Below are 57,671 nucleotides of genomic sequence, written 5' to 3' on the forward strand. Positions count from 1 at the left end.
GCCACTCCAGACATTCCCCCTGGTCGCCACCGGAGCCGAAGAGCCGGGGCTCGAACTCCGCGGCCGCCCCGGCAAGGTGGGTCGCCAGCGCCCGCAGGGCGGAGGTCTCCTCTCCCGCCTCGACCAGTCGCTCCCGGGCGAAGACCCGGATGGTCTCCAGGAGCCGGTACCGCGCACCCCGCCGACCCTGTTCAGCCACGACCAGCGACCGGTCCACGAGCGAGGCGAGCACTCCGACGACGGCCGGGCGTGCGACGGCGGGGGTGCCCTCCTGGGGGAGTCCGGCGATCGCCTCCGCCCTGACCAGGTCGAATGGTCCGGCGTGGACCGACAGGCGGCGCAGGACGGCGCGTTCGTCGGCGCTGAGCAGTCGCCAGCTCCAGTCCACCACGGCGTGCAGTGTGCGCTGCCGTTCGTGGCGGCCCGAGCCTGTGCCGCCCAGGATCTGGAAGCGGTCATTCAGGCGGGCGGCCAGTTCGTGCACGCCCAGAGAGCGCACCCGCGCGGCGGCCAGCTCCAGGGCCAACGGCAGACCGTCCAGGTGCCAGCAGATCGCGGCGACCGCGGCGGCGTTGTCCTCCGCCACGGCGAAGCCGGGCAGGGAGGCGGCCACACGCTGGGAGAACAGCTCGACCGCCGCCGACTCGGCCAGAGCCTCACGGGTGGCCGCCCGGGGCACGGGCAGCGGTCGAACCTGGTGCAGACGCTCACCGGGAACCCCCAGGGGCTCGCGGCTGGTGGTCAGGATCCGCAGGTCGGGGGCCGAGCGCAGCAGTTGGGCCACCAGCTCGGCGACGGGGCCGATCACGTGCTCGCAGTTGTCGAGGACCAGCAGGCCGGAGCCCAGGCAGCGACCGAGACGGAGTGCTGAGGAGTGTCGGCCGGGGGAGCATCCCTCGTCGGACAGACCGACGGCGGTCGCGATCTCCTCGGCGATGCCGTGGACCGTCGTGGCACCGGTGTCCCTGCCCCCGAGCTCGACGAACCACACCCCGGAGGGGGCGAGACCGGGGACGGCGGCCAGTGCGAGCGTGGTCTTGCCGACTCCTCCCGGGCCGATGAGGGTGACCAGGCGGAACCGTTCCACGTCGCCGCGGATCCGTTCGACGGACTCCTTCCGGCCGATGACCTCGGTGAGCGGGGCGGGGACGTTTCCCGGCCACCGGGGCGGCGGCGCCTCCCTCCCCGCGTGCCTGTTCTCCCCTTCGACCGGCCGGGGGCGCGCGACCGGTTCCCTCCGGGGTCGCCCGGCGTCGGGGCGGGCGAGTGCCGGGGCCTGGGCGAGGATGTCCTGGTGCAGCCGGACCAGTTCCGGACCGGGGTCCACCCCCACCTCCTCGGAGAGCAGGTCACGCATCCGCCGATAGCTCTCCAGGGCCTCGGACTGCCGACCGGCCCGGTACAGAGCCAGCATGTGGGCGGCGCGCAGCCGCTCCCGCAGCGGCTCGCGGTCGACCAGGTCGTCGAGTTCGGGGACCAGGGAGGAGCCCTCGCCCAGGTCGAGCCGGGCGCGGAGACGGTCCTCCACCGCCGACAGCCGCATCTCCTCCCACCGGGTGACGGCGGGCCGGGTGAACGGGGCGTCCGCGTGGTCGGCCAGGGCCGGGCCGCGCCACAGCGCGAGAGCCCGGCCCAGGACGTCCGCCGTCTCTGCGGGAGCGGCCCCACGCGCCCGCGCCACCAGGTCCTCGAACCGGCCCGCGTCCACCCGCTCGGCGTCGACCCGGAGCCGGTACCCGGACGGGCCGGACTCCACCCGGGACCGGTACCCGGGCTCGGCGCCCTCCAGGGCGCGCCGCAGCCGTGACACCGTGGTCTGGAGGGCGGCGGCCGGGTCGGGCGGCGGCTCCTGCCACAGGTCCGCGCCCAGCCGGTCGGCGGAGACCCAGACTTCCCGGTGGACGAGCAGGTGGGCCAGAAGGGAGCGCACCTTGGCTCCGGGGACGTTGACGGGTTCGTCCTCGTCGGTCCATACCGCCAGCTGTCCCAACACGCCGAATCGCATGTGCAGCAGCCTATCCGGACGAAGCGGTCATGTCCGGCGAACGTGCTGTCCGCGGACGGGCAGCGGACGGACAGCCGACGGCAAGGGGACGGCGAGCACCCCCTCCTACGGTGGTGCACATCCACCAGGGGCAGCGCCCCCAACACCACTCGGAGAAGACATGAGCGACCTGTTCACACCCGTCACCGTCGGCCGCGACGAGCTTCCCAACCGCCTCTTCATGGCCCCGATGACCCGCGCCCGGGCGGACGAGAACGGCCTGGTCGACGACACGGTGGCCGAGTACTACGCCCAGCGCGCCTCCGCCGGTCTGATCATCACCGAGGGCGTCCAGCCGAGCGTGCGCGGCCAGGGCTACATCAACACCCCCGGCCTGCACTCCGCCGAGCAGGTCGAGGCGTGGAAGAGGGTCACCGACGCCGTGCACGCCAAGGGCGGCCACATCTACGCGCAGATCATGCACGCGGGCCGTATCGGCCACCCCAGCCTGTACCCCGACGGGGGCCTGCCCGTCGCCCCCTCCGCGATCGCCTCCGGTGAGTCCCTGTTCGACGGCTCCGGTCTGCTCCCCCACCCGGTCCCGCGGGAGATGACCTCCGCCGACATCGCCGAGGCCCGGGACGACTTCGCCTCCGCCGCCCGCAACGCGATCACCGCCGGGTTCGACGGTGTGGAGCTGCACGGGGCCAACGGCTACCTCATCCACCAGTTCCTCGCCGACGGCGCCAACCAGCGCACCGACGAGTACGGCGGCAGCGCGCAGGGCCGGGCCCGGTTCGCGGCCGAGGTCGTCGCGGCCGTCGCCGACACCATCGGCGCCGAGCGCACCGCCCTGCGGGTCTCCCCCGGGAACACCTTCAACGGCATGACCGAGACCGACTCGCTCGGCCAGCACCTGGCGCTCCTGGAGGCCATCCCGAACCAGTCCGAGCTGGCGTTCCTGCACGTCGTGGGGATGGGTCCGCGTGAGCACGCCGAGCGCCTGCGCAAGGAGTGGGCGGGCGCCTTCGTCTACAACCCGGCCGCGGGCACGGACACGGCCGCCGCGTCCGCGGTGCTGGAGGAGGGGCTGGCCGACGCGGTGGCCCTGGGCACCGCCTGGCTCGCCAACCCCGACCTGGACGCCCGGATCAAGGCGGGAGGACCCCTCAACGAGCCCGACTCCACCACCTTCTACGGCGGCGACCACCGCGGCTACACCGACTACCCGACGCTTGGCGCCTGAACACGGAACACCGGGTGACGGGAAGGCGCGGTGGCGCCCGGTTCGACCGGGCGCCACCGCGCCGCGTCAGGGGGCGGTCACCCCTTGGCGCCGTCGACGGCCTCCGGGCCCTCACCCCGGTAGGCCGCACCGGCCTGGTCGGTGTACTTGGCCTCGCCCGGACCGGCGCTGCCGATCTCGGTGGCGTCGATGTCGGCCGGGGTGGCCTTGGCGGGCCCCCGTCCGACCACGTTGAAGCAGATGTTGAGCAGCACCGACACCAGGGCGGCGCCGATGATGCCGGAGTGGGCGATCATCTCCACGGACTCGGGCAGGAAGGCGTAGAAGGTCGGGTAGGCGAGCGGGATGACCGCCACGCCCATGGACGTCGCGACCAGCACCAGGTTGAGGTTGTTGGTGAAGTCGACCTTGCCGAGGGTCTTGACGCCGCTGGCGGCCACGCTGCCGAAGAGCACGAGTCCGGCACCGCCCAGGACGGGGGTGGGCAGCGCGGCCATCACACCGCCCAGGACCGGGAACAGGCCGAGCGCCAGCAGGATGACGCCGCCCGTGGCCACGACGAATCGGCTGCGGATGCCCGTCAGCGCCAGCAGCCCGATGTTCTGGGCGAAGGAGCTGGTGGGCGTGGCACTGAAGACGGGGCCGATGATCGAACCACTGACGTCGGCGCGCAGACCGGCGGAGATGCGCTTGGCGTCCACCTTCGACCCGGTGATCTCGCCGACCGCGATGATGTGCGAGGCGCCCTCGGTCAGGACCACCAGCATGATGACGCACATGGTGAGGACGGCGGCGAGCTCGAAGCGGGGCGCGCCGAAGTAGAAGACCGAGGCGGGGTTGAAGACGATGTCGGCCTCGCCGACCCGGCTGAAGTCGGCCATGCCGAACGGCACCGCCACCAGCGTGCCCGCGACCAGGCCGAGGAGCACGGACAGGCGTCCCCAGATGCCTGGGAGCACGCGGGAACAGACGAGGATGATCGCCAGGGTGACCCCGGCGAGCGCGAGATTGGCCAGCGGGGCGGCGGCCACCGTCGACCCGTCCTCCATGGTCCGGGTGCCCCCGTCCATGATCCAGCGGGCGGCGACCGGCATCAGGCTGACCCCGATGACGGTGATGATCGTGCCGGTGACGATCGGGGGGAAGAAACGGATCAGCTGCCCGAAGAACGGCGTCATGACCAGGGCGAAGACCCCGGCGGCCATCGAGGCGCCGAAGGCCACGGGCAGGTTCTCCCCGTTCGACCCGGCCGCCAGGGAGGTGATGGCGCTGACCGGGACGAAGGAGCAGGCGACCACGATCGGCATCTGCGCGCCGACGCGCCTGTGCCCGACCGTCTGGAGGAGGGTGGCGATCCCCGCTGCCAGGAGCGCGCCGCTGACGAGGATGCCCATGGCGGCGGGCTCGTTCGCGAGTCCAGCGGCGGCGCCGATGACCAGGGCCGGTGCCACCGCACCGGCGTACATGGTGAAGATGTGCTGCAACGCGTAGACGATCTGCAACCGCAGCGGAAGCTTCTCGTCCTCGGCGCGGAGGGGGGTTGAGGCGTTCGTTGTGGCCGAGTCCTTCGCGGACGGACTGTTCGACATGGCCAGTTTCCAGCCTTTGCGATTGTTGGCCACCGGCGGGGGTGGCCGCTCTCTCGGGCCCGTGGGCCCGGTGATGTCCACCGGTACGGCGGTCCGTGTCCGGGTACGCCGAAGAGCGGTGCGTCAGCCGCGTGCGCGCGCGGCTAGCGAGGCGCCGTCGCCTCGGGCGGTGCTTCCCGCGGTGCGGGGCGGGGACCAGGGCCGGGGCCCGACCGGCTATGAGGGCACGCGTGGCGGACACATACTCTGCCGCCCGACGGGCGGCATCCACCACGTGCGCCCTGACGGGCCCCGGGGCTCGGGCTCCTTACACGAAACCGGGGACGGCCTTCCAGGCGTCACCGGCGTCGGGAGCGTCGTCGCGCTCGACCGTGGCCTCGATCTTGCCGTAGGGGCGGTCGGCGGCGAAGAAGACCTCGTTCGGGTTGTCCAGGCCGAACGGTGACAGGTCCACCAGGAAGTGGTGGTTGTTCGGCATGGAGAACTTGATCTCGGCGACCTCGGGGTGCGCCTCCAGGACGGCCTTGCCCATCTCGTACAGGGTCTGCTGGAGGGCGAGGCTGTGCGTCTCGGCGAACGCCTCCAGGCAGATGGCGCGGATGGAGGAGTAGAGCTTGTCGAACTCCAGGTCGGTGCCGACGTAGCGCCAGCGGGCGGTGACGTCCGTGGCCAGGATCCGGTCGTCCGTCTCCTTGAGGGTGGTGTACTTCGTCTTCGGGTAGCCGTGGAACTCGGACCCGGTGGACTTGAGGACGGTCAGGCCCTCGAAGCCGGATACCACCCACTCCTTGTCGCCGTCCTTGTTGACCACGGTGGTGCGGGTCTCGGCGCCGCTGCGGGAGAAGGCGTGGTCGTGCGGTCCGTGCGAGGTGGCGATGCGGTCCCAGGAGTACTCCTGGATCTCCTGGCGGGCGCCGTACACGTAGTCGTGCTCGTCGACGAAGTGGCGCGCCAGCCTGAGCGCGAAGTCCTCGATGGCGCCGACGCCGCCCCACTCCTTGGCCTTGGCGTAGACCGTGTTCTTCTGGGTGTCGGTCGGCAGGCACTTGCTGTTGTCGCCGACGGTGTGGACGGTCTCCAGGTCCCCGCGCAGCTGCGAGGTGACGTTGACGTCCTTGATCTGGTGGACTGCGGTGTCGCGGTTGACGTGGACGAGGCGGACCTCGGCCTTGCCGTACTGGTTGTCTCCGAGTCGGATACCCATCAGGGCGTACTCCATTTCATGTGTGTACATGAAGTCGTCGTTTCGCGCCGGGCGCCGCGCGCCCGCGCCGTGCGCACGAGGGAGGACCGCTGTGGACATGCGGAAGGACCTGTCACGCACTCGAAGAGGGTCGTGTGCCTAGGACTGTCGGATCTCGGGCGTGTCGCGCTCCCTTCGGTCAGTGTTCCCCGGCGGGCTCGTCGGCCCGCGCCGATCCGGCTAGGAACCCCGGTAGGTCGAGTAGGCGAACGGGCTCAGCAGGAGCGGCACGTGGTAGTGCGCGTCCTCGTCCGCGAGGTCGAAGACGATGGTGACCTCGGGGTAGAAGCCCTTCTGTTCGGTGGCCGCGAAGTAGGCCGCGGTGTCGAAGACGACGCGGTAGTACCCGGCGGAGAGCTGCTCGGGCCCCAGGTCGGGTACGCGCCCGTCGTCGTTGGTGCGGCCCTCGGCGACCGTCTTCCAGGAGGTGCGCTCCGCGTCGGTGGCGGCCTCCAGACGGACCGGGACGTCACGGGCGGGCCGGCCCAGCGACGCGTCGAGGATGTGTGTGGTCACGTGGCTCATGCGGCGTCCAGGAGTTTCTCGAGTCGGAGTCCGGAGATCTTGCGGAGTTCCTCCGCGACCACCCGCAGTTCGCCGGGAAGGTCGTTGTCGAGGCGTCCGACCAGGTCGGCCAGGAGTTCACGGCTGGACCGGCCGCTGGCGCAGACCAGGTAGATCTGGCCGAACCGGCCCTCGTACTCGCCCTGGGCGAACTCGAAGATCCGCTGGACACGCAGTGAGGCGTCGTCGGAGTCGGCGGCGAACGCGGACTGCTCACCGCGCGACCAGCGCGCCTCGGTTCCCTTCCCCCGGGCCTTCTCCCCGATGCGCGGGTGGCGGGCCAGCGCGGAGGCGACCTCGTCTTCCGTGATCTCCCGCGCGTGCTTGTCGGCGAGTTCGATGAGGGTGCGCCGGTCGGTGTAGGGCGCCTGCTCGGCCACGGCGTCGACCCAGCGGTCGATGTCGAGGCACTGGGCGAGCTCGACGCGCAGATCCGCCCGTGACAGGGCGTTCAGGCGCGCCAGACCCGGATCGGTGGCCCCGTCCGGCTCTCGCGCGTTGGTCTCGGGCATCTGTTCTCTCCCCTGTCCGGTGGCTGCGGTGACTCCCGTGAGGGGTCCCTACCCGCTCACGTCACTTGGATGTTCCCACAGATCCACCGGGTGTTTTTCGTAGTGCAGAGGGATGTTTCCGTATGGCGGATGGAGGGACTCTAACTCCAGACCGTGTGATCTTGTCAACACTGGCAAGGGGTGATTGTCGAAAAAGTCCGATTTTCGTGCGCTCGCACGAAGATCAGGCGATCTTCCCGGTGGGGCGAGCGGGATGGGTGGTGCGGGAGGGGGTCGGGGGCGTTCTCCGGGCGGGTTCTCGGTGGCCGGGTTCGCGTCCGGTGGTTGACAAGGTCACGCCAGGGCCGCACACTCAGACTATTCCTTCAAGCGAAAACTACTTTCCGCAATGCGGAACACAAGGTGACGGAGGCCAGGCATGAGCCACGCGTTGGGCTACACGGTGAACTGCTCGCTGCTGTTCACCGAGCTCCCCATCAACGAACGCCCCAAGGCCGCGCGCGACGCGGGCTTCCACGCGGTGGAGTTCTGGTGGCCGTTCGAGAGCGCGACGCCCGCGCAGGACGAGATCGACGCCTTCGTCTCCGCGATCGACGACGCCGGCGTTCGGCTGAGCGGCCTCAACTTCTTCGCCGGGGCCCTGCCCGGCCCGGACCGCGGCGTCCTGTCCCAGCCCTCCCGCAGCGACGAGTTCAAGGCCAACATCGAGGTCGTCGCGCGCATCGCCGAGCGGACCGGCACCACGGGCTTCAACGCCCTCTACGGGCTGCGCCAGGAGGGCGTCGACCCGGCCGAGCAGGACCGCCTGGCCCTGGAGAACACGGTCGCGGCGGCCCACGGCGTGGCCAAGGTCGGCGGGACCGTCCTCGTCGAGCCGATCAGCGGCTCCGAGGACTACCCGCTCAAGACGGCCGCCGACGCCCTCGCGTTCATCGCCAAGGTGAAGGAGGCCGGGGCCGCCAACGTCGCGCTCCTCGCCGACTTCTTCCACCTGGCGGTCAACGGCGACGACGTGGCCGCGGTCGTGCGCGACCACGCCGCCGAGTTCGGCCACATCCAGATCGCCGACGCGCCCGGCCGCGGTGAGCCCGGCACCGGTTCGCTGCCCCTCGACGAACTCCTCACCGACGCCGAGGCCCGCGGCTACCGCGGCCTGGTCGGCCTGGAGTACAAGCCGACCGTGCCCTCCGCGGAGAGCTTCGGCTGGCTCAAGCGCTGACCAGCGCGTCCCAGACGGGCGGTCACCAGCCCACGGTGACCGCCGGCGGGCCGTCCGCCCCGTACGCCCTCGGGGCGGGCGGCCCCACCCAGCTCGCTTTCGACCCACCCGCCAACGACAGCCACGAAAGGGGCGGACATGCCCGCCAACAGCAACATCGCCTTCATCGGACTCGGCATCATGGGTCTGCCCATGGCCACCAACCTGGTCAAGGCCGGGTACAGCGTCACCGGCTACAACCTCGACCAGGCCGCCATCGACAAGCTCGTGGCGGGTGGCGGTAAGGGCGCGGCCAGCATCGCCGAGGCCGTCGCCGGCGCCGACGTCGTCATCACGATGGTCCCGGACTCCCCGCAGGTGGAGGAGGTCCTGGTCGGCGAGGGCGGCGTCTACGACAACGCCAAGGCCGGCGCCCTGGTCATCGACATGAGCAGCATCCGCCCGGACGTGACCCGCACCCTCGCCGAGACCGGCGCCGAGCGCGGCTTCCGCGTCCTGGACGCACCCGTCTCCGGCGGTGAGGCGGGCGCCATCGAGGCCAAGCTGTCCATCATGGTCGGCGGCGGCCAGGAGGACTTCGACACGGCCAAGCCGATCTTCGACGTCCTGGGCACCACCCCGGTCCTGGTCGGCCCCAACGGCGCCGGTCAGACCGTCAAGGCCGCCAACCAGCTCATCGTCGCGGGCAACATCCAGCTCGTGGCCGAGGCGCTCGTCTTCCTGGAGGCGCACGGCGTCGACACCGAGGCGGGTCTGGAGGTCCTCGGCGGCGGGCTCGCGGGCAGCACCGTCATGGCGCGCAAGGGCGAGGCCATGCGCAAGCGCGAGTTCCAGCCGGGCTTCCGCATCGCCCTGCACGACAAGGACATGAAGATCGTGACCACCGCCGCCCGCGAGGCCGGCGTGGCGATTCCGCTGGGCGCCCAGGTGGCCCAGTTCGTCGGCGCCCTCAAGCACCAGGGCCACGGCGGGCTCGACCACTCCGCGCTGCTGAAGATCGTCGAGCAGCTCTCCGGCCGCACCGAGTAACGGCCACCTGGCAATGGGCTTCCGCCGGCGGTACCGGCCTGCCGTACCCACGTCTTACGTGTGATCCGCGTGGCTGACGGCGGCCTCGGGTGTTGGCCGCACCCTGGGTCCCGCCGGCGGAATCCGTCAACCCCCCTAGCACTGAAGGGTTCGCTTCAAATGGTACAGATGCCCGCGATGAACGCTGTCATCGAGGTCCTCAAGGACGAAGGCGTGGACACCGCGTTCGGTTGCCCCGGCGCCGCCATCCTGCCCCTCTACAAGGCGATGGAGGACGTCGGTGGCATCGAGCACCTGACCGTCCGCCACGAGGAGGGCGCCACCCACATGGCGGACGGGTGGTCGCGCACCACCGGCAAGGTGGGTGTGGCCATCGGCACCTCCGGCCCCGCCGGCACCAACATGATCACCGGCCTGTACACGGCGATGGCGGACTCCGTCCCGATCGTCTGCATCACCGGCCAGGCCATGACCTCCCTCCTGGACAAGGAGGGCTTCCAGGCGGTCGACATCGTCGAGATCGCCAAGCCCGTCACCAAGTGGGCCGTGCAGATCAGGGAGGCGGCCACCGCACCCTGGATCTTCCGCGAGGCCTTCCGCGTCGCCCAGGAGGGCCGTCCCGGTCCCGTCCTGGTCGACATCCCGCTGGACGTCGCCAAGCAGGTCATCGAGTACGACCCCGCCATCGACGCCCCGCTGAGGATCAACTCCGTCGAGCCGCACCAGCCGCGCGTCGAGCGCGCCCTGGACATGCTCCTGGCCGCCGAGCGCCCGCTGCTGCTGGCCGGCGGCGGTGTGATCCTGTCCGAGGCCTCCGAGGAGCTCAAGGAACTCGCCGAGTACCTGAACGTCCCCGTCCAGGTCACGCTGATGGGCAAGGGCTCCTTCGACGAGGACAGCCCGCTGTACTCCGGCATGACCGGCGTCCAGACCTCCCAGCGCTACGGCAACGCCTCCTTCCTGGAGTCGGACCTGGTCCTGGCGGTCGGCGCGCGCTTCGGCGACCGCCACACCGGCCAGATCGACGTCTACCGGGGCGACCGCACGTTCATCCACGTCGACATCGAGCCCACCCAGATCGGACGGGTCTTCGAGCCGGACCTGGGCGTGGTCTCCGACGCCAAGCTGTTCCTGTCCGCGCTCCTGGAGGCCGCCAAGGCCCGGGGTAAGAAGGCCGAGGTCCAGCCGTGGGTCGACCGCGTCGGTGAACTCAAGCGGACCATGACCCGCCGCGAGGACTTCGACAGCGTGCCGATCAAGGCGCCGCGCGTCTACAAGGAGATCAACGAGGTCTTCGACGCCGACACCTACTTCGTCACCGCGATCGGCCTCTACCAGATCTGGGGTGGCCAGCACCAGAAGGCCTACAAGCCGCGCCACTACCAGATCTGTGGCCAGGCGGGCCCGCTGGGCTGGGAGATCCCGGCCGCCATCGGCGTCAAGAAGGCGCTCAAGAACACCGAGCCGGACGCCGAGGTCGTCGGCATCGTCGGCGACTACGGCTTCCAGTACATGGTCGAAGAGCTGGCCGTCGCCGCCCAGTACAACGTCCCGTACGTGATCATCATGATCAACAACGAGTACCTGGGCCTCATCCGCCAGGCCTCGATCCCGTACGAGATGAACTACCAGGTCGACATCCACTACGACGAGTTCGGCACCGACAACGTCAAGATCATGGAGGCCTACGGCTGCTCCGGCCGCCGGGTCGCCGACCCGAACGACATCCGGGAGTCCCTGGAGTGGGCGCGCAAGGAGGCCAAGGCCACCTCGCGTCCGGTCCTGGTCGAGATCATGATCGAGCGCGAGGCCAACACGCCGCACGGACCCTCGATCGACGCGGTCAAGGAGTTCGAGCCCCTGCCGCAGGCCTGAGCCTCCAGGGGCCCGTCCCCTCCGGGGAATGAACAGACGGGCGTCGCGGTCGTAGTGAACGGGGTACGGCCGCGACGCCGCCATTCCCAGACGACGCCGCTGTTTCCATTGACGGAGGGGACCAGGTCACGCGACACGTGTCCCAGAATGTGGACGCCGGGTACCAGCATTCCGGAACACTCTGCTAGCGTGACGACCACTATGCTGCGCGAGCTGCTTCTCCTTAGTGGCCGCGGCGGGGGTCGTTAGACGGTCGGCTCCCTCGCCGCGGGACTTCGGCTTGCCCTGGTCGGCCACTGACCTCACGCCAGCACATCCTTCGAGGAGACACCCGATGGTGCCGCAGCAGCAGCCCAGCTCCATGCCCTTCCAGCGTTACCAGCCCTTCAAGCCGGTCGACCTGCCCGACCGCACGTGGCCGTCCAGGACCATCACCGAGGCGCCCCGGTGGCTGTCCACGGACCTGCGCGACGGCAACCAGTCGCTGATCGAGCCGATGGACAACGCGCGCAAGCGCGAGATGTTCGAGCTGCTGGTCAAGATGGGCTACAAGGAGATCGAGGTCGGCTTCCCCGCCGCCAGCCAGACCGACTTCGACTTCGTCCGGTCCCTGATCGAGGACGACCTGATCCCCGACGACGTCCAGATCTCCGTGCTGACCCAGGCCCGCGAGGACCTGATCGAGCGCACCGTACAGAGCCTGGTCGGCGCCAAGCGCTCCACCGTGCACCTGTACAACGCCACCGCCCCGACCTTCCGCCGCGTGGTCTTTCGCGTCGACCGCGACCAGTGCAAGGACATCGCCGTCGAGGGCACCCGGCACGTCATGCGCTTCGCCGAGCAGTACCTGGGCGAGACCGAGTACTTCGGCTACGAGTACTCGCCCGAGATCTTCGTCGACACCGAACTGGACTTCGCCCTGGAGGTCTGCGAGGCGGTCATGGACGTCTGGCGGCCCGGCCCGGGCCGCGAGATCATCCTGAACCTGCCCGCCACGGTCGAGCGCGCCACCCCCAACGTCTACGCGGACCAGATCGAGTGGATGAGCCGCAACCTGACCCGCCGCGAGCACGTGGTGGTGTCGGTCCACCCGCACAACGACCGCGGCACCGGCGTGGCCTCCGCCGAACTGGCCGTCATGGCCGGGGCCGACCGCGTCGAGGGCTGCCTGTTCGGACACGGTGAGCGCACCGGCAACGTCTGCCTGGTCACCCTGGGCCTGAACCTGTTCAGCCAGGGCGTGGACCCCCGGATCGACTTCTCCGACATCGACGAGATCCGCCGCACCGTCGAGCACTGCACCCAGCTGCCCGTGGCCCCGCGCCACCCCTACGGCGGCGACCTGGTCTACACCGCCTTCTCCGGCTCCCACCAGGACGCCATCAAGAAGGGCTTCACCGCTCTGCGGGCCGAGGCCGCCGCGGCCGGCACCCCGGTCGACGAGTACCCGTGGGACGTGCCCTACCTGCCCATCGACCCCAAGGACGTGGGTCGCAACTACGAGGCGGTCATCCGCGTCAACAGCCAGTCCGGCAAGGGCGGCGTCTCCTACATCATGCAGCGCGACCACGCGCTGGACCTGCCGCGCCGCCTGCAGATCGAGTTCTCCCGGGTCATCCAGGAGCACACCGACGCCGAGGGCGGCGAGTTCGCGGGCGAGCGGATCTGGGAGATCTTCTCCGACACCTACCTGGCCGAGTCCGGTCCGGTCGCGGTCCTGGCCCACCGGTCCACCACCGCCGAGGACGGCACGTACCGGATCGAGGCCGACGCCCGCGTCAACGGCGAGATCCGCGAGCTGACCGGCACCGGCAACGGCCCGATCTCGGCGTTCTGCGACGCCCTGACCGACGTCGACGTCAAGGTCCGCGTCATGGACTACGTCGAGCACTCGCTGGGCGGGGACGGCGACGCCCGGGCCGCCGCCTACGTGGAGGCCGAGATCGACGGGAACGTCGTGTGGGGCGTGGGCATCCACAACAGCATCACCACGGCCTCCCTGAAGGCCGTGTGCAGCGCCATCTCCCGCGCCTGACCCACCTTCCGTCCGCCCCGGACACCCGCCGCGCGCGGGTGCGCCGGGGCGGCGGCGTGTCCGGGGCGGCCCCGGTCCGCGGACGGAAAACCCGTGGTGGATGTCGGCCCGCGATGGCAGCATCTCCGGTCATGGCGTACACCCAGATCATCCAGCGAACCCTGAGGGTCCCCCGGCCCACGGGCGCTCCCGGCGACGGCTCCGTCGCCACCCGCCAGCTCGACGCCGCCCTGCTGTCGGCGGGCTTCGGACTCACCGCCGAACTCCGCGCGCACCTGGCCGGACTCGAACCGTACGCCGTCGTCGCGACGGGCCGGATCGTCCTGGGGGCGGTCCGCACGCTGGTCGGCGCGCACGTGGCGCACAACGTGTACTTCCGCGACTTCCCCGAGAACGTCCCCGACACCCTGGAGTTCTGGACCGCGTGCCTGGTCGAGGCGCTCACCGACCCCGGGCGCGGGGGAGCGGTCATCCGGCCCGACGGCCCGGTCAACCTCCTGGACCTACCGAGCTACGGCCGCTACCGGCACACCTACGACGAGCTCGCCGCCGCACGCGACGCCTTCGTCGCCTCGGCCAAGGACCGGTTCACCCTCCTGCACCTGGGCCGCACGCTGGAGGAGGAGACCCGGGCGCTCTACGAGGAGCTGGCGGGCAGCACGGTACCGCTCGGCGAAGACGACCTCGTCCTGCTGGCCCGGCTCGCCTCCGTCTGCGCCGACCAGGAACCGCCGTCGAGCGTCCCGATCCGGGAGAACCGCGCCGTCGTCAACCGGGCCGGAGTCGCGAGCGGTCGGCCGCCGCTGGCCGACACCGTCACCGACGTCCTCCGTCTGGCCTGCGCGTTGTCCGACGGCGACGTCACCCTGGACGAGCCCACCCGGTTCCGTTCCTTCAGCCGCCGTGAACGGCGCGCCCTGCTGAACGCGCTCGACGCGGTGGTGGCCGCGGACCCGACCAAGCTGGGTGACGTGGCGCGCCACCGGGAACCGTTCAAGCGGCTGGCGGAGCGGCTCCACCCGCACGAGTACCCGCGCCTGACCCACGCGCGTGAGGTGTTCGCCGTGGCACGCGGCGACCGCCGCGCGCGCACGTTCGACGCACGGGTCGAGGCCGCCTTCTCCGACGGTGACATCGCCCGCGCGGTCGCCTTTCTGGCGTCGGAGCCGGGCCGGTTCGTGCGGTCCCTGGACCGGATCCTGAGCCGGTCCTCCGCTGAGGAGGCCCGAGCGGTGGCGGCCAGGCTCGACGGGTGCGCCGACCGGGTCGCGCCGCGTGTCCTGGTCTCGGCCCGCGAGCACCTGGCCGCCAGGGCGAAGGGAGGCTCGACCGTGCGCCTGTTCGTCAACCGCAAGGCCCGGACCTGGGTGGAACGCGAACACAGGGAGCCCCTGCCGGCCGACCGGGCTGATCCGGTCATCGCCGTGCTGGACGACGCCGTGGCCCGGCGTCTGCCCCGTTTCGACCGCGTGTTCACGGACGAGGCCGTGCGCACCGTCGCGGTGCCGCGCTCGGGCAAGGGCACGGCCGGAGGAGTGGGGGTGCTGCCGCGTGGATCGGCCATGCCCGTGACCGGTGATCACCTGCGCTTCTTCGTCCACTGGCGTCAAACGGAGCGGCGGACGGACCTGGACCTGTCGGTGCAAAAGCTCGACGCCGACTTCGCCCCGGCCGGGCAGGTCTCGTGGACCAACCTCCGGAGCGACGGCATGGTGCACTCGGGCGACATCGTCAACGCCCCGGAGGGCGCCACCGAGATGATCGACCTGAACCTGGCCGGGGTGGACCCTCGGGTGCGACACGTGGTGCCGCAGGTGCTGCTGTTCTGCGGTGAGGGGTTCACGGAGTTGGCCGAGAGCTTCTTCGGGTTCATGACGCGCGACGGCGAGCAGGACGGCCTGCCCTTCGAACCGAGGACTGTGCGGTTCAAGTCCGACCTGCGCGGATCCTCACGCGTCGCGCTCCCGCTGATGTTCTCCCGGGGCGAGGACGGGCGGTGGACCGCCCGCTGGCTGCACCTGTTCCTGCCGGGGCGAATCGGATTCAACCGGGTGGAGGAGACCGGCGTGTCGGCGAGTGCGATCGCCCGAGCCCTGACCGAACACGAGTCCCGCACCGTGGGCGATCTGCTCGACGCGATGGCGCGCTCCGGCGCCGAGGTGCGGGCGTTCGACGCCGACGGGGTGGCGGAGGAGACGGTGCCGGAGGGACGGCGCTGGGTCTACGTGGGGCTGGAGCGTCCGGACGGACTGCCGGAGGGGACTGAGGTGTTCACCACCAGGGAACTCGGTTCGCTGCTGCCGGACTGACCGCCCGTCCCGGACCCGCGCCGGAAAACCCGGTGCGGACTGTCGGGGCGCCCGGTTAGAGTACGTGACGGCGAGGCCATGTGGGAGCTTCCTTCTCCACCATTGACCTGGCGTCCGCGCCTGGCCCGGCGCCAGCGGCAGCGGACCAGGACAGCCCTCACGCACTCCTCGCCGCCAGTGCCGGGCGGCCATGCGGCGGCTTCCCACCCGGGGGTTCGACCCCCTTCGGTCGGTCAGCCGTCGCGTACTCCGCTCCGGCCGTGTGAGGCCATGCCGGGGCTTCCTTCCCGGCCCCGAAAAGGCCCCTCTCACAGGTTAGTCCCGGCGCTCTCCTCACACCGCGAACGGGCCGCACCCCATGGCGCGGCCCGTTCGTCATGCGCTCGGCTACACCCAGCCGAAGAGCTGGGTCCAGGCGTTGTTGTGCTCGCCCACGCCGATCGCGACGAGACCGCAGTTGAGGATGTTGTCGCGATGGTCCTTGCTGTTCATCCAGGCCTCCATCACCTGCTCGGCGCTGGTCTGGCCCTTGGCGACGTTCTCCGCACCCCACGAGTCGTACCCGTGGCGCTCGGCCCGGTCGCCCGGTCCCTCGCCGTCCGGGTTCACGTGCGCCATGTAGTCGCGGGCGTCCATGTCCTCGCTGTGCTCCTGGGCGGCCGCCGTCAGCTGGTCGTCCACACGCAGCGGGCCGCAACCGGCGTCGGCGCGCTCGGCGTTGACCAACTGGACCACCTGGTCCTCGGCCGGTCCGCTCAGGGGAGCCGACGGGGCGTCGGAGCCGCCGTTCCCGCCGCCACCGCCGCCGGACCCCTCCCGCTCCGCGTCGTCCTCGGAGCCGCCCTGTGTGTCCGAGTCCGCTCCGTCGTCGGAGCCGCCGCTCGCCGAGGGGGCCGTGGCCTGGGCGGTCGCGGTCCCGGCGGACTCGGCCCGCTCGGTCTCCTCCGGTGTCGTGGCCGGGGCCTCGAAGAAGTCGTCGTCGGTCGCCGCGTCGGGGACGGCGGAGTCGTCCGCGACGGCGCTCCCGATCTGCCCGGCGGGTGAGGGGGAGGCGTCGGCCGAACCCGACGGGTCCAGTCGATCGCCCAGGTCGGTGACCAGGAGCGCTCCGGCCAGGGTCAGCCCGACCGGAACCGCGGTCAGCCCCGCCACCAGCGGCAGCGGACTCCGCCGCCCGCCGCGTGCCGGTCCCCGTCCGTGAGCGTTCGCCCTGCGCCTGCCTCGGCGGCCTCGTGCCATGTCGCTCTGTACCTTCCGTGCGGGTGCGGATGGGGGGTGGCCGTGTGTCGTGGGGACGGTCACCGGGGGATCCCCGCGGCCGCGCCCGTGCGTGCGCGGCCGGGTCCTGCGGCTCCGCCTCTCGGGCCCACCCGTGTCCTCTCGTTCGACACCGGGTGCCACTCTCGGGCCTGGGGAGCCCGTCGCGGAGCGCTTAGCGCGTGAGAGTAGAGCAAATGTCTCGAAAAGGGAATTCAAACCGTAATAAAGCTGATCATGTCCGCCCCTTGGCGGGAGGTCGGGCGTCCGGTCGGTCGGTGGCATCCGCGACAATGGGAGGGTGAGTCTCTACCGCGACGAGGGCGTCGTCCTGCGCAACCAGAAACTGGGCGAGGCCGACCGCATCGTCACCCTGCTGACCCGGCGTACCGGACTGGTCCGCGCCGTGGGCAAGGGGGTGCGCCGCACCAAGTCGCGCTTCGGCGCCCGGCTCGAACCGTGCACCCACGTCGACGTGCAGCTCTACACCGGCCGCACCCTGGACGTGATCACCCAGGCCGAGACCGTGCGCTCCTACGGTGAGGCGGTCGTCCACGACTACGCCCGCTACACCGCGGCCACCGCGATGCTGGAGACCGCCGAGAAGGTCGTCGCCGTGGAGAAGGACCCGGCGCTGCGCCAGTTCCTCCTGCTCATCGGCGCCCTCCGGGTCCTGGGCGAGGGAACGCACGACGCCCGGCTGGTGTTGGACGCCTATCTGCTCCGCTCCCTGGCCGTCGCCGGGTACGCCCCGGCCCTGGGGGAGTGCGCCCGCTGCGGGAGCCGGGGCGAGCACCGCGCGTTCGCGGTCCACGCAGGCGGTATGGTCTGCTCGGTGTGCCGTCCCCACGGCGCCGTGCACCCCTCCGTCGAGACGCTCCGCCTGATGACGGCGCTGCTCGAGGGTGACTGGGAGAGCGCGGACGCCAGCGGGGGAGGGCACCGTTCCGAGTGCAGCGGGTTGGTCGCGGCCTACCTACAGTGGCACCTGGAGAACGGAATCCGATCACTGCGGCACGTGGAGCGTTCTTGAGTCTGTTCAGCTTCGACACCGGAAACCGGCGGGAGTACACCCAGCCCGTCCCGCATCCGAGCGGGGCGCGCCCGCCGGAGCTGCCCGCCGACCTGGTGCCCAAGCACGTGGCCGTGGTCATGGACGGCAACGGGCGCTGGGCCAAGGAGCGCGGCCTGCCCCGCACCGAGGGGCACAAGGCCGGGGAGTCCTCCCTCTTCGACGTCATCGAGGGCGCCCTGGAACTGGGTGTCTCCCACCTGTCGGCCTACGCCTTCTCCACGGAGAACTGGAAGCGCTCGCCCGACGAGGTCCGCTTCCTCATGGGCTTCAACCGCGACACCATCCGACGCCGCCGCGACGAGCTGCACGCCCGCGGCGTGCGCGTGAAGTGGGCCGGGCGCTCCGGCCGACTGTGGAAGAGCGTCATCAAGGAGCTCCAGGAAGCCGAGGAGCTGACGCGCGACAACGACCGGCTCACCCTCCAGTTCTGCGTGAACTACGGTGGCCGGGCCGAGATCACCGACGCCGTGCGCGCGCTCGCGCGCAAGGCCGCCGACGGGCGGATCTCCCCGGAGAAGATCAGCGAGGACGCCATCGCGCGCGAGCTGTACGCGCCGGAGGTCCCCGACGTCGACCTGTTCGTACGTTCGTCCGGTGAGCAGCGGACCTCCAACTTCCTCCTCTGGCAGTCCGCCTACGCCGAGTTCGTCTTCCTCGACACGCTCTGGCCCGACTTCGACCGCCGCGACCTGTGGCGCGCCTGCGAGATCTACGCGCGCCGCGACCGCCGCTACGGCGGCGCCGAGCCCAACCCGGTCCCGGGGGAGGCCAGGTGAGCGCGGCGGCGGGCGCGGACGGCGCCCCGCTCGTGCGTCCGGGCATGTCCTACGTCGCGGTGGGCGACAGCTTCACCGAGGGTGTGGGCGACCCCTACCCGGACGGGGTCTTCCGGGGGTGGGCCGACCGCGTGGCCGAGCACCTCGCCGACCACGTGGGTGAGGTGCGCTACGCCAACCTGGCCGTGCGCGGCAAGCTCATGCGCCAGATCGTCACCGACCAGCTGCCCGCCGCCCTGGACATGGCGCCGGACCTGGTCTCGCTGTGCGCGGGCGGCAACGACCTGCTGCGCCCCGGCGGCGACCCCGAGCGCATGGCCCGGGTCCTGGACCACGCCGTGGGCCGGTTGCGCGCGGTCGGAAGCCAGGTCGTGCTCTTCACCGGGGTGAACGTCTCCAACGGCTACATGCGCGGCACCATCGGCCTGTTCGCCCGCTACTACATGAACGTGCGCGCGATCGCCGACGCCCACGGCTGTCTGCTCGTCGACCAGTGGTCGATGCGCGCCCTGACCGACTCCCGCGCCTGGGACGCCGACCGCCTGCACATGTCCCCGGAGGGGCACCGCAGGCTGGCGCTGCGCGTGGCCGAGGTCCTCGGGGTGCCCACCGATCGGCGCTGGGACGAGCCGTGGCCGGAGCGGGAGCCGATCAGCTGGACCCAGGCGCGTCGCGACGACCTGACCTGGGCCCGTGAGTCGCTGGCCCCGTGGATCGGCCGCCGCCTGACCGGGCGGTCCTCCGGGGACGACGTCATCGCCAAACGCCCCGAACTGACGCCGGTCACCCGGGCGACGGCCGGGCGGGCGGAGCACGGTTCGGTGTGACGTCCCCCGCAAAACCGGACAAACCATCAACCTACTGTCGCGTAACCATGGCTCAAAGTTGCATCATCGTGCACCATGAGCGGCTTTGGGAGCAGTGACCTCACGAACAGGGACATCCTGTCCTACGTGGCCCTCGGTGACAGTTTCACCGAGGGCATGAGCGACCCGTACCCGGACAGCGACAGTGTGCCCAACGGCCGCTACCGCGGCTGGGCCGACCGCGTGGCCGAGCACCTCGCCGACCACGTGGGTGAGGTGCGCTACGCCAACCTGGCCGTGCGCGGCAGACTCATCGGCCAGATCCGGTCCGAGCAGGTGCCCCGAGCCGTCGAGATGTCTCCCGACCTGGTGACCCTGTGCGCGGGCGGCAACGACATCATCCGCCCGGGCAGCGACCCCGACCGGGTCGTGCGCGACTTCGAGGCGATGGTGTCCGAGCTCCGCGCCACGGGGGCGCGCGTGGTGGTCTTCACCGGCTTCGACACCAACTGGCAGCCGGTCATGCGCCACCTGCGCGGCAAGATCGCCACCTACAACATGCACATGCGCCACGTGGCGGACCAGTACGGCTGCGACGTCGTGGACGTGTGGAGCATGCGGATCCTCTCCGACGCCCGCGCGTGGAACTGGGACCGTCTCCACCTGTCGTCCGAGGGACACCGCAGGCTGGCGCTGCGCGTGTGCGAGGTGTTGGGCGTGCCGGTGGACGGCGACTGGAACGAGCCCTGGCCCCCGGCCGAGCCGCGCGACTGGCGCACCGCTCGTCAGGAGGACCTGCACTGGGCGCGTGAGTTCCTCATGCCGTGGATCCACCGCCGCCTGACCGGGCGTTCCTCCGGTGACGGTGTGCGTCCCAAGCGGCCCACCCTGGAACCCTGCCGCCGCTCCGACCGGGCGGAGTAGCCCGCCGCGCTCCCGGGATGGGGGAGCGCGGCGGTGTGGCCGGTTCCGGAGAACGGGTCCCCGGTGGACTCGGGCACGGCACCATGCGGTCATGCGATGGCCGCGGACGTGGATTCCGGGCTCGGTGACGGTCGTTCTCGCGGGAGCCTGGGCTCTGCCCGGGTCCTCCCCGGCCTGGGGCTGGGCTTGAACGGGTCGTCCCAGCTGGCCGGGATCGGTTCCCCGGCCGCCGGGTGGCCGCGGCGGCGCCGGCGGCGCTTCCGGAGGCGCTGACGCCCCTGGACGGCGAGCCTCGCGATACCCTGCCGCCGTCCGTGATCTGGACTCCAGCGACGACCTTACGGGGAAGTATGCGTGCACATCCTCGACGACCCGACGGGGCTGTCAGAGCGTGCCCGGGAGCTCTTGGCCCGAACGGCGAGGCGTGATCCCGACCCACGCCCACGGGTGGCCACCGACTTCCTGAGCACACGGGACCGCACGGGGCGGACCGTGCCGGTGCCGATGAGCCTGGTGATCCGCCGGGAGGCGTTCGCGGCCCGCTTCGGCGGACTCCAGTACCACGTCCGTCGTCGAGCCGTGCTGGACGGCGGCGTCCACGAGGTCACGCGCCGGTGGGACCTCAGCCTCGGCGACCGGATGTGGCCCGACGGTCGGGAGTGGTGCTTCGACATCGTTGGAGAGCACGTCTCGTCCCCCGTGGCCTACGTGCTGCGTACCGACCGCCGCGTCGGCGTCGGCTTCGGATACGGCGACCGCTTCCAGGAGATCGCGTCGTCGACCTACCACCTGATCGAACACCACGCCCTGCTGGACCACGTGTCCCACTGGGATCCCTGGCCCGGGCCGCTGGAACCCTGGGCGCCCGGTCCCGACCGTGGCGTGATCGCCGATCACCTACCGGCCCGGATCGAGGGACTCACCGAGGCCGCTGAGGCCTCGGGGCCCTGCAATCGCTGGTTTCTGGGCGCACACGTCGCGGTCCGCGTGGCGCTCGACCACGCCGGCGAGGGACCGCGAATCCGCCGTCTCCACCTCTGGACACGCGGCGAGACCGGCCGCCGCCAGGTTCGGGCGGCACTCACCTGACCCCGGCGCCCAGGTCAGGTCACGCCTTCGAGCAGTCGCCGCAGGTGCCGAACACCTCGACGGTGTGCGTCACCCCGGTGAACCCGTGCTTGGCGCCCACCTCGGCCGCCCACTTCTCCACGGCCGGCCCCTCGATCTCCACCGCCGTGGAGCACTTCCGGCACACCAGGTGGTGGTGGTGCTGTTCGCTGTCGCACGCCCGGTAGACGGCCTCGCCGTCGTCGGTGCGCAGCACGTCCACCTCACCGGAGTCGCTCAGCGCCTGGAGCGCCCGGTAGACGGTGGTCAGGCCGATCTTGGAACCCTCGGCACGCAGGTCCGCGTACAGGTCCTGGGCGCTGCGGAAACCGGTGGACCCGGTCAGCGCCTGGCGGACCGTCTCGCGACGTGTACTCATTGCTTCACCCTCCCCCGATCGGTCTGGGGCATCGTACCGGCCGCGTCGGCCCCCGCGGTTTCACGGGTGTCCGGTGCCCCCTTCCGTGACCGACGGTTGAGGAGACCGCCGACGGCCACCGCGACGCAGAACACCGCCAACGCCAGTATGACGATCGTGGCGCCGGGCGCCAGGTCCGCGTAGAACGCCGTCGTCAGGCCGCCGAGCGAGGAGAACAGACCGATGAGCACGGCCAGTCCCATGGTCACCCGGAAGCTGCGGGTGAGCTGCTGAGCCGCGGCGACCGGGACGATGAGCAGCGCGCTCACCATGAGCACGCCGACCACGCGCATGGCGATGACGACCGTCAGCGCCGCCGTGACCGCGAGCAGGACGCTCAGGAAGCGCACCGGGAGGCCGTGGGCCCTGGCCACCTCCTCGTCCTGGCACAGCACGAACAGTTCGCGGCCGAAGAGCGCCACGACGGCGACCACGCCGACGGCCAGGGCGCCGACGAACCACAGGTCCTGCTCCTCGACCGTGCTCACGGAGCCGAAGAGGTAGGAGGTGAGGGTGGCGTTGCTCGCCCCGGGGGTGAGGTTGATGAGCAGCACGCCACCGGCGATCCCGCCGTAGAACAACAGAGCCAGGGCCACCTCGCCGCTGGCCCGGGTGCGCACCCGCACCAGCTCCATGAGGATGGCGCCCAGGGTCGCCACGACGGCCGCCGTGAGCACGGGGGAGGTACTGGTGAGCAGGCCCAGGGCGACCCCGGTGAGCGCCACGTGGCCGATGCCGTCGCCGAGCAGCGCCAGACGGCGCTGGACGAGGAACGTGCCGATGACCGGTGTGACCAGTCCCACGAGCACGGCGGCGATGAGTGCCCGCCGCATGAACTCGTACTGGAGCAGTTCAGTCACGTCCGGGCACCTCGAGTCGGATCAGGTCCGCGGGCGCGCCGTCCGTGGCGGCCGCCGCGCGCGGGTCGGGGTCGTTGGGGTCGGGGTGGGGGTGCTGGTGCTCGTGGCCGGGCCGGGCGCAGGCGCCGGTCGCCGCGGGGGCGTCCCCGTCGTGGACGACGCGCCCTGAGCCGAGGACGACGGAACGTTCGATGACGTCCTCCAACGGCCCCAGTTCGTGCAGCACCAGGACCACGGTGGACCCCCGGTCGCGCAGGTGGGCGATGGTCCTGGCGAGGGCGATCTGGTTCTCCGCGTCCACACCCGCCATGGGCTCGTCCATGACGAAGGTGTCGGGGCGCCCGGCCAGGGCGCGGGCGATGAGCACCCGCTGCTGCTGTCCGCCGGAGAGCTCGCGTACCGCGTCGCGCGCACGGCCGGCCAGACCGACCGCCTCCAGGGCCTCGTGCACGGCGGCGCGGTCGGAGCGGCTCGGGAAGAGGGACAGGCGGCCGCGCGCGGCGACCTGGCCGGAGGCGACGATCTCGCGCACCGTGGCGGGGACGGCGCCGCCGGCGGTGAGCCGCTGCGGGACGTATCCGATGCGGTGCCAGTCACGAAAGCGGCGCAGAGGTGTGCCGTGCAGGCGGACCTCGCCCGAGGTGAGCGGCACGATGCCGAGCATCGCGCGCATCAGTGTCGACTTGCCCGAGCCGTTGGGGCCCAGCACGGCCGTGGTCCGGCCCGCGGCCACGTCGAGGCTCAGGCCGTCGAGGACGGGGTCGCCGTCGTAGGCGACGCGGGCGTCGACGATCTGGAAGGCGGGTGGAGTCTGGGCTCCGCCCCGTGTGATCTGGTCTGACACGGTTTCAGTATGGAGAAAATGAAAATGATTGTCAAAAAAGAGGGGTGCGCTCGGAGCGTTCGCCGAGGGCGCCCCACCCCACCGGCAGGCTTCCTCGGACGGTGGAGGGCACCAGGTGGTCTCCGACTCAGAACCCGAGCAGTCGGGCCACCGCCAGAACCGCCACGACCACGGCCATGAGCACGCGTGGAGCCCGCTGCCGGGCGTTCAGGGACGGCCACGCCAGGTAGGCCAGCCACAGCAGGAACACCAGGATCAGCAGCAGGCACGGGGCGCCCAGCCACCAGGGGGCCATGAGGCCGGCGATGAACAGCGCGCCCAGCCCCAAGGGGGGCAACCAGCGCGGACACTGGTACAGCCACACGAGGGGCACCGCGCTGCGGCCCTCGATCGCCTGGCGCAGCCGACCGGCGCCGGGGGTCTGGAAGGAGTCGCCGTCGGGGAGGGGGCGGCCGGTGTCGCGGCGCCGTTCTTCACCGTGTTCCGGGGGGACCATCGCCGTGTGTTCCTCGTTCCCGTGGGGGCCTGCGGGCCGGTGCGGCGGCCGGCACTCCGCCCCGCCCGCCACTCCGCGGGGCACGGTGCCCCGACGCCTGTGATACTTCTTCTTCCCGACCCTAGTGCAGGTCCCCGGCGCGGCGCCGGGAACGGGCGCGCTTCCTGGCCGCCGCGCGCCCTCCCGCCGTCCGGCCGCCCGGTCGAACGGCTCGGACCTGGCACTCTCGGGGTCCGTGATCATCTACATTCGGTTGGTAGTCGTCTGACAGAGCGGCCCGTGTCAGCCGGTGCCCGCCCGTTGCCCGCCGCAGCGAACCCTCCGGAGTGTGTCTACTTCCGTGCCCGAACCCACCGTCATCGTGACGTTCGACGTCACTGAGCCACACCTACAGCACTGCCTCGACTCCCTGTCGCGCCAACGTGACGGGGACCGCTCCGGGGAGGTGGCCGAGCCCCGTCCGGACACGGACCTGCGGGTCGTCCTCGTCCCGGTGCGCGGCGGGCACGAGACCGACCCCGGCGACGCGCACGCCGATCGGCCGGACACCGACGCCGACGACGCCGAGGAGATCGACGCCGATGATTCCGCCGACCAGGAGGAGGACGGTGACGAGTCGGTCGAGGCCGCGCGCGAGGACGCCCTCGCCACCGCCGAGGCCTTCGCGGCCTCCCCGCCACCCGGACTCGCGGTGGTACTCCTCGACGGTGAGCCCGCCCCCGACCGCCCCGCCGCCCGGGCCCGGGGCGTCGCCGAGGCCTCGGGCACGCACCTGCTCTTCCTCGACGGCGCCGACGCCCTGACCAGCTACGCCCTGGCCTACCTCGTGCGCACCGCCGCCGATACCCGGTCCGACCTGGTCGTCGGCAACGCCTACCAGTTCAACGAACTCGGCGCCGCCCAGTCCAAGGCCCACCGCAAGTACGCGACGCGCGCCCGCCTGGCCGAGGACCCCCGGGCCGTCCCCACCCTGGCCTCCGACAGCACCCTGGGCAACAAGCTCTGGCGCAGGGAGTTCTGGGACTCCCTCACCGGTCGGGGACTGGCCCCCGAGGACGACGACCTCGGCCTGCGCCGCGCCGCGCTCGCCGCCCGCGCGGTCGACGTCCTGCCCGCGCCCGTCCTGCTGATCCGCGAACGCGAGCGCGCCCCGATCGCCCTGGACCCCGACGTCCTCACCCGCCGCCTCACCGCGATGCGCGAGCTCGCCGAGAGCCTGGCCACCGCCGACCGCGACCTGTGGGACCGCACCCTGCTCCAGGGTGAGCTGCACGCCTTGGTCATGCGTCTGGATGACGCCGACCCCGGGGTGCGCACGGTCATCGTCGCCCTGCTGAACAGCTACCTCGACCACGTCTCACCCGGCGTCCTCAAGAACCTGCGCGCCCTGCACCGCCTGCTCTACCACCTGGTCCGCGAGAGCCGAGTGGACGACGCCATCGAGGTGGTCACCTTCGCGCGCAGCGTCGAGCTCAAGAAGGCCGACGTCGTCCGGCGCGGGCTGGGCTACTACATCCGCTACCCCTTCTTCGAGTCCGAGGACCCGGGCAAGGCCGTCCCCCGCGAGGTGTACCGCCTCGACGACGAGCTCAAGGTCCGCCAGAAGACCGAGGACATCCACTGGGAGGACGGCCGCCTGCACATCAGCGGCCGGGTCGGCATCCGCCACCTGCGCGCCCGCAAGCGGTGGCAGCAGCACGTCGTCGCCTTCGCGGTCAACACGGACACCCGCCGCCGCGTCCGCCTGCCCGTGCGCACGCGACTGGCCGCCGAGTACCGCCTGCCCGACGTCGCCGACGCCGCCCGCCACGACTACGGCGGCTTCACCGTCGTCCTCGACCCCCGCAAGCTGCGCGCCTCCGGCCGGTGGGAGCCCGGGAGCTGGAAGGTCGAGCTGGTCGTGCTCAACCGTGGGCTCACCCGCCGCCGGATCGTCGCCGGACCGGTGCCCGGCCCGCCCGAGCGCCCCGGCTACCACCAGGTCGACACGGACGTGTGGGTCCGACCGCAGTGGAACCGGGACCGCCAGTTGGTGATCGCCGTCGAACCGGCGCGCGTCCGGGTCAGCGGTCACCACTTCGACGCACACCGCGGTGAGCTGGAGCTGGACGGCGAACTCGTCTCGGCTCCCGCCGCCGAGGCCGACCGTCTGCGTCTGGTACGCCGCCCCGGAACGGCCGTGCTCACCTATCCGGCCACCATCCACGGCGGCCGCTTCACCGCCCGGGTCAGTGCCGACGAGCTGTTCGACCGCGGCGTCAGCGAGTGCGGAGGCGTCATCCGCCAGGAGGAATGGGAGGCGCACCTGGTCACACCGGACGAGGAGGCCGTCCCCATCGTCCTGCCCGACCAGGTGGACACCGCCGCCTACGCCTCCGAGGGCACGCACCAGGAGCTGGCCGTGCAACGGACGGCGACCGGTTTCCTGAAGCTGCGCGCCGGACACGCCCGGCCGATGGTCACCGAGGCCCGCTGGGAGGGGCGCGTCCTCGTCCTGGAGGGCGAGTTCAGCGCCGACGCCGACCTCAGCCTCGTGGCCAAGGCGCGCGGCCGGGACGAGGAGCACGCACTGAGAGTGGAGCGGACCGGATCCCGCTTCAAGGCGCTGTTCTCCCCGGCCGACATCGTCACGCTGTCGGGCACCCTGTCGCTGCCCGCCGGGTCCTACCAGCTGTGGGGCCGGGTCACCGACGGCGGTCACACGGACGCCGAGCGGGGGTCCACGGATGTGGGAGTGGAGTTCACCGACACCCTCATCGGCGGCCTTCCGGCGTCGCTGGAGACGAGCGAGCGCTCCTACACGCTGATCTACCAGGGGCGCGGCATCCCCGTCCTGCGGGTCGGCGGCGACCTGCGCCCGGCCGAGCGCGGCACCTTCGCACAGCGTGAGCTGCGCGAGACCTTCTACCCCGCCCAGCGGCGCGAGCCGATCACCGAGGGCATCCTGTTCGACACCTACACCGGGCGCCAGTACTCCGACAGCCCGCAGAGCATCTACGCCGAACTGCGCGGACGCGACCGGTGGGCGGACTACCCGATGTCCTGGCTGGTCGCTGACGGACAGGTGAGCCTGCCCGACGACCTGTCCCCGGTCCGGCACCGGGGCCGCGAGTACTACCAGGCGCTCGCGCGCAGCAGGTACCTGGTCACCAACTCGCGTGAGCCCGCCTGGTTCCACCGCCACCCCGACCAGGTCGTGGTGCAGACCTGGCACGGGTCGATGCTCAAGCGCATCGGCTTCGACGTGGAGAACATCCGCGGCAAGTCGCGCGACTACTTCGACAAGCTCGCGTGGGAGACGCGGCAGTGGGACTACCTGGTCTCGCCCAGCCCGTGGGCGACGCCGATCCTGCGCAGCGCGTTCCGCTTCGAGGGCGAGGTCCTGGAGACCGGCTACCCGCGCAACGACATCTTCTTCTCGGCCGACCGGGAGCGGATCGCCGAGCGCACCCGCCGCCGCCTGGGCCTGCCCGAGGGCAAGAAGGTCGTGCTGTACGCGCCCACCTGGCGGGACGACAAGTACTACACGCGCGGCAAGCACAAGCTCGACCTGCACCTGGACCTGCGCCGGATGTACGAGAAGCTCGGCGACGACCACGTGCTCCTGGTGCGCCGCCACCCGCGCGTGGTCGACAGCGTCCCCATCGTGGGAGAGGACTTCGTCCACGACGTGTCGCTGTACCCGGAGATCATGGAGCTGTTCCTGATCACCGACGTGCTCGTCACGGACTACTCGTCGATGATGTTCGACTTCGCCAACACCGGCCGCCCGATGCTCTTCTTCACCTACGACCTGGAGAGCTACCGGGACAACCTGCGCGGGTTCTACTTCGACTTCGAGGAGACCGCGCCCGGGCCGCTGCTGACCGAGTCCGACGAGGTCATCGGGGCGCTGCTGGACATCGACGAGGTCGCCGAGCGGCACAGCGGGTCCTACCGGGCCTTCGTCGACCAGTTCTGCCCGCTGGACGACGGCAACGCCGCCAAGCGCGTGGTGGACCGGGTGTTCGGCGAGGGGTAGACCTCCTTTCGTTCCGCTCGCCGTGGCGCCCCGGACGGACCCGGGGCGCCACGGACGTGTCCGGGGTGCGGTTGAATGGCGGCGTGATCGTCATCACCCGCTACTCCGTGCCCGAGGCCGACACCGAGGCCTTCCAGACCGACGCCGCCACCGCCGTGGACGCGCTCTCCCGACGCCCCGGGTTCCGGGGGCACCGGATCGGCCGCGCCGCCGACGACCCGTCGCTGTGGACCGTGGTCACCGAATGGGACGGGGCGGGCTACTACCGGCGGGCGCTGTCCGACTTCGACGTGAAGGTCAACGCGGTGCCGCTGCTCTCCCGCGCCATCGACGAGCCGACCGCCTTCGAGATCCTGGCGGGCGGTGACACCCCGACCTGAGCCCTCCGACACCCGTTGCGCCGTCGGTTGATTCGTGCGCGAGCGCTTGTCACGTGCTCTAGCCTGGGAGGGCGGGTGCACGGTGTGCCTCTCCCTGGTCTCGCCACGCATCCCGCTTCCCGAACAACTCCGATGTATCGCGCACCGCGATCCACCGACCGCCAGCCGGATGGAGAGTCACCCATGGCCGCCAAGTCAGAGGCAATGGACGCACTGGTCAACCTCGCCAAGCGCCGAGGTCTGGTCTACCCCTCCAGCGAGATCTACGGAGGTCTGCGCGCCGCCTGGGACTACGGCCCCCTGGGTGTGGAGCTGAAGGCCAACGTCAAGCGCCAGTGGTGGCGTTCGATGGTCCAGGAGCGGGACGACATCGTCGGCCTCGACTCCAGCGTCATCCTGGCCCGTGAGGTCTGGGAGGCCTCCGGCCACGTCAAGGCCTTCGTCGACCCGCTCACCGAGTGCCAGTCCTGCCACAAGCGCTTCCGCGCCGACCACCTCATCGAGGCCTACGAGGAGAAGCACGGCCGCGAGCCCGAGGAGGGCCTGGCCGCGCTCGCCTGCCCGAACTGCGGCGCGAAGGCCTCCTTCACCGAGCCGCGCATGTTCAACGGCCTGCTGCGCACCCACCTGGGCCCGGTCCAGGACGACAAGGGCCTGGCCTACCTCCGGCCGGAGACCGCGCAGGGCATCTTCGTCAACTACAAGAACGTCGAGCAGAGCGCCCGACGCAAGGTCCCGTTCGGCATCGGCCAGATCGGCAAGTCGTTCCGCAACGAGATCACCCCGGGCAACTTCATCTTCCGGACCCGCGAGTTCGAGCAGATGGAGATGGAGTTCTTCGTCAAGCCGGGCAGTGACGAGGAGTGGCACCAGTACTGGATCGACACCCGCTTCCAGTGGTACGTCGACCTGGGCATCGCCAAGGACAACCTGCGGCTGTACGAGCACCCGCAGGAGAAGCTGTCCCACTACTCCAAGCGCACCGTGGACGTGGAGTACCGCTTCAACTTCCAGGGCAGCGAGTGGGGCGAGCTGGAGGGCATCGCCAACCGCACCGACTACGACCTGAAGACGCACACCGAGGCGTCGGGCGTGGACCTGTCGTACTTCGACCAGGAGAACAACGAGCGGTACATCCCCTACGTCATCGAGCCCGCGGCCGGTGTCGACCGGGCGGTGCTGACCTTCATGCTGGACGCCTACAACGTCGACGAGGCGCCCAACGCCAAGGGCAAGCTGGAGAAGCGCGCCGTGATGCGGCTCGACCCGCGTCTGGCCCCGGTCAAGGCCGCCGTGCTGCCGCTGTCGCGCAACGCGGACCTGTCGCCCAAGGCGCGCGACCTGGCCGCCGCCCTGCGCAAGCGCTGGAACGTGGAGTTCGACGACGCGGGCGCGATCGGCCGCCGCTACCGCCGACAGGACGAGATCGGTACGCCGTTCTGCGTCACGGTGGACTTCGACACCCTGGACGACAACGCGGTGACCGTGCGCGAGCGCGACACCATGTCGCAGGAGCGCGTGTCCCTGGACCGGGTGGAGACCTACCTGTTCGAGCGCCTGCCCGGCTGCTGACCCGGGTCGCCTGAGCGAACGACGGCCGCCCGTCCCCGAGTGGGGCGGGCGGCCGTTGCGTCGTGGGAGGGGGCGGCGTCGAGGCTACCCGCCCCGATCGGGAGACGGCAGCCCCTCCCGGGCCCGGCCCAAGGCGTCGATCTCCTCGCCCAGCGACGCGATGGCCTTCTTCGCCCGTTCCAGCTTCTTCTTCGGGTCCTTCACGTGGGCGTAGGGATCCGTGACGTCCTTGAGGATTTCTTTGGCGATGTAGAGAAGAATGCCGCCAGACACGAAGTAGGCGAAGATGGCGGTGCCGATGGCCGTTGCGACGCGGGGGCCCTCATCGGGGGAGAGCCCCGCCCATCCCACCACTCCGAACACGATCGCGGCAGCGATGGTGTTCAACGTGATGAATCTGGCGTCGCTCTCGACCTTGTTGGCCTTCCTGCGAGCGGGCAGGTACGCCTCCAACCGCTCCCTCCTGGCGCTGAGCTTCCTGTGCCTGGCGGCCATGTCCCGGAGCACGCGGCACAAGAGCCGGATGACCAGGGAATGCGCCACGCGTTCAGGGAGCGGGGCGTCGTGCGGCGGATCGGCGGGGAGAACCGCCCTCCATTCCTCTTCCAAGGACGCGCGATCCTCATCCGCGAGTCTTCGCCACTGTTCGGGGGCGAGGAGCGCGCGGACGAACATCACTTCCGCGATCTGGAGGTCGAACGCCTCCTCCTTTCCGTGTTTGCTTCCCTGCACCCATGCTCGGTACGGGTGGCGGATGTCCTCGAAGGCGCTCGTCGTGCTTCGAACGTCGTCGATGAGCGTTCGGAGTTCGGCACAGCCGTCGCCCCGCACACACCCGTGTTCGGGATCCCGGCAGTCGTACGCGGCCAGGACCTTCATGAACTCGATCGGGTCGGCATCCGGATCGACGGGGTCGTCCAAGGGGTCCGAGGCCTCGTTCTCGTACTCCTCCCGAAACCTGGACAGGCTCATGTCTTCGCCCTCGAAGACCGGTGGCAGGTCGGGGCGCGCTTGGGAGACGAAGGTGAAGACGGTGAGGTCGGGGTCCTTGGGGGGCTTCCGGAGCAGGCTCCGGTCGATCCGGGTGTCCCCTAGATCCTCGATGATCCAGGCGGCCAGGGCCGCCCGTTCGTCAGTGTCGGTGAACACCTCGCTCGCGGCGTCTATGTCGGCTGTCATGGCTTCGGCAAGCTCGCCCACCCCGTGGTGGAGGCGACCGGCGAACCGGTAGGGAGGGGACACCGGATCGGAGGACGTCGCCGTCGGGTCCGGTTCGGTCTCCCCGGCTCCGGAGTCCACGGTGGGTGCCGACGGCGACGCCTGATCTTCTCGGGTCACCTTCCCGGTCTCCCATCGCGTCGGTGGGAGCGGCCGTATCTCCTCGGTCGCCGCGGTGTTCCCCCGGTTCAGCGCGGTGTCGACATCGGCGCCGTCCTCGGGGAACCCCAGGAGGGTGTTGAGGACCCGATGCGCGCTCGGGCGGTCCCCGGGCTCCTTCGCCAGGCACCGGGTCACCAGGTCGCGCAGCTCGTCGGGGACCCCCGAGCAGTCGGGCTGGTCCACCAGGATCCGCTTGATGACGGCGGTCTGGCGGTCGCCGGAGAACGCGTGTCGCCCGCTGGCCGCGTAGACGATGACCGCGCCCCAGGCGAAGACGTCGATGGCCGGGGTCAGGTGTGGGACGTCGTCGAGCCGCTCGGGCGCCATGTAGTGCAGGGTCCCGATCTTCGCCGTGGCGGTGAACCGGGCCGTCTCCTCGAACGCCCGCGCGATCCCGAAGTCGATCACCCTCGGCCCGTCGGCGGCCATCATGATGTTCTCCGGCTTGAGGTCCCGGTGCACGATCCCGGCGCGGTGGATCGCGGTCAGCGCGGTCGCGGTGGAGACGGCCAGGCGTTGCAGGTCGGCTCCGGTGCGCGGTCCGTCGGCCCGGATCTCCTCCGCGAGCGTACGGCCCTCGATGTACTCGCTGGCGATCCAGGGCTGGTCGGCGTGCGGGTCGGCGTCCAGGACCCGGGCCACGCAGAAGGGGCTGATCCGCCGCGCCGCGTCCACCTCGTCGGCGAACATCCGGGCGAAGCGCGGGTCGGTGTCGGGGGCCGCGTGGAGCAGTTTCACGGCCGCCAGTCCGCCGCCGGGCGCCTCCGCGAGGTGGACGGACCCGAAGCCGCCCCGGCCGATCTCCCTGATCAGTCGGTATCCGCCGACCTCGGTGTCCTGCGCGCTCATCTATCACCGTGCCTGTTCCGTCCGTGGCTTCCCCGACGTGTATATCGCCTCGAACGCCCGTGGTGAAGGGGATTGCGCGCGCACGGGGCTCATGGGGCACGGGTGAGAGGGGTGCGGATCGGCCGTGCCCGCGTGTCCGGCCGGAGACCGCCTGTCAGACCCCGGCGAACCCGCGGCTGAACGACGCGCCAGCGGCCACCCGGTCGCGCATGTCCCCGATACGGAGGAGCTCGTAGCGTTGGAGGGCGGCCCCGAGGTCGTCGGCGCCACCGAGTTCCCGGGCGAGCGCGGCCGCGTCGATCACGGCCTCCTCGAAGCCCGCGCCTGTCATGGGCGTCTGTGCGTGCGCGGCGTCCCCGACGAGCGCGACCCGTCCGTCGACCACGCGCTCCGGCAGGTACTCCGAGATCGGTGTGGCGATGACACTCCGGTCCCGGATGGCCTCGACCACCCCCGTCCGCCACGGCGCGTCCCACTTGCTCTCCGCGGCCCGTTCAAGGGACTCGTACACCTCGTCGGGTCCGCGTCGACCGCCGCCCGTGAGCCACACCTCCATGGTGACGGCGGACGAGGGGGACAACCAGGAGCGGTTCCAGCCCGGGACAGGGCCGTCCCCCGATGGGCGGCCGGTGTCCTCCGGCGAGGGCGGCCCGGCGCCCCCGTCCTCCGTGTGTTCGGCGGGGTCGGAACCGGATTGCGACACCAGCCGTAACAGCGTGCGAAACGTCTGTCTTCGTGTCGTGTGTGCTGTTCTGGTAGCCGTTTCAGTGCCCATTCGGCGACACGGGGTCTAAGAATCGGATAAAAATCCGCTGTTCCAACTCCGATCCATGTCCAATGGGGGCAGTACATCCCTAAGGACGAGGACGGTTCTGTGAGCGACAACGAGGTCATCTTCTACGAGGAGCTCAACTACGGCGGCGCGAGCCATCCGTACAAGCTCGGTGACGACATCAATCTCGGGAACACCTCCCTGAACGACAAGTTCACGTCGGTCAAGGTGGGCGCCAAGGTCAAGGTGGTGGCCTGGCAGCACTACGACCAGACCGGCGTCTACCGGGAGTGGGACGTCGACCAGCCCGACATCACGGATATCGGCGGGCTCACCCGGTTCCGTGTCGTGAAGAGCGGTACCCTGCCGATCGCCGTCCGCTTGGAGGACCTGACCGGACAGGAGAAGCACCACTACTCGATGAAGGTCGACTCCCACGACGTCGGCACCGCCAAGGTCTACTCCGGGGGCGCCGGGTACGGCCTGGTCGGCCTCATGCCCGAGGCGGGGCCCCCGGTGACGACGGCGATCTACGTCCGGGACGAGAAGAGCGGGGTCTACGTCGCCACGGGCTCGATCTACTTCACGTGGGACGGCGAGACCAAGTCGATCAGGATCGACAACGCCGAGAACTTCCCGAAGAACATGGAGCACCAGCGCGAGGGCCGTAACGAGTTCACCTGCCAGCTCAAGAGCGTGAGTTAGCGGCGGGCGCCTCGTGTGGGCCGGACTCGGCCCACACGGGGGCCGGCCTCCGTCAACGCGGCGGCCGCACCTCCCGCCGCCGGACGGCGGAGGTGCCGCCGAGTTCGTCGAGGAGGTCGGCGAGCAGAGCGCGGACGGTGTCCAGGGAATCGGCGCCGAGGCGTTGCCGGAGCCGCTCCTCCAGGTCCGCCCGGGCACGGCGGGCGGTGGTGACGGCGGTGCGGCCGCGGTGGGTCAGCCTGACCCGACGGATCCGGGCGTCGTCGGGATCCGGGACGCGTTCGGCGTATCCGAGCTGCTGGAGTTCGGCAATCGCCTTGGAGGCTCCCTGTTTGGTCATGTCGAGCTTCTCCGCCAGTTCCCCGATGGTGGGCTGGGCCTCGATGAGGTGCTGGAAGACGTAGCCGTGGGACACGCGCAGGTCGGCGAAGCCGTGCGCGGCGAGCGCGCCCTGGACGGCGGAGGCGGCCGCCGAGCCGACGAAGAGGGCGAGCGTGCCGGTGTCGAGGCCGTGCGGGTCGAGTGGTTCTGTCATGAGCCCATTGTCTATTGACAACCTTGGTTGAGCAACTATGGTTGACGACATGTCGAAGCTCGATGACCACCCCAATGTCAGAACGGCCGTCCGCTACCACGAGGCGGTGTCCCGCTTCGCCGGACCCGAGGAACTCGCCTCGTTCCTCCACCCGGACCTGGTCCACACACAACTGCCCAACACCCTCTTTCCCGCCGGAACCGTCCGCGACCTGTCGGAGGTCGTCGCGGCGTCGCAGCAGGGGAGGACGATGCTCTCCCACCAGCACTTCGAGGTGACCGGCGCGGTCGCCGTGGGCGACCGGGTCGCCCTGGAGGCCACCTGGTCCGGCACGCTGGCCGTGGCGCTCGGCGACCTGCCCGCGGGGCACGTGCTGCGGGCCCGCGTCGCGGCGTTCCTCGACTTCCGGGACGGCAGGATCGTCGACCAGCGCAACTACGACTGCTACGAGCCCGTCCGCCCCGCGGTCTCGGCCTAGGGAGTGCCCCGGGGAGGGGGCGGACGCGGCCTGAGTGGAAGACTCACCGTCATGGGAAAGATCCACGACGCCATCGGTGACCGACTCGCGCGCTTCCTCCTCGACCAGCCGGTGTTCTTCGTCGGCACCGCGCCGCTCGCCGGAGACGGCCACGTCAACGTCTCCCCCAAGGGGATGGGGGGGACGTTCGCCGTGCTCGGCGAACACCGGGTGGCCTACCTCGACTACACCGGATCCGGCGTCGAGACCATCGCCCACCTGCGGGAGAACGGCCGGATCGTACTGATGTTCTGCGCCTTCGACGGGCCGCCGAACATCGTCCGCCTCCACGGCGCCGGCCGGGTCATCCTCACCGACGACCCCGAGTTCGACGAGCTGCGCGCCCACTTCTCCAAGGAACGCACCCTCGGGCAGCGCGCGATCATCGTGGTCGACGTCCGGCGCATCTCCGACTCCTGCGGATTCTCCGTGCCCCTGATGGACGTGCGCGGCGACCGGGACCTGCTGGACCGCTACCACGAACGCCGTGACCCCGGATACTTCGACGACTACTGGCTCACTCGCAACTCCACCAGCATCGACGACCTTCCGGGCCTTCCCACGGCTCCCTGAGGGGCGGAACCGGCGGCGGGACAGGGTGCCGGACACGGCGAGACGGCCGGACCCGGGGGGATTGGTTTCCGGCCGCCTCTTCGGTTCCCGGGCCGCACACGACCGCGAGATCCTGTTCTTAACCTAGCGGTAGGGGGTGCGCGGTACGCGGTCGTTTGGTGCGCGTTGTCCTACCGCGTAAGCGAATCGTGACGCCAGGATCCGAGATCTCCGACGAAGCGTGCCTGGTACCGGTTCTCGCGTTCCGTGTGATCATGCGGTGCATGAACGGACATCCAAGCGACGACCTGCTCATCGAGCGGCTGCGAGCCCGAGCCCACGACCCGGCTCGGCGCTTCGACGAGGCGCCCGTGCCCGTGGCCTGGATCGAGCGGCGCCACGGCCCGGAACGGGTGAAGGAGGCTCTGGAGAGCGGTTACGCGTTCTCCAACGACGGGATGATCCTCTTCCCGGCGGGTTCGCGCGAGGCGGTGGACCACCACCGGGACGCCCCGCGGCGTCCGCCGTTCCCTCCGGCCACGTTCGCGGAGGTCGCGGAGGCGGAGCGCAGGATCGGACACCGCCTGCCCGAGCCGCTCAGACGGGTGTACACCGAGATCGCCGACGGCGGGTTCGGCCCCGACGCCCGCGGCTTCGCGCGCATCGCCGGGGGGAGCCCGTCCCTGGCGGACATCCACGAGCGGGACCGGGCGAGGGGGCTGCCGCCGTCCTGGCTGGAGCTCACGCCCGCCGGGTGCACGCTGTCCTGGTACGTGTCGTTGACCGAACCCGGCAACCCCGTGCTGCTCCATGACATCGACAACGGGGACCCGCGCCGCGGAGAGCGCCCCGAGGACGGCGTCGTCCACGTGACCGGTTCCCTGCGTTCGTGGCTGTGGCCCTGGGCCGACGGCGGGGACGTCTGGGACGACGTCCGCGGGGGGTGACTCCTTCGCGCGGACCCTGGTGGGACCTAACTTCATACCTCGTTCTTCTATGCCTAGGTCTGCTAGGGTGGCAACCCCTAGCGGAACTAGGTATGGGAAGTACACGTGCACATCGACAAGGACCTGGTCGCGGCGTCGGCCACGCCGCTCGTCCTGGGCATCCTGGCCGAGGGCGAGTCCTACGGCTACGCCATCGTCAAACGCGTCAACGAGCTCTCCGGCGGACAGATGCAGTGGACGGACGGGATGCTCTACCCACTGCTGCACCGCCTCGAGCGCAACGGCTACGTCCGGGCGTCCTGGGGTAAGTCCGACGCGGGTCGCCGCCGCAAGCACTACGCGATCACGGAGGCCGGGTTGGAGACGCTGGCCGAGCGGCAGAAGCAGTGGAGTGTCGTCGCCGACGCGCTCAGGCAGGTGTGGCAGGCCGCGTCGCACCCCCCGTTTCCGGGGCCCGCCACGGCAGGGGGGATCGCCTGATGAGCGAGGCCGCACGCGATGACGTCCTGGAGGAACAGATCGACCAGTGGCGCGGCTTCGTACGCCGCCGCCGGGTCATCTCGCCGTCGGACGTCGAGGAGATGGAGGACCACCTGCGCGAACAGATCGCCGACCTGGGGGCGAACGGCCTCGACGACGAGGAGGCGTTCCTCGTCGCGGTCAAGCGCATGGGGAACCTGGACGCGGTGTCGCGGGAGTTCGCGCGCGAGCACTCCCACCGGCTCTGGAAACAGCTGGTCCTGGTCCCTGAGGCCGACGACGGCTCGGGCGGCCTGACGCGCTGGCGCGAGCTCGGTGTGCTGCTCGCGTTCGCGGTCGGCGCGGGTCTGGCGGTCAAGCTCCTGTTCACGAGTGTGGACGACGGTTTCGTGCAGACCCGCAACTTCTTCTTCGTGGTGCTCCCCTTCCTGGCGGGGTGGTTCGCCTGGAAGCGGGGCGTCACGTGGCGCGTGTGCGCGGCGGTGGCCGCCGTCGCGGCGGTGCCCGCCCTGGCGGTGAACCTCTATCCGTTCGAGGCGGACCCCGGCCCGTACCCGGCCCCCGGTATGACCGACGTACTCGCGTTCACGCACGTTCCGGTCGTCCTGTGGCTGCTCGTGGGCGTCCTGCACACGGGCGGGAACTGGCGGTCCCACGACCGGCGGATGGACTTCGTGCGGTTCGTGGGTGAGCTGGCGATGTACCTGGCGCTGATCGCGCTGGGGTCGATGGTCCTCGTCGGGCTCACCTTCGGGGTGCTGGCCCTGGTCGACGTCGACCTGGAGCCGTTTTTCGAGGACTGGCTGCTGCCGTTCGGCGTGCCCGGTGCGCTCCTGGTGGCCGCGTGGCTGGTGGAGGCCAAGAAGAGCGTGGTGGAGAACATCGCGCCCGTGCTGACACGGGTGTTCACACCGCTCGCGCTTCTGATGCTGGTCGCCGACCTGGTGGCGCTGGTGGTGAACGGCCCGCTGACCACGGTGGACCGCGAACTGCTCATCCTCATGGACGCCGTCCTGGTGCTGGTCCTGTTCCTGCTGCTGTACTCGATCTCCGCCCGCGACCCGCTGGCCCCGCCGAACGTGTTCGACTGGCTCCAGCTCGCGCTGGTCGGAGCGGCGCTCGCGGTGGACGCCGTCGCGCTGACCGCGATGCTGACCCGGATCGCGGAGTTCGGGTTCACCGCGAACAAGACCGCCGCGCTGGGGCTGAACCTCGTGCTGCTGGTGCACCTGGCGTGGTCGGCGTGGCTGATGCTGGGCTTCGTGCGGGGCACGCGCCCGTTCGCGGCGGTCGAACGGTGGCAGACGGCCTACCTGCCGGTCTACGCGGCCTGGGCGGGGCTGGTCGTGCTGGTGTTCCCACCGGTGTTCGGCTTCGTCTGATCCGGGTGACGGTCACGCCCCCGCGCCTCGGGTCTCTTCCGGGGGCCTGAGCCGCGCGGGGGCGCGATCCGTGTCCGGGGGGCGGCTAGCTCTCTTCGAGGCGGGCCTTCCGGAGGCGGCGACCCTGGTGGAAGAGGCGGACGACGCGGGTGGCGAGGTCCACGGTGGGACTGGGGTCGAGGAGTTCGTCCTCCAGGGTGAACTCGCAGTCCACCGTGCGGTCAGGGTGCAGTTCGAGCTTCATGAACAGGCCGAGGTCGGTGTCCTGGACGACGAGGCACCTGGCGGGGGTGAAGCCGAAGTCGTCGACGTCCAGGCCGGAGGCGGCGACGAGGTCGCGGATGGTCGCGCAGTAGCGCTCGAACTGGTGCGGGGCGAGGACCTCCGGGGGCTCGTTGTCCACAGAGGTGTCGACCTCGGCCCACGCCTGCGGGAGAATAGGGGTTGGGAGTTCGGGGATGCCTGGCATAGGCGTTCCTCTCCTGTAGGCCGCCCGAGGTGGGACGTAGAGGGTCCAAGCTCATGACCCCACCCCGGGCGGCTGTCTTTTGTGCCCAGAAACGTCCGTTTCTTTCAGTGACGAACCGTTCACCTATTGCTAGGTAAGCATGTAGCCTGGTTCCCTGCAAGTGCTGATGCGAATTCGCATCAAACTTTGGAAGGGGTTACATGCCGCCGAAGAGGGAACGACGCGTCACCCTGCGGGCCCAGTGGTTGGGGCGCATGCTCCGGCAGTTGCGTGAGCAGAACAACCTCACGCTCAAGGAGGCGGCCGAGTACCTGCAGAAGGACCTGTCCTCGGTGAGCCGCTTCGAGTTGGGTACGTTCCCGGTGCGGCGGGGTGATCTGCTCGCGCTCATGGATCTGTATGGCGTGGACGACAAGACCCAGCGCGAGACCATGCTCAACCTGTGCGGCGAGGTCTGGCAGACCGGGTGGTGGGACAAGTACTCAGGCGATGACGTCTGGGGTTCGACCATTGATGGGGTCTGGCTGGAATCCCGCGCTGAGACGATTCGCACGTTCACGGCTCTTGTGGTGCCGGGATTGTTGCAAACCCGTGAGTACGCGCATGCCCTGATCGACACGGTTGACCGACACGTTGGTGCGGAGCAGGTGAAGCGTTGGGTCGAGCTGAGGATGGACCGGCAGAAGATTCTGAACGGAAACTCCATCCAGAAGTACGAAGTGCTGTTCGATGAGGCCGCCCTGTGCCGTCCGGTCGGGGGACACGAGGTCACACGGAAGCAGCTTCGCCACCTGAGAGAGATGGCGGACACGGGAAATGTGACCATTCGCGTGCTGCCGTTCGACAAGGGTGCCCATCCCAGTCCCGAAGGAAGCTTCACCCTGCTTGGCCTCGGCGCTCCCTTCTCCACTGTGGCACACATCGAGAGCCGAGGGGGTGGGATCTACCTGGAACGTGGAGATGTCGACCAGTTGGTCGACGTATACGATCGGTTGCGCGAGATGAGCTTGAGTCCGGAGGACTCGGTCGCGTTCGTCGCGGCCAGGGAGAGGAATCTGCAATGAACCGGGACACGTCGGCCGTCGTCGGTTGGCGAACCAGTAGCTACAGCATGAATGGTGGAGGCCAGTGCGTCGAGGTCGGCTGGCACGTCAGCAGCTACAGCGTCAACGGTGGCGGTGAGTGCGTCGAGGCGGGTCCCTTCCTGAACGAGCCGACCCGGTTCGCGGTCCGCGACTCCACCCAGCGCGACCTGGGCTATCTCTCCTTTCCCCGGGGCGAGTGGAGCACCTTCCTGCGCGCCGCCGTACGTGGCTGACCCTCTCTCATCCCTCAACCGAAGACGACGAAGCCGGGGGCGGCCCGCCCCCAGCTTCGCCGTACGGGTTTCCACCCGAGAAGGAACGCCCTGCGCTACGACTCTGCCGAGGCGTCGGGCAGCACGCCGGAGATCCGCAACAGTTTGCCCTGCCGGTTGCTGACGTAGATCCGGCCGTTGTCGCGGTCCAGTCCGACACCGGCGACCGTGCCGAGTCCGTCGGCCACCACGCGCCGCAGGCCCCTGCCCTCGCCATCGGCCACGACGACCTCGTGCAGCCTGCCGCCGCCCGAGTCGGAGACGTAGGCGTTGGCCGCGCCGTCCAGCGCCAGACGGACGCTTCGCCCGAGATTGGTGGCCACGGCCTGCGGCGTGCCGTCATCCGTCTCCAGGTCGACCTCGTACAACCCGCCGCGGTCGTACTGGCCGACGTACGCCCTGCCCCCGTTCAACGCCACCCCGGCGGCCCTGGGCACGTCCCAGGTGCGCAGCCTCTCCGCCGGTGCGCCGTTCAGGTCGAACTCGATCAGCTTCCCTTGTTCGACGTCGGTGACGTAGGCCTTCCTACCCGGAAGGTCCAGCGCGACGCCGTACGCGCTCATGCCCTCGGCGACCGTGACCGGGGAGGCGGAGCTGTCGGCCAGATCCACCGTGAACAGGCGCTTACCGCTGTAGTCGGTGACGTAGGCCTTGCCGCCTGGTAGGTCCAGCGCCACATCGTTGACCTGTCCCAGCTTCTCCAGGACCCAGTCCGTGTCTTCGCCAGCGAGATCCACCCTGTACAGCTTGCCGCCGTTGTACCGGTCGGTGACGTACGCCTTCTGGTTCGCCAGATCCAGCGCGAGGCCATCGGCCGTCCCCAGCCCGGTGGCGAGTTCGACGGGAGCCTCCTTCGGGCTCTCCGGGTCTTTACCGCCGGCCTTGTGCAGCGGGTGGTACTTCTCATCGAAATTGAGTTTCTCAAGTTCGAAGATCTCGTGCACCCCGGCGAGTGTGGAAACGACCTCGGCCTCCCCCTTCTGCATGAACGGCCTGCCCTCATCGGTCAGGTCGAAGGCCTCTGCGGGGGCGCCGGTCTCGCCGAGTTTCCATGCGATCACCTCGGCGTATTCCGGTTCCTTGGCCTGTGGGCCGTTTGGACGGGTCTCCTTGACCTCTACCGGCTCGGGGTAATACAAAGCGACCCACCCGCCGAAGGAGATGGGAAACTCGTAGTCGAACCTCCTCACCTGGCGTCGCTGTGTGGCCAGGACGTCTACCCGGCTGCCGACCTTCCCGCTCAGCGTGGACGATGTTTTGAACGAGGTGGTCAACGAACCACTGACAGAAGCGGTGATCCCGAGCATCAGCTGTGCCGACAGCTCCCCGGTGCCCGTGGCGGTACTCGTGGCCGTTGTCGTGCTCGTCATCTGCGACTGAGATTCCGAGTCCACGCCCTGATTGTCTTTGCTGTTCTTCAGGGTGGTCTTCTGAGAATGGTTCATCGCCATGCTCTTCTGCAACTGCTGCTGTAGGGAGGCGGTGGTCTTCGCCCCGAAGGTGAGCTGAACCTGTCCCTGGAGCGACCAGCTGATGGTGTTCGAAATCGAGAATTCTACGGTGTGCGACCAGTCTGTGGGGATGGGGTCGGTCCGATTGACGTACGTCTGCTTGGAGATCACGTCGGGAGGCGGCTGTGCGATGTCGCTTCGTTCTTCGACCAGTGGTACACCCACCGTCATGTAGGCGCGCCACCCGCGCTGGTGGGCCGTGTCCTCCCCATCGGGAAAGTCGAGGAACCGTCCCTTGTTCAGGGAGAATCCGGTAGGACAGACGTACCGATCCGTGCCGTCCGGGGCTTTCTTCTCGGCCTTCCTTTTCAGTTTTTCCTTGTCCCGCTCCAGGATGGATGAGGCCTTGTCGGCGATGTCGAGTTCCTTCAGGTTCCGCCCGGTCAGCGGATGACGAACAAACCGTTCGCCGAGATGAGTCGTACTCACGTTGTTCTTGGTGGGGCCGCCCATGCCTGTCAACCTCCTTGAGTAGCAGAAATCAACGATCTGTCAGTGGTTTCCGGTGGACTGTGTCCGGCTGGCTGCAACCGGACGGGAAGTTTTCAGGCCACCGAGTCGGCTTGCTCCAATCGATCGTCCCGCCATCATTCCTTTTCGCGCTTTTTGGCTGATCCGTAGCTTTCCCTGCTCAGCGCTTCCCGCTCCTCATGGCTGATTTCCGGCCGGTCTTCTTCCTCGATCTCCACCTGGACGTTTTTGAATGCCTCATCCTTGGCCGAAGACGCCATGTTGGACGTCGATTCGGGGTTTTCGCTGTCCGCGCGCTGCTTGGCGGCTGCTGTCTGGGTGTTCTTGAAGAGGGGGGCGATGAAGCTGTTCATGATGTTGATCGCCTCAGGCGACGTCTCGCGTATGATCTTAGGATCGCGCTCGACTTCAGGGATTCCGTCGAAGAGCTCCGGGTCGACCCCTTCTCGTTCGGGTCGAGCTCCGGGAATTTTTTCATATACATTCCGGGCGGACCCTTCGGCGGACCTGGCTTCACTTTCTCCGTTGTCGAAGATGTTCTTGAACGTCATGGGCTTTCCTCCGCGTGTTCTTGCCTTGACCGGGCCCTTCGCATGCGAGGAGTTCGGCGCCTCGGCGAGGTGTTGATACGGCTCCGGTCATGCTGCCCCCTTCGAGTCGGCGGTGGCCAGAGCGAGGGGCGTCCCGTCAAGGATTTCGGGTTGCCTTTAATTGCCGCAAAACCTAACAAAGTGCGAGAGGAGGAAAATTCGTAAAACTGATTCTTTCGGAGTTATGCGAACAATGATCCTCTTGTGTGCTTTGTCCAACTATCAACAGGAAGGTATGCGTATCGGGGTGGTGGACTTCCGGGGTCGGTGCGGTTCAGATCGGGGTGCAGGAGATGAGGGGGATTGCCGTTGCCTCTGTTTCAAGTGATGTCCGAACGGTCGGTGCGTCAGAGGACATCGGCTGCGGCCGAACCCCTCGGTGCGGCGTTCCACTGCAGATCCCGAAGAAACGGAAATTCCTGGTTCTGGAATGCACAAAAAGTCCGACTCAGGGGTTCAGGCTCCAGGGCTCGCACGAGACGGGGCCAGGGATCCTTGCTCTCCGTCGTTGATTCAGGGAGTGGGCGATGCCGGAGTCCGGGTGGGGACCGGCTCACCGAGCACTGCGCGGCGCACCCCGCGTTCATGTGTCGGCGCGAACCAGAGCCGTTGGGGTGATCGGCCTCATCCGGTTACGGCCCCGCGTGCGCCTCCTCGGGCCGGTCCGCGGCGGATCGTGGAGGACGCGAAGAGGCCGCGGGTGGTCTACCCCCGGCCTTTCCTCCGCTGGCGGGGAGGGCGTCGACGCGAGTCCGCATCGTCTGACGGGACCCGTTCCGGTCGGATCAGGCCATCGGAATTGCCGCGCGCGTCCCCGAGCGACGAGTCCGCCGACGCGTTCGCCGACCTCGTGGACGGTTGCGTGCGGCAGGGCGCGGCGCCGTCCCGGTGAGGAACCGGTGTCAGGGGCTGCGGGCCAGGCGTCGGGCCGCCTCCACCACCGCGGCGCGGCGCCTGGCGTGCTCCTGCTCGGTGGGAGGTCCGGCCAGCATGCGCGCCACCTGCGGGACCGCCGACCACCACCCGGCGAGGGAGAGGACGAGGAAGGTGAGGTGGTCGGCGTCGATCGACCGCGTGACCGCGCCGTGCTCCTGGCCGTCCGACATGGCCGCCGACTTGTATCCGTAGTACCGGCGGCGCAGCTCCTCGTCGGGGACCTCGCCGTCGAAGGCGAGCCCCTCCCAACGCAGCAGTCTGGTCAGCTCGGGCCGCTCGCGGTGGTAGTCGTACACCCGTCCCGCGTAGTCGCCGACGTCCTCCGTGGCGAAGGACTCGACGGGTACGGCCCGGGCGACCTTCGCGAGCTCGTCGCGCAGGACGGTGGAGAACAGGCTTCGCTTGCCGCCGAAGTAGTTGTACACCCGCTCCTTGTTCACCCCGGCGGCCCCGGCGATGCGTTCGATGGTCGTGCCGTCGGGGCCGAACCTCGCGAACTCGCTGACGGCCGCCTCCCTGATCCTGCGCTTCGTGCCCTCGGTGTCCCAGGCCAATACGTCTCCTCGGTGCCCGACCAACTTCCAACGCAAGCGTTGCTATGGGCGGTTCATGCTACTACGCTCGTTTCCAACGTTTGCGTTGGAAAGAGGTTCCCCTTGTCTTCTCGTCCGCTCACACCCCCCTCGCCCGACCACGGGCGGACGGCTTCCACCCGGGGGCGGGGCTCCGCCCACCCGGCGGGCGGAGCCGCCGTGGCGTTACTCGTCCTCACGGCCCTGATCGTGCTGACGCAGCTGTACGCCGCGATCCCGCTCTTCGCCCCGGTGGGCGCGGAGCTCGGCGGTGACGTCACGTTCGCCCTCGCGACCTGCTTCAGCCTCTGCTACGCGGCGGGCTTCCTGATCTGGGGGCCCGTCTCCGACCAGGTCGGCCGGAGGAAGCTCATGGTTCCCGGGCTCCTCGCCCTGTCCCTGGCGACCCTCGCCTGCGCCTTCGCGACGTCGGTCGTGTGGCTGGCCGCGCTCCGGGGGCTCCAGGGGCTGGCGGCGGCCAGCTTCACACCGGTGGCCCTGGCCTACCTGGCCGAGGCGACACCCCCCGAACGGCGGCACTCCGCGATCGGGGCGATGTCCACCGCCTTCCTCGTAGCGGGCATCTTCGGTCAGGTGCTGGCCTCGTACGTGTCACTCTGGTTCGGCTGGCCCTGGGTGTTCGTGGTCTGCGCGACGGTTCTGGCCGGTTCGTGCCTGACGGCCGCCCTCACCCTCTCCGAGGCCCCCCGCGGAGGTGTCTCGGGCCACCTCGGACACCGCTTCGCGGCTCTGGGCCGGGTCGCGGTGAAGCCGTCCGTCCTGGCGCTGTGCTGCTCCCACGTCACCCTTCTGCTGACCTTCGTGGGTATGTACACCGCCCTCGGCCCTCACGTGGGCGAGCTCGGACTCGACCCCTCGGACGTCATCCTGATCCGCCTGGTCGGACTGCCCGGGATGTTCGCCGCGTTGACCGTGGGCCCGCTGGCGCGGCGCTGGGGTCTGAACGCCGTCGCCCGAACCGGGTTCCTGGTCGCGGCCCTCGGTCTGGCGGGGGAGGCGGTCCTGGCCCAGTCCCTCGTCGGGGTCTGCGCGGCGAGCCTGGTCTTCGTCGTCGGTATCGCCGTGGCCGTTCCGGCGATGATCACGCTCTTCGGCGAGGCGGCGGCGCCGGACCGGGCCGGCGGCATGGCCCTCAACGGTTTCGTCCTCTTCGTCGGGGCGAGCGTCGGCCCCCTGGCCGCCTCGCTCACGAGTGACTTCGCGCTCCTCCTGGCCGGGTTCGCCACCCTGCTCGGCGTGTCCGCGGTTCTCCTCCTGGCGTCGGACCGCCTCGCCGCGAAGGAGGGGGACGCCGGGTGAGGCGGGGCGGTCGCCGGTCGGCCCGAGGTGTGGACGACGAACGGCACGCGCCGTCGTGGTGCCCGTTCCGGGGGATTCAGCCGGCCGTGTAGACGACGAACGACACCGCGATGTACTGGCAGACGAAGGCCGCGATGGTCAGCGAGTGGAAGATCTCGTGGAAGCCGAACCAGCGCGGCGCCGGGTCGGGCCACTTGAGGCCGTACACGACCGCGCCGACGCTGTAGAGCACACCGCCCACGAGGATGAGGATCCACGTCGCCGGGTGCGTCCCGCTGATCAGTTCGGGGATGAACAGTACGGCGACCCAGCCGATCGCCAGGTACAGAGCCGTGGACAGCCAGCGCGGCGCGCCCAGCCAGAGCAGCTTGAATCCCACTCCCGCGATCGCGCCGCCCCAGATCAGCGCCAGCATCGCCGCGCGCAGGCCGCCCTCCAGGACCAGGACCACGAACGGCGTGTAGGTGCCGGCGATGATCAGGTAGATGTTCGAGTGGTCCATGCGCCGCAGCACCTGCTGGGCGCGCGGTGACCACCGGCCGACGTGGTAGATGGCCGAGGTGCTGAACAGCATCACCGAGCTGAGCGCGTAGACGGCGCTGGCCGCCCTGGCGGGCCAGGTGGGGGCGAGGCAGACCAGTACGATTCCGGCCGCCAGCGCCAGGGGAGCCGTACCCAGGTGCAGCCACCCGCGCAGCCGGGGCTTGACCGCCTCCAGTAGCTCACCGGCGGCCGTGGCCGCCCGTTCGGGGACGGACGCCTCCTCGGGCGCGGCGTTGTCCTCCCCCGTCACGGCCCCGGTCTCCCGCGCCTGCTCGTCCGACACCGCCGTGCACCTTCCTTCTCGCGTCCTGCCCTGTGGGGCGATGACCGAAGCCTAACCTACGGACGCGTAGGTTACTTGCCGGTAGAGATGTGTCGAGTCGCACAGTATCCCCGAGGGGGCGGGTCTGGGTGGAATTGGTCGTGTACCCTTCCGCGCCTCGTTCGGGTCGGTTCAAGGACTCCGGTTTGCGCACGTGGCTGCTGTGACCAGCGGTATCACGGGACGCTCGACTCCTTCCCTCGTATCCTGGAGGCAGGGATCCGTGTACCCGGGCTGAACCATTGGTATAGACCTCTCTAATGCTTTTGACCTGCTAAAACTACGAAAAACGGTGGTTCATGGAGGGGGAAGGTCGCAGAGTGTGGAAGAGTCACGCCCACGCAGCAAGGGTCGGCTCGCGACGGAGCCGTCGACATGACGAGGGAGCACCCCCGTGGCCAAGTACGTCTACAAGTTCACCGAGGGCAACAAGGACCTGAAGGATCTCCTCGGCGGTAAGGGGGCCAACCTCGCCGAGATGACCAACCTCGGGCTGCCGGTGCCCCCGGGCTTCACCATCACCACGGGGGCGTGCCGCCACTACCTCGACAACGGCGAGGTGCCCGCCGGTCTGGACGCGGAGATCGAGGCCAACCTCAAGGAACTGGAGAAGGCCATGGGCCGCAGGCTCGGCCAGCCCGACGATCCGCTCCTCGTGAGCGTACGTTCGGGCGCCAGATTCTCCATGCCCGGCATGATGGAGACCGTCCTCAACATCGGCCTCAACGACGAGTCGGTCGTGGGCCTGGCCAACCAGGGCGGCGACGAGCGCTTCGCCTGGGACTCCTACCGCCGCCTGGTCCAGATGTTCGGCAAGACCGTCCAGGGCATCGACGGCGAACTGTTCGAGGACGCCATCGACGAGGCCAAGGCCGCCAAGGGCATCACGGACGACCTCGACCTGGACGCCGACGACTTCCGCGCGCTCGTCGAGCGGTTCAAGGCCATCGTCCAGGAGCAGACCGGCAGCCCCTTCCCCACCGACCCGCGCGAGCAGATGGCCCAGGCCGTCAAGGCGGTCTTCGACTCCTGGAACGCGCCCCGCGCCGTCCTCTACCGCCGCCAGGAGCGCATCCCCGCCGACCTGGGGACGGCCGTCAACATCTGCTCCATGGTCTTCGGCAACCTCGGCATGGACTCCGGAACCGGCGTCGCCTTCACCCGCGACCCCGCCACCGGCCAGTCCGGTGTCTACGGCGACTACCTCCAGAACGCCCAGGGTGAGGACGTCGTGGCCGGCATCCGCAACACCGTGCCGCTCGCCGACCTGGAGAAGATCGACGCCCGCAGCTACCAGGAGCTGATGGGCATCATGGAGACCCTGGAGAACCACTACAGGGACCTGTGCGACATCGAGTTCACCATCGAGCGCGGCAAGCTCTGGATGCTCCAGACCCGCGTCGGCAAGCGCACCGCCGCCGCCGCGTTCCGCATCGCCGACCAGCTCGTCGACCAGGGCATGATCACCCTTGACGAGGCCGTCCAGCGCGTCACCGGAGACCAGCTCGCCCAGCTGATGTTCCCGCGCTTCGACGAGAGGGCCACGGTCTCCGACGACGTCCACCGCATCGGCCGCGGCATGAACGCCTCACCCGGCGCGGCGGTCGGCAAGGCGGTCTTCGACTCCTACACCGCCGTCAAGTGGTCGCGCAGCGGTGAGAAGGTCATCCTCTGCCGCCGCGAGACCAACCCCGACGACCTCGAGGGCATGATCGCCGCCGAGGGCATCCTCACCAGCCGCGGCGGCAAGACCTCGCACGCCGCCGTCGTCGCCCGGGGTATGGGCAAGACGTGCGTGTGCGGTGCCGAGGAGCTCGACATCGACACCAAGAACCGGCGCATGACCGCGCCCGGCGGCGAGGTGGTCGAGGAGGGCGACGTCATCTCCATCGACGGCACCAGCGGCCAGGTCTACCTGGGTGAGGTCCCCGTCGTGGACTCGCCCGTGGTGCGCTACTTCGAGGGCGAGATCGACCCCGCCTCGGACCAGGCCGACGACCTCGTCCGCGCCGTCGACCGCCTCATGCACTACGTCGACGCCGCCCGCCGCATGTACGTGCGGGCCAATGCCGACACCCCCGAGGACGCCGCCCGCGCCCGCCGTATGGGCGCGCAGGGCATCGGACTGTGCCGCACCGAGCACATGTTCCTCGGCGACCGTCGCCAGCTGGTGGAACGGCTCATCCTCGCCGACACGCCCGAGGAGCAGCAGGAGGCCCTCGACACCCTGCTCCCGCTCCAGCGGGAGGACTTCACCGGCATCCTCGGCGCCATGGACGGCCTGCCGGTGACCGTGCGCCTGCTCGACCCGCCGCTGCACGAGTTCCTGCCCGACATCACCGAGCTGTCGGTACGGGTGGCCGTGGCCGAGTCGCGCGGCGAGAGCCACGAGAACGACCTGCGGCTCCTCCAGGCCGTCCACAAGCTGCACGAGCAGAACCCGATGCTGGGCCTGCGCGGCGTGCGGCTGGGACTGGTCGTGCCGGGGCTGTTCACCATGCAGGTGCGCGCCATCGCCCAGGCCGCCGTGGACCGTGTCCGCGAGGGCGGCCGTCCCCGCCCGGAGATCATGATTCCGCTGGTGGGCACGGTGCAGGAGCTGGAGATCATCAAGGAGGACGCCCAGCGCGTGCTGCGCGAGGTGGGAGAGGAGAACGGCGTGGAGCTCGACTTCCCGGTCGGCACCATGATCGAGCTGCCGCGCGCCGCGCTGACCGCCGGTCAGATCGCGGAGAACGCCGAGTTCTTCTCCTTCGGCACCAACGACCTCACCCAGACCGTGTGGGGCTTCTCCCGCGACGACGTGGAGGCGTCCTTCTTCTCCGCCTACCTGGAGAAGGGCGTGTTCGGGGTGTCGCCGTTCGAGTCCCTGGACGTGGACGGCGTCGGCCGCCTGATCCGCATCGCGGTGGAGGAGGGGCGTGCCGCGCGTCCCGGGATCAAGCTGGGTGTGTGCGGTGAGCACGGCGGTGACCCGGCCTCGGTCCACTTCTTCCACGACGCGGGGCTGGACTACGTGTCCTGCTCGCCGTTCCGTGTGCCCGTCGCCCGCCTGGAGGCGGGCCGGGCCGCGGGGCGCACCGCGAACTGAGTCGGCCGGGGCGGGCGCGGCTCCTCCTCGCCGCGTCCGCCCCGCCGTGTGAGACGGGCGCTGTCCTGTGCGTACGCCTTAGACTCGTCCCGGACCCCGACGGTCGAGCCGATGAGATGTGACCTTATCGTGATATATTCTTGACCATTGGTGCGTCCGTCGTTCCCCGCTATCCTCTCCCGCGCGCGGCGTTCCCGCGTGCGACCACTTCCGTTTCGGTTGCCCGGATCGGCCCCACGGGTTCGAAGAGGTACGAACCAGCGGAGGTCGGTGGACGTCCCAGGGGGTGCATGGTCCCCCAGGCAGTGATGTGCGGAGGTGAGCCGGTGCGAACGGCGAGTGACGGGCGCGGCGACGACCCGGGGGAGAACCCGGCCTCCGCGTCTCCAACCGACGACGAGAGCACACGTGTGTTCACGCGTGAACAGGTAGGGGAACCCCTGCTCGAGACCACCCGCGCCTTCGTCCGCGAACCCGGGGACGCGGGGGCGCCGGCTCCGGACCAGGCGGCGACCCGGGCCTTCACCCGTGACCAGGGGGACACCGCCGACGTCTCGGGCACCGCGGCCACCCGGGCCTTCACCCGGCCCGGAGCCGCCACGGGGGACGCCCCGACCGACCCGGTCGAACCGACCGGCTCGACCGATCCGTCCGACCACGGTCCCGGGAGCGGGTTCACCCGCCGTTTCGTGCGTGAACGTCCGGGCGCGCGCGGTGTGCCCGCCACGGGCGGCCGCGCGCCCGTCACCGACCCCTACGTGCCCGTCGAACCGGACGGCCCCCGAACCCCGACGGACGGCAACCCCGGACGCGGCACGCCGATCGACGACCCCACCGATCCCCGTGGTGACGGCCCGGGCGACGGCCGCGGTCCTCGTCGGGGACGCTCACGCCCGGCCCCGCCCCGCCGCCGCAAGCGCCGCCGCCTCCGTGTCCGCTGGCTGATCGCTCTCGTGCTGCTCGCACTCCTGGCGCTGCCCCCCGGGACCTGGGCGTGGGTGTGGTACACGGCCCGACAGGATGACCGTGCGGCCACCGACGCCATCATCGTCCTCGGCGCCAGCCAGTACAACGGCGTGCCCTCGGAGATCTTCGAGGCCCGCCTGAGGCACGCCCAGAGCCTCTACCAGAGCGGAGTCGCCCCCGTCATCGTCACGGTCGGCGGCAAGCAGCCCGCCGACAACTACACCGAGGCCGCCTCGGGGCGGAACTGGCTGGTCGAGGTCGGCGTACCCGCGGAACAGGTCATCGCGGTGGAGGAGGGCCGGGACACCCTGCAGAGCATCCGGGCCGTCTCCGAGGTCTTCGAGGACAACGGCTGGGAGACGGCGACCCTCGTCTCCGACCCCTGGCACAGTCTGCGTTCCCAGCGCATGGCGCACGACCACGGCATCGAGGCGGGCACCTCCCCGGCACGGTCGGGGCCGGCGGTCATCGAGCGCCGCACCCAGCTCTGGTACATCACCAGGGAGACCATGTCGCTCTGGTACTACTGGATCTTCAGCGACAGCAGCGACATCCGCGTCGACGCGGCCTGAACAGGGTCGATGTCATGTTTCGTCCCCTCCGCTGAGTAGAGTCGTGAAGACGATGACGAACCGAGCGGGATCAGAGGGCGGTGTCCCCGGCTACACGCCGACGGACACCGCGCGGATGGCGGGCGAGTCCCGCAAGAACCGCGCCAGAGGCCCCTTCGAACGTGACCGGGCCCGAGTGCTGCACAGCTCCGCGCTGCGCCGACTGGCCGCCAAGACCCAGGTCGTCCAGCCCGGGGTGAGCGACTTCCCGCGCACCCGGCTGACGCACTCCCTGGAGTGCGCCCAGATCGGCCGTGAACTGGGGCAGGCCCTGGGCTGCGACCCCGACCTGGTCGAGGCCGCGTGCCTGTCCCACGACCTGGGACATCCGCCCTTCGGCCACAACGGCGAACGCGCGCTGGACGAGGCCGCGGCCGCCTGCGGCGGCTTCGAGGGCAACGCCCAGAGCCTGCGGCTGCTCGTCCGCCTGGAGGGCAAGGTGATCGCCCCGGACGGCCGCAGCAACGGACTCAACCTCACCCGCGCCACCCTCGACGCCACCGTCAAGTACCCGTGGCGCAGGGGCGAGGGCGGCGACACCCACAAGTTCAACTGCTACCCCGACGACACCGAAGTCTTCTCCTGGCTGCGCGAGGGCGCTCCCGCTGGCCGCACCTGCTTCGAGGCGCAGGTCATGGACTGGGCCGACGACGTCGCCTATTCCGTGCACGACGTCGAGGACGCCCTGCACGCCGGGCTGGTGAGCATGGCCGCACTGCGCGCCCCCGTCGAACGCGCCGAGGTGTGCCGGATCGCCGCCGACCGCTACTGTGACGCCGACACCGCCGAACTCGACCACGTTCTCACCGACCTGCTCGCCGAACCGATGTGGCCCGGCGAGTTCACCGGCGACCTCGCCTCCCTCGCCGCACTCAAGAACCTCACCAGCGAACTCATCGGCCGCTTCTGTCATGCCGCCGAGCGCGCCACCCGGGCCGCCCACGGCCCCGGGCGGCTCACCCGCTACCGCGCCGACCTCGTCCTGCCCCGCCGGGCCCTCCTGGAGTGCGCACTGCTGAAGGCGGTCGCCGCTCACTTCGTCATGTCCCGGGAGGAGGCGCTGGCCTACCAGGCCGAGGAACGGCGAACGATCACGGAGCTGGTCGCCGCGCTGCGCGAGGGCGCGCCCGGGGGATTGGACCCGCAGTTCCGCGCCGCGTTCGAGGCCGCGCGCGACGACTCCGCCGCGCTGCGCGTCGTCGTCGACCAGGTCGCCTCGCTCACCGACACCTCGGCCACCGCCCTGCACGCCCGCCTGGTCGGCTGAGACCGGGCGGTCCACAGCGGGGGTCGACCGAGTCCGCCCACGTGGGCGGACGGCGGGGGAGGAAACGGAGAAACCGTCACGAAGGCTCCTTGACGCCTCAGATGTGAGCGCTAACAATGTTGCCCACGTCACTGCCGGAGAATCCGGTGAGGAGGACACCCCCATGTCCGAACGGGACGGACGCACCCCCGTCATGGCCGACGTCGCGCGGCTGGCAGGGGTCTCCCACCAGACCGTCTCCCGGGTGCTCAACGGGCACCCCAACGTACGGACGGAGACGGTGACCCGGGTTCGGGCGGCCATCGAGGAGCTGGGCTACCGGCGCAACCCCTCGGCCCGTGCCCTGGTGACCCGCAGGACCAACCTCCTCGGCGTCCTCACCTTCGACAGCACGCTCTTCGGGCCCGCCCGAACCCTGGCCGCCATCGAGAACGCCGCCCGCGAGGCCGGATACTTCGTGAGCGTCGTGAGCCTGGACGGTGTCACCCGCCAGGCGGTCATCGAGGCCACCGCCCGTCTCGCCGAGCAGTCGGTGGAGGGATGCGTCGCCCTCGCCCCGCAGCGGGCCGTGGTCGAGGCGCTCACCGACCTGTCCGGTCTCCGGCCGCTCGTCGCGGTCGAGGGCGGTGGGGGGTCGGGGCTGCCGGTGGTCCGCGTCGACCAGGAGGGCGGGGCGTACGCCGCCACCCGCCACCTGCTGGACCTGGGCCACCGGACCGTCCACCACATCGCCGGGAAGCGCGACTGGCTGGAGGGCGAGGCGAGGGTCGAGGGGTGGCGCCGGGCGCTGGCCGAGGCCGGGGCACCCGTTCCCGCACCGGCCCACGGCGACTGGAGCCCCCGGTCCGGATACGAACTGGGGCTGCGGCTGGCCGGGGAACGCGCCCGGGGAGCCGAGGTCACGGCGGCCTTCGTGGCCAACGACCAGATGTCGATCGGGGTGCTGCGGGCCTTCCACGAGAACGGGATCGAGGTTCCCGGCGACGTCAGCGTCGTCGGGTTCGACGACATCCCCGAGACCGAGTACCTCACGCCCGCGCTGACCACCGTCCGGCAGGACTTCACCCAGCTCGGCCGGAGCGCCGTCGAACTCCTCCTCGCCGCGCTCGCGGACGGGGGGACCGGGGACGCCGCCCCGGCGCGCGCCGTCGTCCCCGCGAGGCTGCGCGTCCGGGAGAGCACCGCCCCCGCATCGGGGGCGCCAGGTCACTGGTAGCCGCGAATCTCCCGGAAGACCTGTTCCAGGTCCTGCTCACGCCCGTCGAAGACCCGGCCGCCCGTCATCTCGGCCAGCTCCGCCATCTCCGTCTCATTGGACTCGCCGAACAGCACCGTGAACACCGGGGTGGCGGCCACCTCGCGCGGCATCCCGTCCAACGCGGTGCGCAGCTCGTCCAGGGTCGAGCCCCGGTTCACCTCCCCGTCGGTCATGAACACCACCGAGGTCAGGTGGTCGTCCCGGGGCGCGGCGTCCAGCAGTTCGTACGCCTCCCGGAGCGCGTCGTAGGCCGCCGTGTCCCCGTCCGCCTCCAGCGACCGCACCTCCTCGGCCAGGTCCGCCGCGGCCGACTCCGCGGTCCCCGGCTCCATCACGAACGTGCTCGGCTCTCCCGGCTCCGTGGAGAACGGCAGCAGCGTCACCTCCTCCCGCTCCTGGAAGGCCTGTGTCCGATGGGCGAGGGAACCGCCGTCCGCGCCGGTCAGCGCCTCCAACGACGACCTCAGGTCCTCGATCCGGTCACCCTCCATCGACGCGGACACGTCCAGCACGTACACCGTGCGCGCCGGCCGCCGCAGGGCGCCGACATAGTCCGCGACCAGCTCGTCGACCACCTCCAACTGGGCGGGGAAGGGCAGCTCCACCAGCGGTGGCACGTCCGCCGTGAGCGAGGCCCCCTGAGCGACCGGACGCCGCCAGGTGTCATCGGCGATGCGCTGCTGCGTCTCCTCCGACAGCAGGTCCCCGACCAGCCGCTCATAGGCGGACAGGGTCTCCTCCGACGGGTTCGCCAGTAGCGTCAGCGGGTAGTCCGCCGTCACCGTGCCGTCGGCCGGGTGCACGAGGGTGAGCGGCTCCTCCATCACCCCCGAGTCGTTGAGCGACAGCAGCACCGACTCGTAGTTGATCATCCCGTCGACCGGCCGCCCTTCGCGGACGCGCCGCTCGAAGTCCTGGGCCAGCCACCCCGAGGAGCCCGCGGTGACCTCCTGGCCCTCGAAGAACTCCGCCAACTCCGGACGGACGCGCTCCACGTCCTCGCCGCGCAGGGCGACGCCCGTGTCGGCCAGCGCCGAGGCGATCCCGATCAGCGCGGAGAAACCGGAATTGGAGGCGCCCGGATTGGTCATCCCGTAGGTCAGCTCCTCGTCCGCGACCGCCTCGGCCACGTCCGCCCAGGTCACATCGGTGCCGCTGGTCCACCCCAGGGTCTCGGCCCGGCCTTCGGCCACACCCAGGACCACGGGGGAGACCATGACCGGAGTCTCGGTGTGCACGGCGGTCCGGCCGCCCTCGTGCAGGTGCAGGTAGCGGTTGGAGGCGAACCACACCGCGTCGTAGTCCCCGGTGTCACCGGCGGCGACCCGGGTCAGCCCGTCGAGCGTGCCGCTGTAGTCGAGCTCCACCTCCACCCCGGTGCGCTCGGAGACCTCCTCCAGGAGCGGCTCCAGGTCGGCGACCTCACTCCCGGCCAGGATCCGCAGTGTGTCCCCGCCCAGTCCCTCGACGAGGGAGCAGGAGGAGGCCGTCAGGGCGACCGCGAGCGCGGCCGCGGGCAGTGCGCGCCTCATCCGCGGCCACCTCCGCCCCGGCCACCGGCCTCCTCGGGTACGGGCGGCCTCGCCCCGCTGGCCTCGTAGGTGTCCTCGATGCTGGTCAGCAGTGCCTCCAGTGCCTCGTAGGTCGGGGGGTGGACCACGTCGGTGACCTGGGTGCGGACCGGGAGGCCGTACTCCTCCACCAGGGTGCCGAACTGGGCGGTGTCGTCGGTGCGGAAGCCGTGTGCGGCGGCCAGCTCCTGGAGCTCGGGGTCCTCGGTGAGCAGCCGGCCGACCTCGTTGCCCGCGCCGGTGAGGGGGACCACGGCGTGCTCGGAGAACACGGTCGGCCCCGGGTAGAGCACGACCACGTCGTCGGACAGTTCGGGACCGTTCACCATCGCCTGCACGTACTGGGACTCGTACACCCACACCAGCGGCGTGTGCCCGGCGCCGAGGTCGCGGAACTGCTCGAAGGGCTGCTGCGAGGACTCCGGAGGCTGGCCCTGGGCGAGGAAGAGCCGGGAAATGGTCTCGGACACCCCCTCGTCGACGGGACCGGGAGCCAGGACCTCCTCGCCGTTGAGCAGGTAGGACAGCACCACGGCGTGCATGGCGGCGGAGTTGGACGTGCGCGGGTCGGTGGTGCGGACCAGTACCTCGTTGCGGTTACTGGAGCTCACCGAGTCCCCGGGCAGGTCGCGCCAGCGGGTCCGCTCCTCGGTCAGGTCCAGGTAGGCGGACATGTCGAAGGACCAGGTGCCGTCCTCCTCCCGGACGGCGACCCCGGCGCCCTCCAGAGCGTCCACCACCGGTTCGTATCCGAGCAGGACCATCGGAGTGCTGAACGGCAGGTACTCCGTCGAGACGCTGTTGAGCTCCTGGGCGCGTTCTGCCAGGTGGCGCGACCCGGGGGAGACGAAATCGGCACCGTCGGTCCGCTCGCCCAGCAGCCGGGAGCCCCGGGGGCGCACGGTGACGGCATACCCCAGGTCCTCGAACCGGTCCTGGACGCGCTCGTCCTCGAAGAACGCGACCTTCTCCGAGCCGACCACGCCCTCGACCGGTGTCGTCTCGCGGGTGAACACGACGAACCCGATCGCGACCAGGACCACGGCCACCGCGGCGGCGCCGACGACGATCCAGGTCGAGTGACGGCCGAACGGCGGGGGGAGACCGGGCACCGTTGTCGATCCTCCTCGGCTGGGGGTCTCCGACGCTGCCAGGCACGGTCGACGCCCCGGTGTCGCCCGGGTGGACGGAGGGGAAACGGGAGGGGCGCCGCACCGGAGGTGTCGGTTGGGGGTGTCCCGCCCTTTCGCGAAGTGACCGCTGAGCGGTGGCGGGTGACGGGTGGGCTTCGCGGACAGGGGACGGACGGTCCCTCAGGCGAACTACGCTGGCACCCGTGGCAGGACGGATCAAAGACGAAGACATCGCCCTGGTGCGCGAACGCACCCCCATCGCGGACGTGATCGGCGAGTACCTCCAGCTACGCAACGCCGGAGGCGGCTCGCTCAAGGGACTGTGCCCGTTCCACGACGAGAAGTCCCCCTCCTTCAACGTCACCCCCTCGAAGAACCTCTGGTACTGCTTCGGCTGCAACGAGGGCGGGGACGTCATCTCCTTCCTCCAGCGGATCGACAGCCTCAGCTTCGCCGAGGCGGTCGAGTCCCTCGCCCGCCAGTCGGGCATCACCCTGCGCTACGAGGAGGGCGGCCGCAGCACCAGGCGCGACGAGGGCAAGCGCCAGCGCCTGCTCGACGCCCACCGCGCCGCGGCCGAGTTCTACGCCGAACGGCTGCTGTCCCCCGAGGCGGCGACCGCACGCCGCTTCCTCACCGAACGCGGCTTCAACCGGACCCACGCCGAGCGCTTCGGCCTCGGCTTCGCCCCCGCCGGATGGGAGAACCTCACCGCCCACCTGCGCCGCAAGGGGTTCACCGACCAGGAGCTGATCAGCGGCGGCCTGGCCAGCCAGGGGCGGCGCGGAGCCTACGACCGCTTCCGCAACCGGCTGCTGTGGCCGGTGCGCGAGGTCACCGGCGAGGTCGTCGGCTTCGGCGCCCGCAAGCTCGACCCCTCCGAGGACGGCCCCAAGTACCTCAACTCGCCGGAGAGCCCCATCTTCCACAAGGGGCGGTTGCTGTACGGGCTCGACCTGGCCAAGCGTGACATCTCCCAGAAGGGCGAGGCGGTCATCGTCGAGGGCTACACCGACGTTATGGCCTGCCACGACGCCGGGGTGACCACCGCCGTGGCCACCTGCGGCACGTCCTTCGGCGAGGACCACGTCAAGATCCTGCGCCGCATGCTGCTGGGCCGGACCAACCAGGGCGGCCGGGTGGTCTTCACCTTCGACGGGGACAAGGCCGGGCAGAAGGCGGCCGTGCGCGCCTTCGCCGAGGAGCACGGGTTCACCTCCGAGACCTACGTCGCCGTGCAGTCCGACGGGCTCGACCCCTGCGACCTGCGGTTCCAGCACGGCCCTCAGGCGGTGGTCGACCTCGTCGACGGCGCCGTGCGGCTGTACGAGTTCATGATCCGCAACGTCATGGAGGGCTACGACCTCTCCTCTCCCGAGGGTCGGATGGCCGCCCTGGACGCGGCCGCCCCCATCGTGGCGAG

At 70.3% G+C, this 57,671-nt stretch carries 48 protein-coding genes (2 of these 48 cut by a window edge); 28 read left to right on the plus strand and 20 right to left on the minus strand.

Going from position 1 to position 57,671, the window contains the following annotated elements; translation table 11 throughout:
* A protein-coding gene (locus KIK06_RS02370) for an AfsR/SARP family transcriptional regulator (RefSeq protein ID WP_268641729.1) crosses the window boundary here: on the minus strand, positions 1-2,005 show its 5' portion. It extends 1,307 nt beyond the left edge of the window; the window shows 2,005 of its 3,312 coding nt (coding positions 1-2,005); it begins with the start codon at positions 2,003-2,005; its stop codon lies beyond the left edge, outside the window.
* Positions 2,006-2,165: 160 nt separating this feature from the next.
* Between KIK06_RS02370 and KIK06_RS02375 the strand changes: the two genes are divergently transcribed.
* The gene (locus tag KIK06_RS02375; RefSeq protein WP_268641730.1) at positions 2,166-3,230 is read left to right on the plus strand and encodes an alkene reductase; all 1,065 of its coding nucleotides are present in this window, start codon (positions 2,166-2,168) and stop codon (positions 3,228-3,230) included.
* 77 nt (positions 3,231-3,307) lie between these two features.
* Here KIK06_RS02375 and KIK06_RS02380 read toward each other — a convergent pair whose 3' ends face one another.
* The 4 genes from KIK06_RS02380 to KIK06_RS02395 all read right to left on the minus strand — a co-directional run bounded on the left by KIK06_RS02380 (position 3,308) and on the right by KIK06_RS02395 (position 7,138).
* Entirely contained in the window at positions 3,308-4,819 is a 1,512-nt protein-coding gene (locus KIK06_RS02380; protein WP_268641732.1) for a nucleobase:cation symporter-2 family protein, read from the minus strand.
* A gap of 307 nt (positions 4,820-5,126) precedes the next feature.
* Positions 5,127-6,023 carry a factor-independent urate hydroxylase gene (gene pucL / locus KIK06_RS02385; protein WP_268645826.1) on the minus strand — a complete coding sequence of 299 codons (897 nt, stop codon included), beginning with the start codon at positions 6,021-6,023 and terminating at the stop codon, positions 5,127-5,129.
* Between the two features lie 219 nt (positions 6,024-6,242).
* Entirely contained in the window at positions 6,243-6,587 is a 345-nt protein-coding gene (gene uraH / locus KIK06_RS02390; RefSeq protein WP_017599571.1) for a hydroxyisourate hydrolase, read from the minus strand.
* Positions 6,584-7,138, minus strand: a complete 555-nt coding sequence (locus KIK06_RS02395; protein WP_268641733.1) for a 2-oxo-4-hydroxy-4-carboxy-5-ureidoimidazoline decarboxylase — start codon at positions 7,136-7,138, stop codon at positions 6,584-6,586. The genes uraH and KIK06_RS02395 overlap by 4 nt, the downstream gene beginning before the upstream one ends.
* 418 nt (positions 7,139-7,556) lie before the next feature.
* Between KIK06_RS02395 and KIK06_RS02400 the strand changes: the two genes are divergently transcribed.
* The 5 genes from KIK06_RS02400 to KIK06_RS02420 all read left to right on the plus strand — a co-directional run bounded on the left by KIK06_RS02400 (position 7,557) and on the right by KIK06_RS02420 (position 15,605).
* The gene (locus tag KIK06_RS02400; RefSeq protein ID WP_268641734.1) at positions 7,557-8,357 is read left to right on the plus strand and encodes a hydroxypyruvate isomerase family protein; all 801 of its coding nucleotides are present in this window, start codon (positions 7,557-7,559) and stop codon (positions 8,355-8,357) included.
* A 138-nt stretch (positions 8,358-8,495) separates the two neighbouring features.
* Complete coding sequence (locus KIK06_RS02405; RefSeq protein WP_017599574.1) at positions 8,496-9,386, plus strand: 2-hydroxy-3-oxopropionate reductase; 891 nt, start codon at positions 8,496-8,498, stop codon at positions 9,384-9,386.
* A 159-nt stretch (positions 9,387-9,545) separates the two neighbouring features.
* Positions 9,546-11,261, plus strand: coding sequence for a glyoxylate carboligase (gene gcl / locus KIK06_RS02410; RefSeq protein ID WP_268641735.1), 1,716 nt, complete (start codon positions 9,546-9,548; stop codon positions 11,259-11,261).
* Between the two features lie 334 nt (positions 11,262-11,595).
* The gene (leuA, locus tag KIK06_RS02415; RefSeq protein WP_268641737.1) at positions 11,596-13,296 is read left to right on the plus strand and encodes a 2-isopropylmalate synthase; all 1,701 of its coding nucleotides are present in this window, start codon (positions 11,596-11,598) and stop codon (positions 13,294-13,296) included.
* A 113-nt stretch (positions 13,297-13,409) separates the two neighbouring features.
* Positions 13,410-15,605 (plus strand): TerD family protein, encoded by a 2,196-nt coding sequence (locus tag KIK06_RS02420; protein WP_268641738.1) that lies wholly within the window; start codon positions 13,410-13,412, stop codon positions 15,603-15,605.
* 387 nt (positions 15,606-15,992) lie between these two features.
* Here the strand turns inward: KIK06_RS02420 and KIK06_RS02425 are convergent, their stop codons facing one another.
* A complete protein-coding gene (locus tag KIK06_RS02425) occupies positions 15,993-16,757 on the minus strand; it encodes a CAP domain-containing protein (protein ID WP_268641739.1) in 765 nt (254 codons plus the stop codon).
* Between the two features lie 406 nt (positions 16,758-17,163).
* Between KIK06_RS02425 and recO the strand changes: the two genes are divergently transcribed.
* The 5 genes from recO (at position 17,164) to KIK06_RS02450 (ending at position 21,532) form a co-directional block, all read left to right on the plus strand.
* The gene (gene recO, locus KIK06_RS02430; RefSeq protein ID WP_017599579.1) at positions 17,164-17,895 is read left to right on the plus strand and encodes a DNA repair protein RecO; all 732 of its coding nucleotides are present in this window, start codon (positions 17,164-17,166) and stop codon (positions 17,893-17,895) included.
* Positions 17,892-18,713: an isoprenyl transferase gene (locus KIK06_RS02435; protein WP_017599580.1), complete on the plus strand. Its 822-nt coding sequence runs from the start codon at positions 17,892-17,894 to the stop codon at positions 18,711-18,713. The genes recO and KIK06_RS02435 overlap by 4 nt, the downstream gene beginning before the upstream one ends.
* 44 nt (positions 18,714-18,757) lie before the next feature.
* Entirely contained in the window at positions 18,758-19,540 is a 783-nt protein-coding gene (locus tag KIK06_RS02440; protein WP_268645827.1) for an SGNH/GDSL hydrolase family protein, read from the plus strand.
* Between the two features lie 75 nt (positions 19,541-19,615).
* Entirely contained in the window at positions 19,616-20,443 is an 828-nt protein-coding gene (locus tag KIK06_RS02445; protein WP_268641740.1) for an SGNH/GDSL hydrolase family protein, read from the plus strand.
* A gap of 504 nt (positions 20,444-20,947) precedes the next feature.
* Complete coding sequence (locus tag KIK06_RS02450) at positions 20,948-21,532, plus strand: hypothetical protein (RefSeq protein ID WP_268641741.1); 585 nt, start codon at positions 20,948-20,950, stop codon at positions 21,530-21,532.
* A gap of 19 nt (positions 21,533-21,551) precedes the next feature.
* On the opposite strand, the gene KIK06_RS02455 is transcribed toward KIK06_RS02450, so the two are convergent.
* The 4 genes from KIK06_RS02455 to KIK06_RS02470 form a co-directional block, all read right to left on the minus strand.
* Positions 21,552-21,929: a Fur family transcriptional regulator gene (locus KIK06_RS02455; protein WP_017599584.1), complete on the minus strand. Its 378-nt coding sequence runs from the start codon at positions 21,927-21,929 to the stop codon at positions 21,552-21,554.
* Positions 21,926-22,828 carry a metal ABC transporter permease gene (locus KIK06_RS02460; protein WP_268641742.1) on the minus strand — a complete coding sequence of 301 codons (903 nt, stop codon included), beginning with the start codon at positions 22,826-22,828 and terminating at the stop codon, positions 21,926-21,928. The genes KIK06_RS02455 and KIK06_RS02460 overlap by 4 nt, the downstream gene beginning before the upstream one ends.
* Positions 22,821-23,672: a metal ABC transporter ATP-binding protein gene (locus tag KIK06_RS02465; protein WP_268641743.1), complete on the minus strand. Its 852-nt coding sequence runs from the start codon at positions 23,670-23,672 to the stop codon at positions 22,821-22,823. The genes KIK06_RS02460 and KIK06_RS02465 overlap by 8 nt, the downstream gene beginning before the upstream one ends.
* A 127-nt stretch (positions 23,673-23,799) precedes the next feature.
* Positions 23,800-24,168: a DUF6703 family protein gene (locus tag KIK06_RS02470; protein ID WP_017599587.1), complete on the minus strand. Its 369-nt coding sequence runs from the start codon at positions 24,166-24,168 to the stop codon at positions 23,800-23,802.
* Positions 24,169-24,508: 340 nt separating this feature from the next.
* Between KIK06_RS02470 and KIK06_RS02475 the strand changes: the two genes are divergently transcribed.
* From KIK06_RS02475 to KIK06_RS02485, 3 genes are all read left to right on the plus strand, one after another.
* Positions 24,509-28,189 carry a bifunctional glycosyltransferase/CDP-glycerol:glycerophosphate glycerophosphotransferase gene (locus tag KIK06_RS02475; RefSeq protein ID WP_268645828.1) on the plus strand — a complete coding sequence of 1,227 codons (3,681 nt, stop codon included), beginning with the start codon at positions 24,509-24,511 and terminating at the stop codon, positions 28,187-28,189.
* Between the two features lie 83 nt (positions 28,190-28,272).
* Positions 28,273-28,569, plus strand: a complete 297-nt coding sequence (locus tag KIK06_RS02480) for an antibiotic biosynthesis monooxygenase family protein (RefSeq protein ID WP_017599590.1) — start codon at positions 28,273-28,275, stop codon at positions 28,567-28,569.
* A gap of 183 nt (positions 28,570-28,752) precedes the next feature.
* Positions 28,753-30,141: a glycine--tRNA ligase gene (locus KIK06_RS02485; protein ID WP_193789770.1), complete on the plus strand. Its 1,389-nt coding sequence runs from the start codon at positions 28,753-28,755 to the stop codon at positions 30,139-30,141.
* A gap of 84 nt (positions 30,142-30,225) precedes the next feature.
* On the opposite strand, the gene KIK06_RS02490 is transcribed toward KIK06_RS02485, so the two are convergent.
* Positions 30,226-32,370 (minus strand): serine/threonine protein kinase, encoded by a 2,145-nt coding sequence (locus KIK06_RS02490; protein ID WP_268641744.1) that lies wholly within the window; start codon positions 32,368-32,370, stop codon positions 30,226-30,228.
* A 154-nt stretch (positions 32,371-32,524) separates the two neighbouring features.
* Entirely contained in the window at positions 32,525-33,073 is a 549-nt protein-coding gene (locus tag KIK06_RS02495) for an FAD-dependent oxidoreductase (protein WP_268641745.1), read from the minus strand.
* A gap of 171 nt (positions 33,074-33,244) precedes the next feature.
* Between KIK06_RS02495 and KIK06_RS02500 the strand changes: the two genes are divergently transcribed.
* Positions 33,245-33,847, plus strand: coding sequence for a beta/gamma crystallin domain-containing protein (locus KIK06_RS02500; protein ID WP_268641746.1), 603 nt, complete (start codon positions 33,245-33,247; stop codon positions 33,845-33,847).
* A gap of 52 nt (positions 33,848-33,899) precedes the next feature.
* On the opposite strand, the gene KIK06_RS02505 is transcribed toward KIK06_RS02500, so the two are convergent.
* A complete protein-coding gene (locus KIK06_RS02505; RefSeq protein ID WP_268641747.1) occupies positions 33,900-34,382 on the minus strand; it encodes a MarR family winged helix-turn-helix transcriptional regulator in 483 nt (160 codons plus the stop codon).
* Positions 34,383-34,431: 49 nt separating this feature from the next.
* Between KIK06_RS02505 and KIK06_RS02510 the strand changes: the two genes are divergently transcribed.
* The 5 genes from KIK06_RS02510 (at position 34,432) to KIK06_RS02530 (ending at position 38,260) form a co-directional block, all read left to right on the plus strand.
* A complete protein-coding gene (locus tag KIK06_RS02510) occupies positions 34,432-34,860 on the plus strand; it encodes a nuclear transport factor 2 family protein (protein WP_268641748.1) in 429 nt (142 codons plus the stop codon).
* Between the two features lie 51 nt (positions 34,861-34,911).
* Positions 34,912-35,472 (plus strand): pyridoxamine 5'-phosphate oxidase family protein, encoded by a 561-nt coding sequence (locus KIK06_RS02515; RefSeq protein WP_017599596.1) that lies wholly within the window; start codon positions 34,912-34,914, stop codon positions 35,470-35,472.
* Between the two features lie 263 nt (positions 35,473-35,735).
* A complete protein-coding gene (locus KIK06_RS02520; RefSeq protein ID WP_268641749.1) occupies positions 35,736-36,398 on the plus strand; it encodes a hypothetical protein in 663 nt (220 codons plus the stop codon).
* Between the two features lie 105 nt (positions 36,399-36,503).
* On the plus strand, positions 36,504-36,878 hold the full coding sequence (locus tag KIK06_RS02525; RefSeq protein WP_268641750.1) for a PadR family transcriptional regulator: 375 nt from the start codon (positions 36,504-36,506) through the stop codon (positions 36,876-36,878).
* The gene (locus tag KIK06_RS02530) at positions 36,878-38,260 is read left to right on the plus strand and encodes a permease prefix domain 1-containing protein (RefSeq protein ID WP_268641751.1); all 1,383 of its coding nucleotides are present in this window, start codon (positions 36,878-36,880) and stop codon (positions 38,258-38,260) included. The genes KIK06_RS02525 and KIK06_RS02530 overlap by 1 nt, the downstream gene beginning before the upstream one ends.
* An 85-nt stretch (positions 38,261-38,345) precedes the next feature.
* Here the strand turns inward: KIK06_RS02530 and KIK06_RS02535 are convergent, their stop codons facing one another.
* Positions 38,346-38,729, minus strand: coding sequence for a hypothetical protein (locus KIK06_RS02535; RefSeq protein WP_268641752.1), 384 nt, complete (start codon positions 38,727-38,729; stop codon positions 38,346-38,348).
* A gap of 254 nt (positions 38,730-38,983) precedes the next feature.
* Between KIK06_RS02535 and KIK06_RS02540 the strand changes: the two genes are divergently transcribed.
* Together KIK06_RS02540 and KIK06_RS02545 are read left to right on the plus strand one after the other, a co-directional pair.
* Positions 38,984-39,793: a helix-turn-helix domain-containing protein gene (locus KIK06_RS02540; protein WP_268645829.1), complete on the plus strand. Its 810-nt coding sequence runs from the start codon at positions 38,984-38,986 to the stop codon at positions 39,791-39,793.
* Positions 39,790-40,047 carry a DUF397 domain-containing protein gene (locus KIK06_RS02545; RefSeq protein ID WP_268641754.1) on the plus strand — a complete coding sequence of 86 codons (258 nt, stop codon included), beginning with the start codon at positions 39,790-39,792 and terminating at the stop codon, positions 40,045-40,047. The genes KIK06_RS02540 and KIK06_RS02545 overlap by 4 nt, the downstream gene beginning before the upstream one ends.
* 95 nt (positions 40,048-40,142) lie before the next feature.
* On the opposite strand, the gene KIK06_RS02550 is transcribed toward KIK06_RS02545, so the two are convergent.
* The 3 genes from KIK06_RS02550 to KIK06_RS02560 form a co-directional block, all read right to left on the minus strand.
* On the minus strand, positions 40,143-42,050 hold the full coding sequence (locus KIK06_RS02550; protein ID WP_268641755.1) for a YncE family protein: 1,908 nt from the start codon (positions 42,048-42,050) through the stop codon (positions 40,143-40,145).
* A 134-nt stretch (positions 42,051-42,184) separates the two neighbouring features.
* Positions 42,185-42,619 (minus strand): hypothetical protein, encoded by a 435-nt coding sequence (locus KIK06_RS02555; RefSeq protein ID WP_268641756.1) that lies wholly within the window; start codon positions 42,617-42,619, stop codon positions 42,185-42,187.
* A gap of 941 nt (positions 42,620-43,560) precedes the next feature.
* Complete coding sequence (locus KIK06_RS02560) at positions 43,561-44,148, minus strand: TetR family transcriptional regulator (protein ID WP_268641757.1); 588 nt, start codon at positions 44,146-44,148, stop codon at positions 43,561-43,563.
* A 198-nt stretch (positions 44,149-44,346) separates the two neighbouring features.
* Here KIK06_RS02560 and KIK06_RS02565 point away from each other — a divergent pair, with 198 nt between their 5' ends.
* Positions 44,347-45,486, plus strand: coding sequence for an MFS transporter (locus KIK06_RS02565; RefSeq protein WP_268641759.1), 1,140 nt, complete (start codon positions 44,347-44,349; stop codon positions 45,484-45,486).
* A 76-nt stretch (positions 45,487-45,562) separates the two neighbouring features.
* On the opposite strand, the gene trhA is transcribed toward KIK06_RS02565, so the two are convergent.
* Entirely contained in the window at positions 45,563-46,279 is a 717-nt protein-coding gene (gene trhA / locus KIK06_RS02570; protein ID WP_086003023.1) for a PAQR family membrane homeostasis protein TrhA, read from the minus strand.
* A 466-nt stretch (positions 46,280-46,745) separates the two neighbouring features.
* Between trhA and ppdK the strand changes: the two genes are divergently transcribed.
* From ppdK to KIK06_RS02590, 4 genes are all read left to right on the plus strand, one after another.
* Complete coding sequence (gene ppdK, locus KIK06_RS02575; protein WP_017599608.1) at positions 46,746-49,442, plus strand: pyruvate, phosphate dikinase; 2,697 nt, start codon at positions 46,746-46,748, stop codon at positions 49,440-49,442.
* A 326-nt stretch (positions 49,443-49,768) separates the two neighbouring features.
* Positions 49,769-50,980, plus strand: coding sequence for a YdcF family protein (locus KIK06_RS02580; protein WP_268641760.1), 1,212 nt, complete (start codon positions 49,769-49,771; stop codon positions 50,978-50,980).
* Positions 50,981-51,032: 52 nt separating this feature from the next.
* Positions 51,033-52,286: a deoxyguanosinetriphosphate triphosphohydrolase gene (locus KIK06_RS02585; protein WP_026127786.1), complete on the plus strand. Its 1,254-nt coding sequence runs from the start codon at positions 51,033-51,035 to the stop codon at positions 52,284-52,286.
* A 163-nt stretch (positions 52,287-52,449) separates the two neighbouring features.
* Positions 52,450-53,502: a LacI family DNA-binding transcriptional regulator gene (locus tag KIK06_RS02590; RefSeq protein ID WP_268641761.1), complete on the plus strand. Its 1,053-nt coding sequence runs from the start codon at positions 52,450-52,452 to the stop codon at positions 53,500-53,502.
* On the opposite strand, the gene KIK06_RS02595 is transcribed toward KIK06_RS02590, so the two are convergent.
* On the minus strand, positions 53,493-55,076 hold the full coding sequence (locus KIK06_RS02595; protein ID WP_017599612.1) for a vWA domain-containing protein: 1,584 nt from the start codon (positions 55,074-55,076) through the stop codon (positions 53,493-53,495). The genes KIK06_RS02590 and KIK06_RS02595 overlap by 10 nt on opposite strands.
* Positions 55,073-56,227 carry a hypothetical protein gene (locus tag KIK06_RS02600; protein WP_268641762.1) on the minus strand — a complete coding sequence of 385 codons (1,155 nt, stop codon included), beginning with the start codon at positions 56,225-56,227 and terminating at the stop codon, positions 55,073-55,075. The genes KIK06_RS02595 and KIK06_RS02600 overlap by 4 nt, the downstream gene beginning before the upstream one ends.
* A gap of 224 nt (positions 56,228-56,451) precedes the next feature.
* Here KIK06_RS02600 and dnaG point away from each other — a divergent pair, with 224 nt between their 5' ends.
* On the plus strand, positions 56,452-57,671 hold the 5' portion of the coding sequence (gene dnaG, locus KIK06_RS02605) for a DNA primase (RefSeq protein WP_268641764.1). It continues 667 nt past the right edge of the window; only the first 1,220 of its 1,887 coding nucleotides appear in the window; the start codon lies at positions 56,452-56,454; the stop codon falls past the right edge of the window.

This window comes from Nocardiopsis sp. EMB25 (assembly GCF_026797795.1).
Lineage (GTDB): Bacteria > Actinomycetota > Actinomycetes > Streptosporangiales > Streptosporangiaceae > Nocardiopsis > Nocardiopsis lucentensis.

What these genes read in the sequence shown, in the direction of transcription:
- KIK06_RS02375 (WP_268641730.1), top strand. Translation starts at nt 2,166, where the DNA reads ATGAGCGACCTGTTCACACCCGTCACCGTCGGCCGCGACGAGCTTCCC.
- KIK06_RS02380 (WP_268641732.1), bottom strand. Translation starts at nt 4,819, where the DNA reads ATGTCGAACAGTCCGTCCGCGAAGGACTCGGCCACAACGAACGCCTCA.
- pucL (WP_268645826.1), bottom strand. Translation starts at nt 6,023, where the DNA reads ATGGGTATCCGACTCGGAGACAACCAGTACGGCAAGGCCGAGGTCCGC.
- uraH (WP_017599571.1), bottom strand. Translation starts at nt 6,587, where the DNA reads ATGAGCCACGTGACCACACACATCCTCGACGCGTCGCTGGGCCGGCCC.
- KIK06_RS02395 (WP_268641733.1), bottom strand. Translation starts at nt 7,138, where the DNA reads ATGCCCGAGACCAACGCGCGAGAGCCGGACGGGGCCACCGATCCGGGT.
- KIK06_RS02400 (WP_268641734.1), top strand. Translation starts at nt 7,557, where the DNA reads ATGAGCCACGCGTTGGGCTACACGGTGAACTGCTCGCTGCTGTTCACC.
- KIK06_RS02405 (WP_017599574.1), top strand. Translation starts at nt 8,496, where the DNA reads ATGCCCGCCAACAGCAACATCGCCTTCATCGGACTCGGCATCATGGGT.
- gcl (WP_268641735.1), top strand. Translation starts at nt 9,546, where the DNA reads ATGGTACAGATGCCCGCGATGAACGCTGTCATCGAGGTCCTCAAGGAC.
- leuA (WP_268641737.1), top strand. Translation starts at nt 11,596, where the DNA reads ATGGTGCCGCAGCAGCAGCCCAGCTCCATGCCCTTCCAGCGTTACCAG.
- KIK06_RS02420 (WP_268641738.1), top strand. Translation starts at nt 13,410, where the DNA reads ATGGCAGCATCTCCGGTCATGGCGTACACCCAGATCATCCAGCGAACC.
- KIK06_RS02440 (WP_268645827.1), top strand. Translation starts at nt 18,758, where the DNA reads ATGTCCTACGTCGCGGTGGGCGACAGCTTCACCGAGGGTGTGGGCGAC.
- KIK06_RS02445 (WP_268641740.1), top strand. Translation starts at nt 19,616, where the DNA reads ATGAGCGGCTTTGGGAGCAGTGACCTCACGAACAGGGACATCCTGTCC.
- KIK06_RS02450 (WP_268641741.1), top strand. Translation starts at nt 20,948, where the DNA reads ATGAGCCTGGTGATCCGCCGGGAGGCGTTCGCGGCCCGCTTCGGCGGA.
- KIK06_RS02455 (WP_017599584.1), bottom strand. Translation starts at nt 21,929, where the DNA reads ATGAGTACACGTCGCGAGACGGTCCGCCAGGCGCTGACCGGGTCCACC.
- KIK06_RS02470 (WP_017599587.1), bottom strand. Translation starts at nt 24,168, where the DNA reads ATGGTCCCCCCGGAACACGGTGAAGAACGGCGCCGCGACACCGGCCGC.
- KIK06_RS02485 (WP_193789770.1), top strand. Translation starts at nt 28,753, where the DNA reads ATGGCCGCCAAGTCAGAGGCAATGGACGCACTGGTCAACCTCGCCAAG.
- KIK06_RS02490 (WP_268641744.1), bottom strand. Translation starts at nt 32,370, where the DNA reads ATGAGCGCGCAGGACACCGAGGTCGGCGGATACCGACTGATCAGGGAG.
- KIK06_RS02505 (WP_268641747.1), bottom strand. Translation starts at nt 34,382, where the DNA reads ATGACAGAACCACTCGACCCGCACGGCCTCGACACCGGCACGCTCGCC.
- KIK06_RS02510 (WP_268641748.1), top strand. Translation starts at nt 34,432, where the DNA reads ATGTCGAAGCTCGATGACCACCCCAATGTCAGAACGGCCGTCCGCTAC.
- KIK06_RS02515 (WP_017599596.1), top strand. Translation starts at nt 34,912, where the DNA reads ATGGGAAAGATCCACGACGCCATCGGTGACCGACTCGCGCGCTTCCTC.
- KIK06_RS02520 (WP_268641749.1), top strand. Translation starts at nt 35,736, where the DNA reads ATGAACGGACATCCAAGCGACGACCTGCTCATCGAGCGGCTGCGAGCC.
- KIK06_RS02530 (WP_268641751.1), top strand. Translation starts at nt 36,878, where the DNA reads ATGAGCGAGGCCGCACGCGATGACGTCCTGGAGGAACAGATCGACCAG.
- KIK06_RS02535 (WP_268641752.1), bottom strand. Translation starts at nt 38,729, where the DNA reads ATGCCAGGCATCCCCGAACTCCCAACCCCTATTCTCCCGCAGGCGTGG.
- KIK06_RS02540 (WP_268645829.1), top strand. Translation starts at nt 38,984, where the DNA reads ATGCTCCGGCAGTTGCGTGAGCAGAACAACCTCACGCTCAAGGAGGCG.
- KIK06_RS02545 (WP_268641754.1), top strand. Translation starts at nt 39,790, where the DNA reads ATGAACCGGGACACGTCGGCCGTCGTCGGTTGGCGAACCAGTAGCTAC.
- KIK06_RS02550 (WP_268641755.1), bottom strand. Translation starts at nt 42,050, where the DNA reads ATGGGCGGCCCCACCAAGAACAACGTGAGTACGACTCATCTCGGCGAA.
- KIK06_RS02555 (WP_268641756.1), bottom strand. Translation starts at nt 42,619, where the DNA reads ATGACGTTCAAGAACATCTTCGACAACGGAGAAAGTGAAGCCAGGTCC.
- KIK06_RS02585 (WP_026127786.1), top strand. Translation starts at nt 51,033, where the DNA reads ATGACGAACCGAGCGGGATCAGAGGGCGGTGTCCCCGGCTACACGCCG.
- KIK06_RS02590 (WP_268641761.1), top strand. Translation starts at nt 52,450, where the DNA reads ATGTCCGAACGGGACGGACGCACCCCCGTCATGGCCGACGTCGCGCGG.
- KIK06_RS02595 (WP_017599612.1), bottom strand. Translation starts at nt 55,076, where the DNA reads ATGAGGCGCGCACTGCCCGCGGCCGCGCTCGCGGTCGCCCTGACGGCC.